General features: G+C 70.2%; 45 protein-coding genes and 7 pseudogenes (1 of these 52 running past the window's edge). 28 read left to right on the forward strand and 24 right to left on the reverse strand.

The window, feature by feature from the left end:
- Positions 1-285: SDR family oxidoreductase (locus tag ACH4LD_RS40345; protein WP_398106220.1), on the forward strand; the 285-nt coding region annotated here is incomplete at its 5' end.
- Between the two features lie 221 nt (positions 286-506).
- Here the strand turns inward: ACH4LD_RS40345 and ACH4LD_RS40350 are convergent.
- Complete coding sequence (locus ACH4LD_RS40350) at positions 507-1,046, reverse strand: GNAT family N-acetyltransferase (protein WP_398058305.1); 540 nt, start codon at positions 1,044-1,046, stop codon at positions 507-509.
- Positions 1,047-1,596: 550 nt separating this feature from the next.
- Here ACH4LD_RS40350 and ACH4LD_RS40355 point away from each other — a divergent pair.
- The 4 genes from ACH4LD_RS40355 (at position 1,597) to ACH4LD_RS40370 (ending at position 9,023) form a co-directional block, all read left to right on the forward strand.
- The gene (locus ACH4LD_RS40355; RefSeq protein WP_398058304.1) at positions 1,597-2,139 is read left to right on the forward strand and encodes a CU044_2847 family protein; all 543 of its coding nucleotides are present in this window, start codon (positions 1,597-1,599) and stop codon (positions 2,137-2,139) included.
- Between the two features lie 64 nt (positions 2,140-2,203).
- On the forward strand, positions 2,204-4,417 hold the full coding sequence (locus tag ACH4LD_RS40360; protein WP_398058303.1) for a trypsin-like peptidase domain-containing protein: 2,214 nt from the start codon (positions 2,204-2,206) through the stop codon (positions 4,415-4,417).
- Between the two features lie 74 nt (positions 4,418-4,491).
- The gene (locus ACH4LD_RS40365; protein WP_398058406.1) at positions 4,492-5,397 is read left to right on the forward strand and encodes an AAA family ATPase; all 906 of its coding nucleotides are present in this window, start codon (positions 4,492-4,494) and stop codon (positions 5,395-5,397) included.
- Positions 5,398-5,399: 2 nt separating this feature from the next.
- Positions 5,400-9,023 (forward strand): SAV_2336 N-terminal domain-related protein, encoded by a 3,624-nt coding sequence (locus ACH4LD_RS40370; RefSeq protein ID WP_398058301.1) that lies wholly within the window; start codon positions 5,400-5,402, stop codon positions 9,021-9,023.
- 58 nt (positions 9,024-9,081) lie between these two features.
- Here ACH4LD_RS40370 and ACH4LD_RS40375 read toward each other — a convergent pair.
- Positions 9,082-9,569, reverse strand: a pseudogene (locus tag ACH4LD_RS40375) (bleomycin resistance protein).
- A gap of 115 nt (positions 9,570-9,684) precedes the next feature.
- Between ACH4LD_RS40375 and ACH4LD_RS40380 the strand changes: the two are divergent.
- Complete coding sequence (locus ACH4LD_RS40380; RefSeq protein ID WP_398058299.1) at positions 9,685-10,113, forward strand: VOC family protein; 429 nt, start codon at positions 9,685-9,687, stop codon at positions 10,111-10,113.
- 78 nt (positions 10,114-10,191) lie between these two features.
- Here ACH4LD_RS40380 and ACH4LD_RS40385 read toward each other — a convergent pair whose 3' ends face one another.
- Positions 10,192-11,013: a S1 family peptidase gene (locus ACH4LD_RS40385; protein ID WP_398058298.1), complete on the reverse strand. Its 822-nt coding sequence runs from the start codon at positions 11,011-11,013 to the stop codon at positions 10,192-10,194.
- 351 nt (positions 11,014-11,364) lie between these two features.
- On the opposite strand from ACH4LD_RS40385, the gene ACH4LD_RS40390 reads away from it, so the two are divergent.
- From ACH4LD_RS40390 to ACH4LD_RS40400, 3 genes are read left to right on the forward strand one after another with little or no spacing between them, the layout of a single operon-like run.
- Positions 11,365-11,883 (forward strand): TetR/AcrR family transcriptional regulator, encoded by a 519-nt coding sequence (locus ACH4LD_RS40390; protein ID WP_398058297.1) that lies wholly within the window; start codon positions 11,365-11,367, stop codon positions 11,881-11,883.
- Positions 11,880-13,121: an MFS transporter gene (locus tag ACH4LD_RS40395; protein ID WP_398058296.1), complete on the forward strand. Its 1,242-nt coding sequence runs from the start codon at positions 11,880-11,882 to the stop codon at positions 13,119-13,121. The genes ACH4LD_RS40390 and ACH4LD_RS40395 overlap by 4 nt, the downstream gene beginning before the upstream one ends.
- 19 nt (positions 13,122-13,140) lie before the next feature.
- On the forward strand, positions 13,141-14,307 hold the full coding sequence (locus tag ACH4LD_RS40400) for an epoxide hydrolase family protein (RefSeq protein ID WP_398058295.1): 1,167 nt from the start codon (positions 13,141-13,143) through the stop codon (positions 14,305-14,307).
- Positions 14,308-14,580: 273 nt separating this feature from the next.
- Here ACH4LD_RS40400 and ACH4LD_RS40405 read toward each other — a convergent pair whose 3' ends face one another.
- Both ACH4LD_RS40405 and ACH4LD_RS40410 read right to left on the reverse strand, forming a co-directional pair.
- Positions 14,581-14,733 carry a DUF6629 family protein gene (locus ACH4LD_RS40405; RefSeq protein WP_398058294.1) on the reverse strand — a complete coding sequence of 51 codons (153 nt, stop codon included), beginning with the start codon at positions 14,731-14,733 and terminating at the stop codon, positions 14,581-14,583.
- Positions 14,733-15,686: a LysR family transcriptional regulator gene (locus ACH4LD_RS40410; protein ID WP_398058293.1), complete on the reverse strand. Its 954-nt coding sequence runs from the start codon at positions 15,684-15,686 to the stop codon at positions 14,733-14,735. Before ACH4LD_RS40410 ends, ACH4LD_RS40405 begins: the two co-directional genes overlap by 1 nt.
- An 84-nt stretch (positions 15,687-15,770) precedes the next feature.
- Here ACH4LD_RS40410 and ACH4LD_RS40415 point away from each other — a divergent pair, with 84 nt between their 5' ends.
- Entirely contained in the window at positions 15,771-16,703 is a 933-nt protein-coding gene (locus ACH4LD_RS40415) for a PhzF family phenazine biosynthesis isomerase (RefSeq protein ID WP_398058292.1), read from the forward strand.
- Positions 16,704-16,959: 256 nt separating this feature from the next.
- Here the strand turns inward: ACH4LD_RS40415 and ACH4LD_RS40420 are convergent, their stop codons facing one another.
- The gene (locus ACH4LD_RS40420; protein ID WP_398058291.1) at positions 16,960-20,079 is read right to left on the reverse strand and encodes a S8 family serine peptidase; all 3,120 of its coding nucleotides are present in this window, start codon (positions 20,077-20,079) and stop codon (positions 16,960-16,962) included.
- 294 nt (positions 20,080-20,373) lie between these two features.
- Positions 20,374-22,707 (reverse strand): M4 family metallopeptidase, encoded by a 2,334-nt coding sequence (locus ACH4LD_RS40425; RefSeq protein WP_398058405.1) that lies wholly within the window; start codon positions 22,705-22,707, stop codon positions 20,374-20,376.
- Positions 22,708-23,865: 1,158 nt separating this feature from the next.
- On the opposite strand from ACH4LD_RS40425, the gene ACH4LD_RS40430 reads away from it, so the two are divergent.
- Both ACH4LD_RS40430 and ACH4LD_RS40435 read left to right on the forward strand, forming a co-directional pair.
- A complete protein-coding gene (locus ACH4LD_RS40430) occupies positions 23,866-24,477 on the forward strand; it encodes a TrmB family transcriptional regulator (protein ID WP_398058290.1) in 612 nt (203 codons plus the stop codon).
- The gene (locus ACH4LD_RS40435) at positions 24,474-24,908 is read left to right on the forward strand and encodes a hypothetical protein (RefSeq protein ID WP_398106224.1); all 435 of its coding nucleotides are present in this window, start codon (positions 24,474-24,476) and stop codon (positions 24,906-24,908) included. The genes ACH4LD_RS40430 and ACH4LD_RS40435 overlap by 4 nt, the downstream gene beginning before the upstream one ends.
- Before the next feature lie 112 nt (positions 24,909-25,020).
- Here ACH4LD_RS40435 and ACH4LD_RS40440 read toward each other — a convergent pair.
- Together ACH4LD_RS40440 and ACH4LD_RS40445 are read right to left on the reverse strand one after the other, a co-directional pair.
- Positions 25,021-25,320: pseudogene (locus ACH4LD_RS40440) on the reverse strand (transposase); the annotation flags it as partial.
- Positions 25,321-25,358: 38 nt separating this feature from the next.
- On the reverse strand, positions 25,359-26,792 hold the full coding sequence (locus ACH4LD_RS40445) for an endo-1,4-beta-xylanase (protein ID WP_398058289.1): 1,434 nt from the start codon (positions 26,790-26,792) through the stop codon (positions 25,359-25,361).
- A gap of 1,002 nt (positions 26,793-27,794) precedes the next feature.
- Here ACH4LD_RS40445 and ACH4LD_RS40450 point away from each other — a divergent pair.
- On the forward strand, positions 27,795-29,222 hold the full coding sequence (locus ACH4LD_RS40450) for a non-reducing end alpha-L-arabinofuranosidase family hydrolase (RefSeq protein ID WP_398058288.1): 1,428 nt from the start codon (positions 27,795-27,797) through the stop codon (positions 29,220-29,222).
- A gap of 272 nt (positions 29,223-29,494) precedes the next feature.
- On the opposite strand, the gene ACH4LD_RS40455 is transcribed toward ACH4LD_RS40450, so the two are convergent.
- Positions 29,495-30,136, reverse strand: a complete 642-nt coding sequence (locus ACH4LD_RS40455; RefSeq protein ID WP_398058287.1) for a hypothetical protein — start codon at positions 30,134-30,136, stop codon at positions 29,495-29,497.
- Between the two features lie 302 nt (positions 30,137-30,438).
- Between ACH4LD_RS40455 and murJ the strand changes: the two are divergent.
- Positions 30,439-31,804 (forward strand): annotated as a pseudogene (gene murJ / locus ACH4LD_RS40460) (murein biosynthesis integral membrane protein MurJ); the annotation flags it as partial.
- On the opposite strand, the gene ACH4LD_RS40465 reads toward murJ, so the two are convergent.
- Positions 31,770-32,165, reverse strand: coding sequence for a hypothetical protein (locus ACH4LD_RS40465; RefSeq protein ID WP_398058286.1), 396 nt, complete (start codon positions 32,163-32,165; stop codon positions 31,770-31,772). The pseudogene murJ and the gene ACH4LD_RS40465 overlap by 35 nt on opposite strands.
- A gap of 81 nt (positions 32,166-32,246) precedes the next feature.
- Positions 32,247-32,890 (reverse strand): annotated as a pseudogene (locus ACH4LD_RS40470) (IS110 family transposase); the annotation flags it as partial.
- On the opposite strand from ACH4LD_RS40470, the pseudogene ACH4LD_RS40475 reads away from it, so the two are divergent.
- Both ACH4LD_RS40475 and ACH4LD_RS40480 read left to right on the forward strand, forming a co-directional pair.
- Positions 32,837-33,359, forward strand: a pseudogene (locus tag ACH4LD_RS40475) (hypothetical protein). The pseudogenes ACH4LD_RS40470 and ACH4LD_RS40475 overlap by 54 nt on opposite strands.
- A gap of 218 nt (positions 33,360-33,577) precedes the next feature.
- Positions 33,578-34,375 carry a GNAT family N-acetyltransferase gene (locus tag ACH4LD_RS40480; RefSeq protein ID WP_398058285.1) on the forward strand — a complete coding sequence of 266 codons (798 nt, stop codon included), beginning with the start codon at positions 33,578-33,580 and terminating at the stop codon, positions 34,373-34,375.
- Positions 34,376-34,728: 353 nt separating this feature from the next.
- Here ACH4LD_RS40480 and ACH4LD_RS40485 read toward each other — a convergent pair.
- A pseudogene (locus ACH4LD_RS40485) lies at positions 34,729-34,893 on the reverse strand (IS5/IS1182 family transposase); the annotation flags it as partial.
- A 42-nt stretch (positions 34,894-34,935) separates the two neighbouring features.
- Positions 34,936-35,427, reverse strand: coding sequence for a GNAT family N-acetyltransferase (locus ACH4LD_RS40490; RefSeq protein WP_398058284.1), 492 nt, complete (start codon positions 35,425-35,427; stop codon positions 34,936-34,938).
- Positions 35,428-35,531: 104 nt separating this feature from the next.
- Between ACH4LD_RS40490 and ACH4LD_RS40495 the strand changes: the two genes are divergently transcribed.
- On the forward strand, positions 35,532-36,479 hold the full coding sequence (locus ACH4LD_RS40495; protein ID WP_398058283.1) for a LysR family transcriptional regulator: 948 nt from the start codon (positions 35,532-35,534) through the stop codon (positions 36,477-36,479).
- 425 nt (positions 36,480-36,904) lie between these two features.
- On the opposite strand, the gene ACH4LD_RS40500 is transcribed toward ACH4LD_RS40495, so the two are convergent.
- A complete protein-coding gene (locus tag ACH4LD_RS40500) occupies positions 36,905-39,250 on the reverse strand; it encodes an ATP-binding protein (protein WP_398058282.1) in 2,346 nt (781 codons plus the stop codon).
- A gap of 196 nt (positions 39,251-39,446) precedes the next feature.
- Here ACH4LD_RS40500 and ACH4LD_RS40505 point away from each other — a divergent pair, with 196 nt between their 5' ends.
- Positions 39,447-39,959, forward strand: coding sequence for a hypothetical protein (locus ACH4LD_RS40505; RefSeq protein WP_398058281.1), 513 nt, complete (start codon positions 39,447-39,449; stop codon positions 39,957-39,959).
- A gap of 706 nt (positions 39,960-40,665) precedes the next feature.
- On the forward strand, positions 40,666-40,911 hold the full coding sequence (locus ACH4LD_RS40510) for a hypothetical protein (protein WP_398058280.1): 246 nt from the start codon (positions 40,666-40,668) through the stop codon (positions 40,909-40,911).
- Positions 40,912-41,463: 552 nt separating this feature from the next.
- On the opposite strand, the gene ACH4LD_RS40515 is transcribed toward ACH4LD_RS40510, so the two are convergent.
- Entirely contained in the window at positions 41,464-41,766 is a 303-nt protein-coding gene (locus ACH4LD_RS40515; protein WP_398058279.1) for a hypothetical protein, read from the reverse strand.
- A 503-nt stretch (positions 41,767-42,269) separates the two neighbouring features.
- On the reverse strand, positions 42,270-42,461 hold the full coding sequence (locus tag ACH4LD_RS40520) for a hypothetical protein (protein ID WP_398058278.1): 192 nt from the start codon (positions 42,459-42,461) through the stop codon (positions 42,270-42,272).
- Between the two features lie 179 nt (positions 42,462-42,640).
- On the opposite strand from ACH4LD_RS40520, the gene ACH4LD_RS40525 reads away from it, so the two are divergent.
- Together ACH4LD_RS40525 and ACH4LD_RS40530 are read left to right on the forward strand one after the other, a co-directional pair.
- A complete protein-coding gene (locus ACH4LD_RS40525) occupies positions 42,641-42,853 on the forward strand; it encodes a cold-shock protein (protein ID WP_388243366.1) in 213 nt (70 codons plus the stop codon).
- A 395-nt stretch (positions 42,854-43,248) separates the two neighbouring features.
- On the forward strand, positions 43,249-43,821 hold the full coding sequence (locus ACH4LD_RS40530; protein WP_398058277.1) for an RICIN domain-containing protein: 573 nt from the start codon (positions 43,249-43,251) through the stop codon (positions 43,819-43,821).
- Between the two features lie 554 nt (positions 43,822-44,375).
- Here the strand turns inward: ACH4LD_RS40530 and ACH4LD_RS40535 are convergent.
- On the reverse strand, positions 44,376-44,936 hold the full coding sequence (locus ACH4LD_RS40535; RefSeq protein WP_398058276.1) for an HNH endonuclease: 561 nt from the start codon (positions 44,934-44,936) through the stop codon (positions 44,376-44,378).
- Positions 44,937-45,300: 364 nt separating this feature from the next.
- Positions 45,301-46,698, reverse strand: coding sequence for an isopeptide-forming domain-containing fimbrial protein (locus tag ACH4LD_RS40540; RefSeq protein WP_398058275.1), 1,398 nt, complete (start codon positions 46,696-46,698; stop codon positions 45,301-45,303).
- A 554-nt stretch (positions 46,699-47,252) separates the two neighbouring features.
- Here ACH4LD_RS40540 and ACH4LD_RS40545 point away from each other — a divergent pair.
- The 4 genes from ACH4LD_RS40545 to ACH4LD_RS40560 all read left to right on the forward strand — a co-directional run bounded on the left by ACH4LD_RS40545 (position 47,253) and on the right by ACH4LD_RS40560 (position 49,027).
- On the forward strand, positions 47,253-47,396 hold the full coding sequence (locus ACH4LD_RS40545) for a hypothetical protein (RefSeq protein WP_398058274.1): 144 nt from the start codon (positions 47,253-47,255) through the stop codon (positions 47,394-47,396).
- Between the two features lie 27 nt (positions 47,397-47,423).
- Positions 47,424-47,771, forward strand: coding sequence for a hypothetical protein (locus ACH4LD_RS40550; RefSeq protein ID WP_398058273.1), 348 nt, complete (start codon positions 47,424-47,426; stop codon positions 47,769-47,771).
- Positions 47,772-47,803: 32 nt separating this feature from the next.
- A complete protein-coding gene (locus ACH4LD_RS40555) occupies positions 47,804-47,926 on the forward strand; it encodes a PmrA (protein WP_398058272.1) in 123 nt (40 codons plus the stop codon).
- Between the two features lie 684 nt (positions 47,927-48,610).
- Complete coding sequence (locus ACH4LD_RS40560; protein ID WP_398058271.1) at positions 48,611-49,027, forward strand: hypothetical protein; 417 nt, start codon at positions 48,611-48,613, stop codon at positions 49,025-49,027.
- 97 nt (positions 49,028-49,124) lie between these two features.
- Here the strand turns inward: ACH4LD_RS40560 and ACH4LD_RS40565 are convergent, their stop codons facing one another.
- Positions 49,125-49,283 carry a hypothetical protein gene (locus tag ACH4LD_RS40565; RefSeq protein WP_398058270.1) on the reverse strand — a complete coding sequence of 53 codons (159 nt, stop codon included), beginning with the start codon at positions 49,281-49,283 and terminating at the stop codon, positions 49,125-49,127.
- Between the two features lie 108 nt (positions 49,284-49,391).
- A complete protein-coding gene (locus tag ACH4LD_RS40570; RefSeq protein WP_398058269.1) occupies positions 49,392-51,125 on the reverse strand; it encodes an acyl-CoA dehydrogenase in 1,734 nt (577 codons plus the stop codon).
- 1,060 nt (positions 51,126-52,185) lie between these two features.
- Here ACH4LD_RS40570 and ACH4LD_RS40575 point away from each other — a divergent pair.
- Together ACH4LD_RS40575 and ACH4LD_RS40580 are read left to right on the forward strand one after the other, a co-directional pair.
- Complete coding sequence (locus ACH4LD_RS40575; protein ID WP_398058268.1) at positions 52,186-54,498, forward strand: molybdopterin-dependent oxidoreductase; 2,313 nt, start codon at positions 52,186-52,188, stop codon at positions 54,496-54,498.
- A gap of 126 nt (positions 54,499-54,624) precedes the next feature.
- Positions 54,625-55,176 carry an EF-hand domain-containing protein gene (locus ACH4LD_RS40580; RefSeq protein ID WP_398058267.1) on the forward strand — a complete coding sequence of 184 codons (552 nt, stop codon included), beginning with the start codon at positions 54,625-54,627 and terminating at the stop codon, positions 55,174-55,176.
- Between the two features lie 290 nt (positions 55,177-55,466).
- Here ACH4LD_RS40580 and ureG read toward each other — a convergent pair.
- The 3 genes and pseudogenes from ureG to ACH4LD_RS40595 form a co-directional block, all read right to left on the reverse strand.
- Positions 55,467-56,114 (reverse strand): annotated as a pseudogene (ureG, locus tag ACH4LD_RS40585) (urease accessory protein UreG); the annotation flags it as partial.
- 38 nt (positions 56,115-56,152) lie between these two features.
- On the reverse strand, positions 56,153-56,827 hold the full coding sequence (locus tag ACH4LD_RS40590) for an urease accessory protein UreF (RefSeq protein ID WP_398058266.1): 675 nt from the start codon (positions 56,825-56,827) through the stop codon (positions 56,153-56,155).
- Between the two features lie 98 nt (positions 56,828-56,925).
- On the reverse strand, positions 56,926-57,255 hold the full coding sequence (locus tag ACH4LD_RS40595) for a hypothetical protein (protein WP_398058265.1): 330 nt from the start codon (positions 57,253-57,255) through the stop codon (positions 56,926-56,928).
- Between the two features lie 302 nt (positions 57,256-57,557).
- Between ACH4LD_RS40595 and ACH4LD_RS40600 the strand changes: the two genes are divergently transcribed.
- Positions 57,558-57,671, forward strand: the 5' end (the start) of a protein-coding gene (locus ACH4LD_RS40600) for an isochorismatase family protein (RefSeq protein WP_398058264.1). Its footprint extends 474 nt past the window's final position; only the first 114 of its 588 coding nucleotides appear in the window; its start codon is at positions 57,558-57,560; its stop codon lies beyond the right edge, outside the window.

Genomic DNA, 57,671 nt, shown 5'->3' on the forward strand with positions numbered 1-57,671 from the left:
TACGCCGGCACCAAGGCGTTCGTCTCCCACCTGTCCAAGCACCTGCGCATCGAGCTGGGCCCGAAGAAGGTGCGGGTCTCCGCGATCGAGCCCGGGATCGTGGGCACGGAGCTCCAGGACCATGTCACGGACCCCGGTGCCAACGAGTGGCTGGAGGGGTCGAAGGAGACCATCGACTGGCTCGTTCCGGACGACATCGCGCGGACGGTCGGTTTCATCGCCTCTCTGCCGCTGCGGGTCAACCTCCCGCAGGTCTTCATCATGCCGACGGCCCAGCCCAGCTGACACCGGGGCCGGCGCGGGGGTTCGGGTGCCGCCGCGACCGACCGGTCACGATCGTCGCCCTGCTCGCCGCTCTGGAAGCCGCCCGTCCCACGATCGCCAACCGCGTCACCGACACATCACCCCGCTCAGACGCTGCCAGTGAGCACCGGCTGACCGTCTACGATCACCGGGCCCACCGACACGACGGTCGGCGGGCCCGCAACCCGGCTTCGTCCATGAGTTCAAGCGGGCGGCGTGACCGGGGACCGCACGCCGAGCCACTGCTCGGCGTCCCAGGCTTGGAACCGCTCCACCTCGGTGAACCCCAGCTTCGCCGCGAGGCGCATCGAGCCGGCGTTGGCGGTCTGGGTGGTGAGCGCCACCGGCTCGCCGGGAAGGACGCCGTCGAACCAGTCGAGTGCCGCCGCGCACGCCTCAGTGGCATACCCGAATCCCCATGCCCGCGGCAGGAACAGGTAGCCGAGATCGGCCTTGCCCACGGCAGCCGGGCGACGGTGCTCCGTCGCTCTCCTGAGCAGGATCTGGCCGATCATCGCCCCATCGAGCTCGACGACGAAACTCCCGGGCCGCCGCCCGGGCACCTCGGGCATCTCGCGCTCAAGCTCGTCACGCGGCCGGGGGCCGCCAAGATAGGTGTGCACCTCCGGCGAGGCGTACAGCTCGATGAACGCCGCGCGGTCCCGGGCCTCTGACTCGCGGAGCACGAGCCGGTCGGTCTTGATCGGGACAGGCGGCCAGGCGACGGGTCCGAGTTCAGTCATGCCGGCCAACCAATCAGCCGGCTCGGCAACGATCAAGACTCGCGGACCGATCAGGACTCGCGGACCGATCCAGACTCGCGGACCGGTCCAGCCAGACCGGCCCCCGCCTGCTGCGCGCTCACCTCCCCCGCCGGCGCCTGCGCCGACCCGGCCGCGTTGCGTTCATCCGGGACACCCAGCTCGCCGACGTAAGGATCGGCTCCAGACCGCACCCGGGGGCGCACACCGCGCCCGGCGCGCCTTCGAGTGGACCGTCCAGCCGCTGGAGCTGTTCCTGCACCGCACAGGCCGCGCCCCCGCCGCCCACGAGGCCACCCGCATCGACGGTGACACAGTCAAGAACGGTGCCCGGCTCGCCAACCAGTTCCAGGACAGGAAGAGGTGCTACCGACGCGGATGCGGAGTGGGCAGGGCGGGATGAGGGTGATACCGCGGCCACCGGCGCCGGGCCGACGACCTGAAAGTCGGAGCGGCGCGCGGTCTCTGTTCGGAGACGGTCAGTTTTCGCAAACGGGCGTCCGCCTGAACGCAGTTGAGGCAGACTGACAAGGTGGCAGACTTCGTCGAATTCACGTTCGATGACGGGACGGCTCTGGCTCTGCAGGTCTTCGACGCCCTCCCGTCCGCGCATGCAGGCCCGCGGGAGGAGGCCGACGGCCAGGAGAGCGTGCCCGGGTTCGGCAGGTCCCGTCCGGTGGCCAGGGGCAGCCGGGTGGTGGCGGCCACCGAGGGAGCCCTGAACGCGGTGCTGGCCCCCCTCGTCCCCTTGCTGCAACGCGTTCACGACACCGTCGCCGCCGTGCCGAACGCGCCTGACGAGTTGGCCGTGGGCTTCGGGGTGCGCGTCGGCGCGGACCTCAAGCTCAGCGTGGTCGGCGCCACCGGCGAGGCCACTATGACGATCACCGCGACCTGGCGCCTGCCGAGTCCTGCCGTGCCCGCACCGTCTCGCCCGCCGGCATCAGTCACCGGCACGGTGTCCCCGCCCGGCTCCGCGCCACCCAGCTCCATCTCGCCCGGCTCCCCCTCACCCGGTTCCGCCTCACTCGGCTCCGCCCCGCCCGGCTCCCCCTCCGGCCCTCATGCGGGTTAAAGCTCGCCGCTGGCTGCGCACAGGGGGCGCGGGCGCTGTCGAGGCACGGCAGTCACTCGCCTGTGTGCTCGACACCGCCCGGGGTGTGGTCGTAGGCAGTGGTGTCTATCTGGGTGACGGCCGGATCCTGACCTGTTCCCATGTGGTGAACGACGCGCTGGGCCGGGACCCGTTCGCCCAGGACGAGCCGACGGGCACCGCCGTCGGCGTGGCATTCCCGCACGCCGAGCCCGGCGTGGCGATCCCCGCGCGGACCGTCGCCTGGATCCCTGCCCGCCGCGCGTCGGCGAACGGTGCCTCCCAGCCCGCCCGGACCGGGGATTTCGTCTGGTCCGGCGACCTCGCGCTCCTGGAACTGTCAACTCCGGTCCCGGCGCCGGTGCGACCCATGAACTGGGCCCGCATGGCCGAGGGCCAAGAGGTGCGGGCCTGGCACGGAAGCGGCCAGCCGTTCAGTTACGCCGACGGCTCGGTCCAGTCCTGTGACGAGCTGGTCGGCTTCGTCGACTCGACGCTGCGGGGCGCCGCCATCAACCCCGGATACAGTGGCAGCCCTCTGTGGTGCGAGGACCAGCAAGCGGCGGTGGGCATCGTCCTGGGCGTCATGGAGCCGCCCACCGGGGGGTTCCACTCCCAGCAGGTGATCCGCCGGACCATCGTCCTTCCCTGGCAGACCGTCCAGGCCGAGCTCGGCGCCGTCGACGGGCATCACCCCGCGGCCGCGTACGGCGCTTCTCCTGCCGGTCCGGACGCTCACCCGGACGCCGGGCGGCCGCTCAGCGTGGTGGACCCCGCCATCCGGCACAGTTGCACCGCGCTGGTGGCCGATCTGCTCGCCGATCCCGGCAGATGCGCGGAGCACGGACTGCGGCTCGCTCAGGAACTCGGCCTCGATGTCACACCCCAGGTGCCCGCCGTCGACGACATCGTGGAGGTCCTGCTCACCCGGCACCGGGCGATCGCCACCTTCGTGGAAGGGCTGACGGCGTCCGACCGCGCCGCGGCGCGCAGACTCCTGGCGCTCGGACGGGCCGCCGCCGTTCCTGGCCTGCTGTCCGTCCGCGAGTACGACTGGCTGCTGGACCTCATGTCCAAGGACGTCCGTGACCGCTTCCCGGAGGCGGCCCGTGAGGCGCTTCCTCACACGACGCTCTTCGACGACCTGCCCGCGCTCGCCCACGCACCCGCGCAGCCGTGGGACCCCGCCGGTGCGCGGGCCGATGACGACAGGACCACCGTCGCGCTGATCGCGGCACTTGAGGAGTTCTGGGGCGACAGTGCGCCGGTACCCGACGGATCACCGCGCGTGCCCGCCCTGCTGCGCGCGGTGGAGTATCTGGCTGCCACCTGTGTGCCGGACCGGATGCAGCGCTTCTGGGAGTGGTCCGAGCAGGTCGCCCGCCGGTTGGGAGTGGCCGGTGAGGCACTGGGCGAGCGCCGTGACGACGCGGCCGGCTGGGCACGCCGACGGCGCAAGGCCGCGGGGCCGCCCAGTCCGCGGCTGACCGTACGGCTCACCCCCTGCTCGGCGAGTACCTACCGCTGCGAGGCGTGGTACGACTCCGGGACCGGCGGCGACGAACGACAGGTGCTGGTCGAGGACGAGCCGCGCGCCCCGGCGGAGCTCGTGCGTCTCCTGCATCGCATCCTCTTCCGGGAGACCAGCTCCCTGGGGCCCGCTTCAGTGGTCCCGCTCCTCGAAGTCCTGCTGGAACCAGACCACTTGGACATAGCAGTCGACCAGTGGGACAACGCGGCCTCGCCCGATGAGTTCCCCGTCGTCCTGGGCGCGGAGTACGCCGTGGTGGTGCGCTGCCCCGACGCGCGCCGCCGGGCACCGGAGTCCCTGAGGCACTGGCAAGCACGCTGGGCGGAACTCGACAACGGCAGAGTCCTGCGCCTGGACCAGCGGCACACCAAGCCTTTGCAGGTGTACGGACTGCTGAAGGAAGACCTGACGGTGGCCCGCGTCATCATCGACTGTGCGCCGCAGCACCGGGCCGCCCTGCGGGCGGTCTGTCTGGCCCTCGGAGTCCCGGTGATCGTCTGGGACCGGCAGGAGCCCGCCGGGAGCCGCGGCGACCAACTGATCGGGCTCCTGCTGAACGGACCGGCACGAGGTCTGCCCCACCGGGTGCGCCGGCACCGGGCACGGGCGCTCGCCGAGAGCGACGGGACCGCGACCGCCGTACTCTCACCCGCCCTGATGTGGGACGACGCCTCACGCCCGCCCCCGCGTCCGCTGTGGATCGATCCGACCGGCGAGGAGCCCATGTGACCGACACACGACACGACGCCGAGCGCGACGACTGGAGCCTCTTCAAGGGTGACGGGCAGGTGCGCCGGGTCCGGATGCCCGAGGCTCCCCCCTGGCGGCGGTTCGGCCACCGAGACGCGGGACAGGCCGGCGCGGTGCCGAGTGACCCGTACCGGCCCTACCTCATCGACCAGCCGCAGGTCGACGTCGTCAACGCCGCCCTGCATCTGCGACGCCCGCTCCTGGTGACCGGACATCCCGGGACCGGCAAGTCGTCCCTCGCATACGCCATCGCCCATGAACTGGACCTGGGCAGGGTGCTGCGCTGGCCGGTGAACAGCCGCTCCACGCTGGCGGAGGCGCTGTACCAGTACGACGCCGTGGGCCGGCTGAGGGAAACGACCCTGAGCCAGGACCGGGGCGACCAGCCACCGGACATCGGCCGGTTCATCCGGCTCGGCCCACTCGGCACCGCGCTTCTGCCCGGCGACCGGCCCCGGGTGCTCCTCGTCGACGAGCTCGACAAGGGGGACGTCGACCTGCCCAACGACCTGCTGACCGTCTTCGAGGAGGGTGAATTCGAGATTCCCGAACTCTCCCGGCTGCCGGCCGGTCAGGACGCGGCATTCGTGCACACCATCCGCGGTACGGAAACCCACCCGGTCGTCGGGGGCCTCGTGCGCTGCCGTGAGTTTCCCATCGTGGTCATCACCAGCAACGGCGAACGCGAGTTCCCGCCCGCCTTCCTCCGCCGCTGCCTGCGCCTGCACCTACCCGATCCCGACGAGCGCCGACTGCGCGCCATCGTCGCCGCCCACCTCGGCCCGGACTCGGTGGCACAGGTGGACGACCTGATCCAGACCTTCCTCGCCCGCCGTGCGCCGGGCGAACTCGCCACCGACCAGCTGCTCAACGCCGCGCACCTGCGTCTGGGCGGAGTCGACCTCGACGCCGAAGGACTGCTCGAAGCGGTGCTCCACCAGCTCGGAGGTGCGCTCTAGGCATGTCCGAACGGCTCCTCGACGTCCTGCGGCTCTTCGGCGAGCAACTGTCCGCCGAGGAGCTGGCCGACGTGCTGTGGCTGGCACAACGCCTGCCCAAGGGGGAGCACGCTCCACTCGCCGTACGCCTGGCCCAGGACACCGGATGTCCCGCTGCCTCCGCCGACGACACGGCCGGCGCACCGGCCGCACCCGCGCCGTACACCCCACCGTCGCAGCCGGACGAAGGGACGTCGGCGGAGCTGCATTCGGCACCCGAGCCGCCCGGCACCGTGGAGGAACAGAACGGTGACGACGGCTCCGCACCGGATGACGGCGTCGACGACGAGGCGCGGGGCGACGGCCCCGTTCACCCGCCCCCGCCCGGACCAGAGCCGCCCAGGGCCCTCTCCATCCGTATCGCGCAGCCGCGCTCGCTGTCCGGATCACTGTCGACGGCCAGGGCACTGCGTCCGCTCAAGCGCCACCGGCCCGACCACCGCCGGCGCGAGATCGATGAAGCCGCCACCGCGGCCAGATACGCACACACCGGCGTACTCGACGTCGTCACACATCCCGCCCGCGAACGCTGGCTGGATCTGTCGCTCATCGTCGACGACAGCGGATCGATGCTGCTGTGGCAGCAGCTCTGCGCCGAACTGCACCGGGTCATGGAGCAGCTGGGAGCCTTCCGCCAGATCCGCGTCTGGGGACTGAGGCTTCGTCCGGGCCGCACGCCCATGCTGTCCCCGCAGCCTTTCGGGGCGTCACTCGCTCTGCTGTCCCCCGCAGTGGCCGACGACCCGTCGGGACGCACCATGACCCTCGTCATCTCGGACGGCGCCAACCGCGCATGGCGCACGGGGGCGATGGCGGCCCTGCTCACCCGCTGGGCCTCGCGCGGCCCCACAGCCGTCATCCACACCCTGCCCCCGCGGATGTGGCCGGGTTCGGCACTGCCGACGCGCAGATGGACGGTGCGCGTGCCGCGTCCGGGCGCGGGCAACAGGGAGTGGCGGGTCAGGGACACGCTCCTGCCGAGCGAACTCAGCCGGTTCACCGGGATCGCCGTTCCGGTGCTGGAGCCACGACCACGCGAGCTCGCCACCTGGGCACGGGCCGTCGTGGCCGGCGGCACGAGCACCGTGCTCTCGCTGTGGGACCCGCAGGCCGCCCGCCCGGACACCGGGCGTCCCGAGATGACGAGCGCCGAGGCGGTACGGCACTTCCGTCGCACCGCCTCTCCCGAGGCGTACCGGCTCGCGGCACATCTGGCGGCCATCGCGCCCCTCACCGTGCCGGTGATGCGTCTGGTCGCGGAGGCCGTGCCGTGGAGCGCCACGACGACGCATCTGGCCGAGGTCTTCCTCAGCGGGCTGATGCGGATCGCCGAGAACGCGCCCCCGCAATCGCCCGCGGCACAGGGCAGCCTGAGCTTCCAGCACGGCCAGAGGGTCTTCTCGTTCACCGATGAGGCAGGTGACATCCTCCAGGAGGCGGTGCCGACGGCGGAGGTCGTCGCGACGGCCCGTCAGGTGTCCGCGCTGATCGGCGAACTCATCGGGACCTCACCCGATTTCGCCGCCTGGCTGCACCGGCCCGACGGCACCGAACTGCTGCCGGAGCACGCCCAGAACTTCGCCTGGCTGGGGCCCGCCCTGCTGCGGCGCCTCGGCCTCACGGGCGGGACGGCGCCGGAGTGGGACTGGCCGCCTCCGGTTCCCCAGGAGGAACCGGAAAGCCCCCGGGACCCCTTGCACCTGCACGTACCCTACGTGGGGTATTCGACAACCAGCCAGTCGCCCTTCCCCTGGCGGCAGCTGTCCGCACACGACCCCCGGCGGATCGGCGACTACGACCTGCTCGGCTGGGCGCCGACCTCGGGGACCACCAACGTCTACCTCGGCCGCAACCCCGAGGGAGTGGAAGCCGCGGTGCGCCGTCCGGCCCGCAACGCCCCGGGCGCGAACTGGACCCTGCTCCTGGAGGTGGCCGCACTCAGCAGGTTCGATCATCCGTGTCTGCCGGTGCTGTTCGACCACGAGGCGGACGCCCCCCTCCCGTGGACCGCCGTCTCACCCGCCACCGCGAGCCACGGAGGCAGAGCTCCGCACCTGGCGGAAGTGGTCTCCGCCACGGGCCCCCTGGGCACTGACGCCACGCTGGCCCTGGCCCGCCGCCTCGCCTCCGCGCTGGACCACAGCCACGGCATCGGCGTCGTCCACGGCCGTCTGGCACCCCGGCACATCCTGCTGACCCGGGACGAGCCCGTCATCGTCGGCTGGCACCGGGCGACCATCGACGGCCTCGCGCCGCGGCCGGGCCAGGCCCCGGCACGCCCCGAGGACGACCTCAGAGCCCTTGCCGCGATCCTGGCCCAGGCCGCGCTCGGCACCGAATGGCCCGCGCCCGGCTACCGCCGGTCCTCCGACACCCTCGACCCCCTCGACGAGGCATTCTGGTCGGTTCCCGAACCGCCCGCGTCCGTGGATCCCGTGCTCCACGCCCTGATCGGTCGGTGCCTGCACGCCCCGGACGGCACACCCGCCTCGGCCACGGGCGTCCTCGCACTGCTGCGCGACCGGCTGCCGCCCCAGGACAGGAGCACCACCCTGCGGGCCTGGCTGTCCGCCTCCGCACTGGAACTGATCGGTGACGCCAAGCTGCTGCGCACCCCGCCGCGGCGACCGGGCAGGCGTGAAGGCCCGCAAGTCCCCATCACCCCGGAGGAGTTCGCCGCGCAGAACACGCCGTCCCGGGTCGGCACCACCTCGACCAAGTGGGACGTCCTCCCGGGATCAGTCCCGGCCCCAGGCCGGCTGAAACGCCTGGTGCGCCGCTCTCCGATGCCGGTCCTGGAGCCCCGGGACGGCTCGCTCGCCCCCTGCGTCGCGGTGATCGGCGCTGAGCCCGGTTCCGGCCGCAGCACCGTCGCGGCGCAGCTGGCGTCCGCACTCGCCGCACGGGCGGGCTCGTTGCGCGGCGGGCGGAAACGTGTCCTGATGCTGCCGCTGGACCGAACGCTCGGCGTCTTCGGCTACCGCCTGCTCGCCGCGGTGGACGCCTCCGCCGTCGCCACCAGGCTTCCCGATGACCACGGGCGCATGCCCGCCCACGCGCGGGGCTGGGGCACGCGCACCGACTCTCGCGGCGCGCACTTCCTGTACGGGCAGGTACCCGTCGGTACTCCCGTCCGCCTCGACGCGTCGGCCGTTCGACGCGGCGTGGACTGGCTGAAGTCCGTCGGCACCCTGGTCGTCGACGCGAGCGGCACCTTTCTGCCCCCGCAGGACAGCCTGCGCACCCTGCTCGGGCGGGTCGACCACCTGGTCGTCACGTCGACCCCGCGGCATGAGCACCTGGACGCGGTCGCGAGGCAGATCGACTGGTTGTCCGAGCACGGCTACGAGGAACTGGTACGGGCGGCGACACTGGTGGTCTCGGACGTGCAGGGCCCAGCCGGACACCAAGAGGGTCCGACGCGCGCCGGCGGACTGAACGATGTCGTGGGGAGCGTGTGCTCCGTGCCCTACGACGCCACCGTGCACCGGCTCGGTCTCGTCGACAGTTCCGCTCTCGCTCCGGCGACACAGCGCGCGTTCGACGTACTCGGCCGCACGGTCGCCGCCGCACTGGCCCACGCCTGACGGGTCGGGCGGTCGGCGTCCGCGTGCGGGCGGCGGTGGACCAGTACTTCCAGTCGCCTCAAGCGCCCAGCTCTTCAAGACGCTGGAGATCGTCGCGGACCGACTCCCGCTCCTGGTCGGTGAGCTGGATGGCGGTGGCCCGGGTGAGCGCGGCCCTCACGGTGTCCTCGTCGCCGAGGCGCCCGGCGACATCCGCACGCAGTACCAGGAGCCGGAGCAGCTGCACGGGCGTGGGCGGCTCGTTGTCGCGGGTAGGCGGTTGCCGCCAGGGTCGGTCACGAGGAACTGCCGTGTGCCGTACGACGTGTCCTTCAGCGACCCGATGCGCGGCAGCCCCCGGGTCGGGATCCTGCCGTACGCCGCCTTGAGCCTGGCGCGGAAGGCCGAGTGCAGCGCATCGACATCGTCGGGACGGATGTAGCAGGTGCTGTACGACTCGGCCGGCTCGTACTGCCTCAACGCGAAGAAGTGGAGCTGGATGCCGCCCAGCTCCACGACCGCGTACGGATTGGGGCTCCTCTGCTGGAAGGTCACCGCCCTCCTGATCCGCTCGGCCTGATCACTCGGTGCCCAACGTGGCCCGGGACCCGACGGAATCGCGGGCGGATCTCGCTGCGGAAATCACCGGCAGAGCCCAAGACCCCCTTGGTACGGTGCACCGATGTCAGAGATCAGGAAGTTCCAAGTCACCTTTGACTGCGCGGAACCTGAGCGCCTCGCTCGTTTCTGGTGCGAGGTGTTGGGGTACGTCATACCGCCGCCGCCCGAGGGGTTCGCCACGTGGGACGATTACCAGCGTGCGCAGCCACCTGAGCAGCGGGGTTCATGGTGCGCTTGCGTCGACCCCTCAGGTGTGGGCCCGCGGCTGTACTTCCAGCGCGTCCCCGAAGGGAAGGTCGTCAAGAACCGGGTGCACCTTGATGTGCGGGTCGGCACCGGACTCGTCGGCGCGGAACGACTCGCCGCACTTGAGGCCGAATGCGCACGACTGATTCCGCTCGGCGCAGTGCACGTGCAGACGTTGTACGACGGCAATGACTCGTGCATCCCGATGCTGGACATCGAGGGCAACGAGTTCTGTATCGACTGAGCACATGGGGCGGGATTCACGGCGGGCCGGACCGCCGTGGTGGGGGAGACCACAGGGACGACGTGCCGGCGTCCCGAATCAGCTGTTGCGGTCTGTGACCTTGTGGATCCAGCGCGCGTGGGCGGGCGCGCTGGTGTAGAGCCCCGGGCCCTCGCTGCAGCGCACGCCCGGGGCGCCGGGGCCAGAGGTCACGCCGATGAGTTCCCAACGGCCCTTCCGGTCCTGCTGGAGCTGGGGGCCGCCGGAATCGCCGTTGCATGCCATGGCCTTGGGCGCCTGGCTGATCGTGCACAGACGGGTGCTGTTCGCGTAGCCCGGTGCGCACTCGGAGACCGTACCCCTGCGTGTGTCGAGTTCCTGGAGCCGGTCGGGAAAGACCCATTCGGTGGGGTCGGGTGCGTCGTCGATCGTGCCGAAGCCCAGGATCCGGGTCGGGGTGCCGGGCCGCCCCGGCTTGTCGGCGATGCGGATCGGCTCCTCGGGGACCGGGCGGTTCAGGCGGATCAGAGCGATGTCGTTGCGGTTGGGGCCGGTGCCCTCGCCGTTCCTGTAGCCCGGGTGGGACACCGTCTTCGCGACGGACCGGACCGTGCCCCCGGACTCCTTCCACTCACTGCCGATCCGGACGGTGCCGTCCAGGGTGACGATCGTCGGGTCCACGCAGTGGGCGGCTGTGAGCACCCGATCCGAGTCGATCAACGATCCCCCGCAGACACCCTTGAACGAAGGGTCGTCCACACCTGTGACCGGGATGGACACCATGAACGGGTAACCCTGCGTGGATTCCTTCCCGTTGACGATGGCTTCGGCGCTGCCGGTCATCATGGCGGCGCACGCCGCTCCCGCCAGGGCCACCGCGGCGGTGCGCGCCGTGCGGCGCGAGGACTTCAAGCTGAACACTGGTTCTCCGATCGGACGAGCAGGTGTGATGCGCCCAGCCTCCGCGATCAAGAGGAACTGATCCATCCGGTCAGTGGGCCTGTCCGAGGTCCGGCCAGCGGGCCCACAGGGGTGGGGAGGGCCCCCGGACGGCACGTTCCGCATCCGTTCGGCGGCCGGCGCCAGTTCCCCGAAAGGCCGTCACGCCAGCCGTTCACCTGCGGTTTCCAGGCGGCGGAGGCTCACCGCAAGGAGTAGGTCAGGAAGGATAAGAACATCCGTTCCTAGTAGTGTACGTTTGTTCTTATGCCGGAGAAGGAAACACCTGACGGGCGACGCACACGCCGCCACGATCCGTGGCGCAGGGAGCGCGTGCTCGATGCCGCGCTGGAGGTGCTCGTCGAGGACGGGGTCGCCGGGATCACGCACCGCAAGGTCGCCGCCCGTGCAGACGTACCGCTGGGCTCCGTCACCTACCACTTCGCGAGCCTCACCGAACTGCGCACGCAGGCGTTCGGCAGGTACGTCGAACGGCAGACCGCCGAGTACGAGGCGCTCTTCACCGACGTGAGCTCGCGCGAGGACCTGATCGACATCCTGGTGGAGCTGGTCCGGGCAGGACCGTCCCGGCACCGCAGCGCGGTCCTCGGCTTCGAACTGCACCTGGCCGCGTTGCGCGATCCCGCGCTGCGGGCGCTGACCCAGGAGTGGACCAGGTCCAGCCGGGCGGTGCTGGCCCGCTTCACCGGGCCGCAGACCGCCGCCCGTCTCGACGCCCTGCTGGAAGGAATGATCATGCACGCGCTGCTCTCCACGAACCGGGAACCGCGTGAGGAGACCCGGGCAGCCATCGTGCAGGTGCTCGGCCCGGCCGCCGCATCGGGTATGTGAACACCCGCGCCGTGGAAGGCCCGTGCGCGCACGAGACCAGGAGCGCCGTACGGTCGACGTACCTGGTCTTCGCCCTCCTGGGCCTGGCCGGGGCGACCTGGGCGTCTCGCCTGCCGCAGATCCGGGGGCGCATGGACCTGGACGCCGCGTCGGTGGGCTTCCTGCTGCTGCTCCTCGCGGTCGGCGGTCTGGTGGCGCTGCCTCTGGCCGGCCCCTTCGTCGCACGTGCCGGGCCGCGCCGTGCCGTCACCGCGGTGGCCGTCCTCGTCGGTGCCGGTCTCGGTGCGGTGGCGTCCGGATTCGTCTTCTGGCGCCCCCTGCTCCTCACCGGCCTCTTCGTGCTGGGCACCGCCACGGGTTTCTGGGACGTCGCGGTGAGCGTGCACGCCGCGAGTCTCGAACGGCGGCTCGGCCGGGCCATGATGCCCCGCTTCTTCGCGGGCTTCAGCCTCGGTACCGTCACGGGTGCCTGCCTCGGCGCGCTCATGACGGCCCTGCGCGTTCCGGTGGGCCTGCACATCGGCGCGGTGGCCCTGCTCGTCGCGTCGGTGACACCCGCGGCCGTCCGGCACTTCCTCCCCCGGCCCGTACCCACGGCGCCGTCGTCGCGGGCGAAGGCACGAGGGTCCGGACCATACGCCTGGCGCGACCCGCGCACGGTGGCCCTCGGTCTCGTCGCCTCCGCCTTCGCACCGGCGGAAGGAGCGGGGAGCAACTGGATCAGCCTCGCCGTCATCGACCGCCACCACACCACGGCGGCCATCGGCACGCTCGCCTATGCAGCCTTCCTCACGGCCGTCACCCTGGGCCGCTGGCTCGGACCGCTGATCGTCGACCGCCAGGGCAGGCCCCGCGCCCTGCGCGCGGCGGCCTGTGCGGCCTGTGTGGGGGTCGCCCTGATCGCGACCGGGCCCCGTCTCTGGACGGGCTTCGCCGGCGCACTGCTGTGGGGAGCGGGCGCCGCACTCGGCTTCCCCCTCGGCCTGAGCGCCGGTTCGGACGATCCCAGCCACGCGGCCGCCCGGGTGGCGGTGATCACCTCGATCGGGTACTGCGGCTTCGTCTGCGGCCCGCCGCTGATCGGAGCCCTCGCCGACCGGACCGGCCTCGCACCGGCCCTGCTGGTGGTCGCCGCTGTGCCGGCCGCCTCGCTCACCCTCGCCGGCGCCGCTCGTACCTCCCCGCAGCCCAGGCACGAGGAGCCGGCCGACGCCGCGTCCGTCACGCCCACCCCCTGAGCACACCAAGGAGCACACCGTGCCGATCGCCGCCCCCGTCATCGAGGTCACTGACGCCGAACTGGAAGACCTCCGCGCCCGGCTGCGCGCCACCCGGTGGACCGAGCCCTGGCCGGTCGACGGCTGGGAGGCGGGTACCGACGCCGCCGAACTCCGCCGCCTCGTCACGTACTGGGCCACCGACTACGCGTGGCGGACCCATGAAGCCGCCGTCAACGCCCTGCCGTCGCACTTCGCCGACATCGACGGCACACCTGTGCACTACCTCCGTTACGACGCCGAGCACCCGCACGCCCTGCCGATCGTGCTCACCCACGGCTGGCCGAGCACCGTGCTGGAACTCACCACCCTCGCCGAACGATTGGCCGCCCCCTCCCGCCACGGCGGAGATCCCCGGGACGCCTTCACCGTCATCGTCCCCGCACTCCCCGGCTTCCCCTTCTCCCCCCAGCGGCCCACTCTCACCGGCACCGAGCAGACCCACGACCTCTGGCACACGCTGATGCACGACCATCTCGGCTTCCGGCACTACGCCGCCCACGGCGGAGATCTGGGCGCCGGCATCACCTCACGCCTCGCCGAAGCGCACCCCGAGTCCGTCGTCGGCATCCACCTGCTCGCCGCCGCGGCCCCGGCCGACCACGACCCGGCCTCGTTGACGCCCGACGAACAGAAGCACCTCTCCTCCGTCGCGGCATGGCAGGCGGAGGAGGGCGGCTACATGCACCTGCAGAACACCCGCCCCCTCACCCTCGCCCCCGCCCTGACCGACTCACCCGCCGGACTCCTCTCCTGGATCCTGGAGAAGTACCGCGCGTGGAGCGACTGCGGAGGCGACCCGTCCACATGCTTCAGCGACGACTTCCTCCTCACCCAGGCATCCCTCTACTGGTTCACCGGCACCATCTCCACGTCCTTCCGCCCGTACTACGAGTACGCGCACCACCTGACCCGGCGGGTACAGCGGGTCGACGTACCCACCGCCCTCGCCCTGTTCCCCGCGGACCTCTCCCAACCGCCACGAAGCTGGGTCGAGCGGACGTACCACCTCACGCGCTACACGCACATGCCCCGCGGCGGACACTTCGCCGCCCACGAGCAACCCGCCCTGCTGGCCGCCGACATCACCGCGTTCTTCCGCGACCTGCGCCCCGGCCACCCAGGGGCCACTCGGCAGGACATGTGATCCGGGATGGGCGGTGATGAGGAAACGGTCCGGTGAGGAAGATTCGGCCACCGTGTTCCCCGCTGGTAGCCGGTAGGTATGCGAAGTAGGCGGCATTCGCCTGTCGTGGGTGCCTGATGGATCCAAACCCGCCTCGGCCTCTCCCCGGCGACATCGCATCCTTCCGCAGACCTGGATGGGCAGACCTGGACAGGCCCGCGCCTCGCTCTCGCCTGTCCGCTCACGGTCAGCGCCCCGCTCACGGTCAGCGCCCCGAAGGAACTCCTGCGCACGTCACACGGCCATCGCGCCCGTCCCTCTTCGTCTCGTCGGTGTCAGCGCGGCAAGGGGGCAGGTCGCGGCCACGCGCACACGCGCGACACAGGCCACGCCCACCACCCCGATGCCGATGCCTGCCACGAGGCCGGCCGTCGCGCTCCAGCACATCACGCCTCCCCGGCTGCCGCGTCGGCCGCTCGGTGCCCGGCGTCCCCGTCCCCGTCCCCGGCCTGTGCGAGGTGCCGGACGAGGGCTCGGGCGACCTGTCGAACGGCGGGCGCCGCCCAGCGCCGGCGGTGCCGGGCCAGCCGTACGGGTACGTCGGCGAGGGGCGGGCCGTCGAGGACGATCCGGCGCAGCCGTCCGTCGCTCAGGTGCTCGGCGACGGTCGTCGCCGGCAGCAGGGTCAGGCCCAGGCCCGCCGCGGCGCAGGAGCGGGCCGCGTCCACGCTGCCGAAGCGGGTGACTCGCGGGCCCGCGCCGGGCGCGGCGCGCAGCCGCCGTTCGAAGGCGTCGCTGTACGCGCAGCCCTCCTCCAGGAGGAAGAAGTGCTCGGCCGCCAGATCACCCCAGGCCGCCGGGCGGTCACGGCCGGCCAGCGGGTGGCCGGGGGAGGCGACGAGGGTGAGGGCCTCGCGGGCGACCGGCTCGGTGGCGATCTCGGGGGACGCGGCGTCCTCGGCCATCAGCAGCGCCAGGTCGAGGTGCCCGGAGCGCAGCCCTTGTACGCACTCCTCGGTGCCGGCCGCGCGCAGGTCGACGTCCACGTCGGGGTGTTCGGTGCGCAGGGCGGCGATCACGGCCGGCAGCCGGGTGGCGCACAGCGATTCGGGCGTGCCGACCACCACCCGACCCGCGACGGGGCCGTCCTCGCCGGCCGCGGAGCGGAGCCGTGCCACGGCGTCGAGCACCTCCTCGGCCTCAGCGAGGAGCCGTCGGCCGGCGTCGGTGAGCGGGGCACCGGTGGGCAGCCGGTCGAACAACGGCACGCCGAGGTCGCGTTCGAGGGTGCGGATGTGCACCGTGACCGTGGACTGCGCGAGGTGGAGTTCGGCCGCGGCGGCCGTGAAGCTGCCGGTGCGGGCGAGCGTGGTGAAGGTCGTCAGCAGTCGCGTGTCCACCCGCGCAGCCTATGCGGAATGTCGATGGCATGCATCACGATCCATCGTTGGACGCGATGGCGACAGGGGTGCCAGGGTTTCCCCATGACCGACGACACGACCGCCGCCACCGACACCGCGACCACCGACACCGCGGCCACCGCCCCGGCCCACGGCGGCTCCGGCGCGGCCCCCGAGATCCTGCGCTACTCCGCGTTCACCCGCACCCCCGAGGGCGGCAACCCCGCCGGGGTCGTGCTCGACGCCTCCGGGCTGGACGCGGCGGCCATGCTCGCCGTCGCCGCCGAGGTGGGCTACTCGGAGACCGCCTTCGTCACCGCCGCCGATCCGGACGCCCGGCGCTTCACGGTGCGCTACTTCAGCCCGCTGGCGGAGGTCGCCTTCTGCGGGCACGCGACGGTGGCCCTGGCCGTCGCCCTCGCCGATCGGCTGGGCCCCGGCGACCTCACCCTGGACACCCCGGCTGGTGTCATCGCGGTGACGACCGCCACCGACGGCGCGGGGGCGGTGCGGGCGACGCTCACCAGTGTGCCGACCCGGTCCCGTCAGGCGCTCGCCGACGAGTTGGAGGACACCCTCGCGGCACTCGGCTGGAGCGCGTCGGACCTCGACCCCGCGCTGCCGCCGCACGTCGCCTTCGGCGGCAACGACCACCTGGTGCTGGCCGCGGCCTCCCGGGAGCGGCTGGCCGCGCTCGACTACGACTTCGACGCGCTCGCCGACGTCATGCGCCGGTACGGCTGGACCACCGTCGACCTGGTGTGGCGGGAGTCGCCGCGCCGCTTCCACGCCCGCAACCCGTTCCCCGTCGGCGGTGTCGTGGAGGACCCGGCGACGGGCGCGGCGGCGGCCGCGTTCGGCGGCTACCTCCGCGCCCTGGGGCTGGTCACCGAGCCTGCGGACATCGCGGTGCGGCAGGGCGAGGACATGGGTCGCCCGAGCGACCTCGTCATCGGCGTGACGCCCGAGGACGCCCGGGTCCGGGTCACCGGCACGGCCGTGCTCCTTCCCCGCTGACGGCCCGCCGGCGGTGCGTCATGCCGGGTCGGCCACCTCGATGGCTGCCGGGGCCAGTTGGTAGTGCGCCCTCGTGGAGCCGCCACTACCGCCCGGCTGGTTGTAGGCCCGCCGCGCACGACTCGCTGTGCCGTTGCGTCGAGGAGGAGGATGCCGGCTCCCCGGAGTCCGGGACGTGAACGAGCCGGTGGGGCGGGAGCCGTTCGCCCCACCCCACCGGCTGCTCGGGACTCACGGCCCCGGGGGAATTACCGCGTCACTCCCAAGAGTTCTGGTTCGTGGAGACCAACTGGCCTGGAATCACCTGGCCCTTGGTACGGAGCTCGGTGTACGCCCAGTACTCGACGTCAGGCTTCAGCGGAGCGTCCGGCCGCAGTTTGTACGGCGGTGTCGTGCAGCGCTCCACTGCGGTCGGCAGTTCCAGCGTCGCCGGCTCGTAGTGGCCGTTCCGGCTGAGGACGACGTGGCCGAGCCGGTAGTCGACGACCGGGCCACCGGAGTCCTGGGCGAAGACATACGCCGTGTACGTGCCCGCTTCCGGCATGAAGACCCAGGCCCGCTCGGAGCTGCTCCAGCTGGCGGCGCTCCGGTAGACCAGCTTGTCGCCCTTGTACAGCCAGAGGTCGAGGTTGGTGTCCGGGTCGTCGGTCGAGGTGTCCACGACGATCCCGGCGCTGCCCGCCGGCACCTTGAAGGAGTGCGCCTGCACCCCGAGGCCCTTCCGGTCGAAGACCCCGCCGCTGACCCCCGTCCGCATCGAGTACGACCGCCGCTGCACGGGGGTGTAGCCGGTCGACCGGCCGGAGACCGGGCCGGTGAAGCCCGGCTCGAACATGCCGTAGACGCCGTCGGCGAGCCGGCCGAACTCTTCCAGGTTGTCGTCGTACGACCGGGGCGAGATGCCCCACGGCCGCGCGGCGACCGGAATCCGTACCTGGTGGGCGGTGCCGCGCCAGGTGATCGCGCCGGTGACGTAGCGGTCCCACGGTGCGCTGCCGCGCCGCAGGGTGATGGTGACCGAGGCGGTCTCGCCCGGTGCCACCGTCACCGTTGCCGGTGCGACGCTCACCCGCATGCCCTCCAGCCCGCTCGTCGAGGCGTGGTACGTCTCCCGCTTGCTGCCGACGTTGGTCAGCTTGCGGGTCAACACCAACGGCTTGGTGCCGTCGTAGTCGCGCAGCCCGATCGACGGCAGGTTCAGCTCGCGGCCGTCGGGGTGAGCCGCTTCACTGAAGGCGGTCAGGCTCTTGGCGTCCGGCTCGATGACCAGCCCCGGATCGGCGGCCCGCTTCAGCGACGGCAGCCCGCTGCCCTGGGCCAGCGGGCCGGCGTCGCCCACCGTGCCGGCTGTGGTGTGCAACGCCGAGGCGACCGCGCCGGGCGACCAGTCGGGATGCTCGGCCCGCAGGATCGCGGCCTCACCGGCCACGTGCGGGGCCGCCATCGAGGTCCCCGAGTACGCGTCGTACTGCCGGCCGAAGTTTCCCGGCGGGGAGACGGCCGCGATGATGTCGCTGCCGGGGGCGACCAGGTCGGGCTTCATGAGCCCGGGGTGCGTCTTGTCCGGCCCTGTCGCGGAGTAGTCCGCGATGGTCGGCGCACCTGGGGCACCGGAGCCGTGGCTGCTCGAAGTGAGCCGTGCGGTGCCGTCGGCCGGGTGCCTCATCAGGTAGTTGAAGATCTTGCCGGCCTGTTCCCTGGTGTTCAGATAGAGCACCGGGAAGTCGTAGATGCTGTTGACCCGGAAGTTGCCGTTGGGGTCGAAGAGGACCATTGCCGCCGCGCCCTTGGCTTTGAGCTCCTCCACCGCGCCGTACGGGCTGTCCAGGGCGCAGGCGACCACCTTGCCCTTCACCTTCGCCGGGTCCAGACTGCCGGGCTCGCAGTACGCCGACCCCTCCTCCAGCGTGCCGGCCTGCTCACCGAAGACCAGCGGCAGGGACCGGCCACCGGGGAGCACGTCCAGCGACGCGCCGGTGATCGAGGTGCCGTCGCCGAGCCGGACGGTTCCCTCGTTCACGTGGGTCACCGCCGCGCCGACCGTGGTGACCCACGGCTGGGTGTTGCTGACCGCGCCGCTGAAGCCGCTGTTGCCGGCCGCGGCCGTGACGAAGACTCCGGCCAGCGTGGCGTTGAGGAACGCCTTGCCGATCGGCGTGTTGGGCTCGCTGTCCCCCAACTGCGTTCCGATCGAGTAGTTGAGCACCTGTACGCCGTCGGCGACCGCCGCGTCGATGCCCGCGATGATGTCGGCGTCGTATCCCGAGCCGCCCCAGAGGACCTTGTAGACGGCGATCTGCGCGTCCGGGGCCACACCGGAGATCGACCCGAAGTTCCGCCCCGAGATGGTGACGTTGTCGACGGGCAGGCCGGCCGCGGTGGACGCCGTGTGCGTACCGTGCCCGACCATGTCCCGGGGCGAGAGCACCTCACCCTCGGGCAGCGTGCCGCCCGACGCCGCGAGCAGCGTGTCGGCGAAGTACCGGGCACCGACGATCTTGCCGTTGCAGTGCTGGGCAGCGAATGTGTAGCCGGTCTGGCAGGTGCCGTGCCAGCCCGCGGGGGCCGTCGGCATCCGCTTGGCGAACGACGGGCTTTCCGGCCAGATCCCGGTGTCCAGGACGCCGATCACGACCCCGGCGCCGGTGCTTCCGCCCGGTTTCCGCGCGGCGGACTTCCGCGCGCTGGCCGCCGGCGAGCCGGTTGCCCGGGCGCCGGTGCCCGATGCCCCCGTCCCGGCTGTGCCGGCTGTGCCCGTTGCCGAGCCGGTCGTCGGCTGCGGCGTGGTGTCACCAAGGGACGCCTCGCTGGTACCGACCACATGGGACCTGGTGACCGAACGGACCCGCTTGTCCGCCTTCAGCTCCTCGACCTGAGCGGCAGTCAGCGTGGCGGAGAATCCGTTGAAGGCCGTGGTGTAGACCTCGTTGACCGTGACGCCGGCCGCCTCGGCCACGGCCGTCCGCTGGGTACCCAGGTGCTTCCGGTACGCCTTCGCCGCCCCCGACTGCGGTTCCAACTGCTCACCCGGCGCCGGACGGGTCCGGGCCAGCCCCGAGAGCCGGCCCGTGTACGTCGCCACCGGTTCCTCGGCGAGTTCCACGATGTACGGAGTGCGACCGGAGGGCACTTGCTGGCGTTTCGCATCGGGCTCACCGGTCTGGTGCGGTCTGAACCGGCCGGCGCCCCCGGTCAGGTCGACCCGGTCTCCTCCGGGTCGCAGTCCAGAGCTGACACCGCTGCCCACCGAGCTGTCCGGCTCGGCGCGTGCCGCCGTTGCCGTACCCCCGGTGGCGACCGTGCCGCCGCCGGCCAGGACGAGGGCCAGCAGGGGTATGACCAGCCTCCGTCGCCGGGTTCGTGTGCTCGTAGCCACGAGACTCCTTCCAGCAGCTCCCCGATGGGAGCGATCCCATGAACGTCGACGCTCCCTCCCGGGACGTGAGGGGGGAGCGTCACTACCTAACTGGACGTCAGTTATCGATGCGTTACAGGTTGTTTCGGATGCTCATGTGGCGACAGCGGTCGTACTCCTGCGGGAAGAGGGGGATCCCGTGATCGAGGGCGCTCCGGCTCCCGCGATCGCACGGACCAGACGCACGCCGCGGGGGCAGCGACGCCCTTGACGTCCGCCGGCAGGCGCCGCGCCTCGTGGAACCGGTCGCGCGCCCTACCGGGCGGACGAGCCGGTCGTGGCCGCGGGGCCGCCCGAGAAGTCCAGACTCCAGCGCTGGAGATGACCCGGGTCCAGGTCGTAGAAGCCCGGGGTGCCGTCGGTCACGCGCAGCTTCCAGGTGCCGACCGTGCTGACCGCCGAGGCGTCGACCGTGTAGGTCTCGTGCAGCTCGGGCGTGAGCACCCAGGGTCCCCAGGGTTTGACGTGGATGACGGTGCCGTCGGGTGCGATCAGATCGATCACCATGGCGTTGCTGAACCCGTGGTCGAGATCGACCCTGACTTTGAGGTCACTCGGTGCGTTGCCCGGCTTCCCCCGGACGATCAGCGGGGACTCGACGGTGCCCCACTTGGGGATCACGTATGTGGTGGGGTTCACGAAGAAGTGTCCGCCGGACTCCAGAGCGGTCCAGGTGAACGAGAGGTTCCGGGTGTCCCCGGCCGCGTCCGTGATGACGATGGCCGACCTGTAGTCGCCGGCCTTGTCGGGCGTACCGGTGATGAGACCGGTGGCGTGGTCGATCGACAACCCCCGGGGCAGCGACTTGGCCGAGTAGGTCAGCTTGCCGGGACGGCTGCTGGACGCCGTGATCCGGCGGCTGACGGGCTGGCCGACCGCCACCGGCTCGGTCGGCGGCGGCTCGACGGCGATGTGGTGGACGAAGCCCGTCCCCACGTTGACGGCCGCCCAGGCGTTGGCGATGGCCTCGTAGGCGTCGCTGCCCGAACCGTAGAGGTCGGCGGCGGCCTGGAGCGTCGCGGTGCGAGCACCGGCGTAGTCGGTGGTGCTGGTCATGTAGACGGTGAGCGCGCGGTACACCACGTCCGCGGCGTCGGCCAGCCCGATGCCCGCCACCGGCAGCCCGTCATAAGTGGGGCTGTCGTAGGTCACCCCGTTGATGGTCTTCTTCCCGCTGCCCTCGGCGAGCAGGTAGAAGAAGTGGTCTCCCACCCCGGCCGCCATGTGCGGTTCGTCCGACTTCGCCTGAGGTGTCCAGTAGTCCAGGGGCGCGTAGCCGACGGCACTGATGCCGGCCTTGGAGGGGAGGTCCATGTACCGGATGGGCTTGCCGTCCCCGTGCAGATCGTCCAGCTCGGCCATCGTGTAGTCGGGCACGTCGTTCGGGTTGTCGGCGTAGAACTCCACGGCGGCGGCCATCATGTCGCTGATCGCCTCGTTGAGCGCCGGTGATTCGCCGTAGTCGCCCAGTCCGGCCGTGGAGGAGGTCACTCCGTGCGTCATCTCGTGTGCGGCTATGTCCAGGGACGTCACGGGATGGTGCCCGTCCGCGCCGTCGCCGTAGCTCATGCAGAAGCAGCCGTCCTGCCAGTTGGCGTTGGCGAGGGGGACTCCTGGCTGCTGCTCGTAGTGGACTCGGGAGGAGCTGCCGCGGCCGTCGTCGGCTATGCCGTTGCGGCCGAAGCGGTCGAGGTAGAAGTCCCACGTCGTCCGTGCGCCGTACGCCGCGTCCACCGCCGCGGTCTGGGGGTTCGCCGCCGTTCCGTCGCCCCACACGTCGACATCGCTGGTGAACAGGACACCGTTGGACGTGACACTTGAGTCGAGCGTCCGGTGGCCACCGCGCTGGGGGTCGATCAGGGCGTACGTGCCGTCGTCCTGGCGGGTGGAGCCGATCGTGACCTGCCCGCTGTAGAGGCTGTTGCCCTGGGCGGACTCCACGTGTTCGGCGTTCCCCAGGACGTCCTCGCTCACGGCGTCCGTCACGACGTGGCGCTCGCTGGGGGAGCCGTCCCGCTGCACGCCGGTGACGACCGTCTCCCAAGCCAGTTTCGGCTCGTCACCCATCATCCAGACGACCTTGCGCGGGGCCGTGCGCGTGGCCGCCTTGCGGGTGCCCTTCGCCACAGCCTTCCCCAGGGCCGCCTTCTTCGCCGTGGCGGCCGGGACCTTGGCCGTGGTCGTCGGCAGGGCCGGCTTCATCTTGGAGGCGTAGGTGACGGAGCGGGCTCCTTGCCGCTGGTGGACGACCAGGTCGCCACCGATGACGGGCAGTCCGGCATAGGTGCGCTCGTAGCGGGTGTGAACCGTGCCGTCGGCGTCCTGGATCACGTCCTTCGGGATCAGTTTCTCCTGACGGCCGAGACCCAGGGAACGGGCAGTGCCCGGCGCCGCCTTGACCGCCTGGTCGAGCAGCCGCCGACGCTGCCCGGACGACAGCCGGACGTTCCCGGACCCCGGCCCGGCCGCCGTCTTGACCTGTCGGAGCGCTCCCATGGTGCTGACGCCTTCGTGGGCGTCGGACATGGAGGCGGCGCCGGCCGAGCCGGGCAGCGCGGAGAAGGCGAGTGCCGCGGCCGTGATCACCACGGTCGCGGCCAGGCGCCCTCGGGACCTGCGCGCACCCTGCGGGGACGCGGCCCTGTTGCGGGAGTGATTCAACCCAAGAGTCCTTCCGTTCGGCCGTCTGCCGGTGCGGACGGCCGCTGTCACGAGGAGGCCGGAGGCCACGGCCTCGGTGACGGGACGTCAGACGTGTGACACACCAGCGGTCCACTTTCACAACTGCACATCCCGAGGAACGTGCACCGAGGGCCACCCCACGGCCAACGCCGCCTCACCGCAGCGAAGATGCCAATGCATGCGGAAGCGGCGCTAGGGTGTCGAGGTGGCTGGTTAGCGCCAGACGGCATCGATCGGCCAGCAACTGGCGGAGCCGAAACAGAACATGACGTCGTCGGAAACCGAGAGCGTGTACACGGCTCGGACCGAGCTGCCGCGCCATCGTGGCGTCGAAACGTATGGGCCGAGTCCGCGGTAGCGCTGGCGTGGCACTTACGTGTCGGCGCGCTGGAGCGCACGGGCCGAGCCCTCGGCGGCCCGCTCGTGGCACCAACGCGTCGGCGCGCCCGTGCCGCCGAACGGCCGCGGAGCGGCACGTCCAGTCCGCACTCCTGGTCCTGGGCCGAGGCCCGGTGTCCCGCCGACCGCCGATCATGGCCGGCATGGCGGAACCAGCGGCGAGAACGGAACAAGACACCGCCAGTCTCCGTTCAGGTCGGGCCGCGGGACTGGCGCCCGTGCGCACACATGCGACAAGGACGGCGGCCCTACGGTCGACGGCCGGACCACGGAGGGGAAATCGGACCGAGCTGCCGCGCCATCGTGGCGTCGAAACGTATGGGCCGAGTCCGCGGTAGCGCTGGCGTGGCACTTACGTGTCGGCGCGCTGGAGCGTACGGGCCGAGCCCTCGGCGGCCCGCTCGTGGCACCAACGCGTCGGCGCGCCCGTGTCGCCGAACGGCCGCGGAGCGGCACGTCCAGTCCGCGCTCCTGGTCCTGGGCCGAGGCCCGGTGTCCCGCCGACCGCCGATCATGGCCGGCATGGCGGAACCAGCGGCGAGAACGGAACAAGACACCGCCAGTCTCCGTTCAGCACAGCGGTCGGGCCGCGGGACTGGCGCCCGTGCGCACACATGCGACAAGGACGGCGGCCCTACGGTCGACGGCCGGACCACGGAGGGGAAAATGGAACTTGACGTCGTCGGACTCGGCGATGAAGCACAGCGTGTCTACACGGCGCTGATCGGTCTGCCCCACAGCACCGCCTCCGAGGTGGCACGCGCATCCGGGACGAGTACGAGCGCGGCGGGACGGCTGCTGTCCATCCTGGTGAAAGCGGGTCTCGCGACCAGATCGGCCGGCCGCCCCCCACGCTTCGCCGCCACCGCCCCCGACATCGCGGTCACCGAACTGATCAAGGAACGCGAACGGCAGCTCGACACGGCTCGCGCGTTGGTGCGCCAACTGGCCGACAGACACCGCGAGGCGCAACGGATCGCCGACCCGGACGTCGCCGTAGAAGTGCTCCGTGGCCGTGACGACATCAGCGCCGCCGTCCGCAGGCTCACCGCCGGCGCCCGCCGTCAGATCCGCACCTTCGACCGGCCGCCCTACGTGGACCGCCCCGGCAGCAATCTGGACGACCAGCGCCGCAGACAGCGCTCGGGCGTCATCCACCGCGTACTGTACGACCGGGACGCGGTCGCCTGGCCGGGCCGCCTCCGGGACGACATCCTGCCGAGCATACGCACCGGCGAACAGGCCCGCGTACGACCGCATTGCCGATCAAACTCGTGATCGCCGACGACGCGCAGGCGGTCATCCCCTTCAGCCTCGCCCCGGGCGGACACCTCGTCACGTACCTGATCAACCGCTCACCGATGCTGACCGCGTTGGAAGCACTCTTCGAAGCGGAGTGGGACCGCGGATCGCCCCTCCAGGCCCCCGCGCCGCCCACGGTCCCACCCGCCACCTCCGGCCAGCCCGACCACCTCGCCCTCGTCAAGCTGCTCGCCACAGGCTGCTCGGACGCGGCGATCGCCCGCGCCCAGGGCTGGAGTCAGCGCACCACCCAGCGCCGCATCCGCCATCTGATGACCGAACTGGGCGCCAGCACCCGCTTCCAGGCCGCGGTCCAGGCCGTTCGCCGGGGGTGGCTGGAGGAACCTTCGGAGCCCACCCAGCCCAGAAACGCGGGTGAAGGGGGGATGAACGTCGGAGGCGAATGACGATCTCGGGCAACAGATCAACGACGAGCGACTCGTCCCGGAGTGCCGTAAGAGGTGCGCTCCGGGAGTGCAGGCAGACGCGGCAGAGCTGTGCGAAGAGCCGGCATTCGAAAGGCGTCGGAGAGGTTCCGTCGCGGAGCGTCGCGAAGAGGACATCGGCTCGCCGTCCGACGAGGCAGGGCAGGACCGGGGTGTGATGCTTGCCCTGGGCGATCTTCTTGTCGCAGGAGGGCCGGGATGCCGGGTCGGCCAGGGCGGCGAGCGCGGAGCGGAAGAAGGCTCCTTCGGGCGAGACCCGCGTAGGCAGCGAGGTGGCCGGCGATCGGAATGGTGCTGCCGTCGCCGACCTCGATCAGGATGCGGGCTCGGTCCTGACGCCGGCTGCCGGCATCGACGTCAGGACCTTTGAGAGACGTGAGCCTCTATGCCTCACTACGTAGGAACACGGTGCTAGGTGCGGGTCCAGCGCTGGTTGCTGCCGTTGGAGCAGGAGTAGAGCTGGATCAGGGTGCCGTTGGCGGTGCCGCTCCCGACGGCGTCGAGGCAGAGGCCGGACTGGACGCCGACGATGGATCCGTCGGAGTTGAGGCGCCATTTCTGGTTGTCGCCGCCCCAGCAGCTGTAGATCTGGACTTTGGCGCCGTTGCCCGTGCCGGCGGCGTCCAGGCATTTGTTGCCGTAGACCCTCAACTCGCCGGCGTCGGTGTACGCCCACTGCTGGTTGGTGCCGCTGTGGCAGTCCCACAGCTGGAGCTGGGTGCCGTCGGTGGTGCTGGAGCTGGGCACGTCCAGGCAACGGCCCGAACCGACGCCCTTGATCTGTCCGGAACCCGCCGGGGGCGGCGTGGTGGTGCCGCCGTTGAGTGCGTTGAGGACGGCCGTGTAGGCGGGCTTCTTGCTGCCGTCGCCGTTGAACAGCAGCGGCGTGTCCCCCGATCGCCAGGAGTCGGTGTCGCGCACGCCCCAGACGGTGATGCCGAGGCAGCGCGAGACGGCCAGGCAGTCATTGGTCACGTTGGCGTAGGTCGTCGACGAGGCGCCCTGGATGTCGAGCTCGGTGATGGCCACGTCGACGCCGAGGGCGGCGAAGTTCTGCAGGGTGGTGCGGAAGTTGCTGTTGTAGGGGCTGCCGCTGTTGAAGTGCGACTGGAAGCCGACGCAGTCGATCGGCACACCGCGCTGCTTGAAGTCGCGGACCATGTTGTACACGCCCTGGGTCTTGGCCCAGGTCCAGTTCTCGATGTTGTAGTCGTTGTAGCAGAGCTTGGCCGCCGGGTCGGCGGCGCGCGCGGTGCGGAAGGCGACCTCGATCCAGTCGTTGCCCGTGCGCTGCAGGTTGGAGTCGCGCCGGCCGCCCGAACCGTCGTCGGCGAAGGCCTCGTTCACGACGTCCCACTGGGCGATCTTGCCCTTGTAGTGGCCCATCACGCCGTTGATGTGGTCGATCATCGCCTGGCGCAGTGTGCTGCCGCTGAGGCTCTGCATCCAGCCGGGCTGCTGGGAGTGCCAGGCCAGGGTGTGACCGCGCACCTGCTTGCCGTTCTGCACCGCCCAGTTGTAGACGCGGTCACCGGCGGTGAAGTTGAACTGGCCCCGCTGCGGTTCGGTGGCGTCGATCTTCATCTCGTTCTCGGCCGTCACCATGTTGAACTCACGGCCCGCGATCGTCGTGTACGTCGAGTCGCCCAGCCTGCCCGAGGCGATCGCGGTGCCGAAGTAGCGCCCGCTCTGTGCCGCCGCGGCGCCGAGCGTGCTCTCGGCGGCGTGTGCGGTCGGCGGCGTGACCAGTGCGGTGACCGCACCGAGGACGCCGACGACCAGCGCCAGCAGCAGGCCGCGGATCTTCCGGCGGACAACGGGTCTGGGAAGGGCGTAAGAGCCCATGACTGTGCCTCCGAGGTAGGAATCACGGATGGACTGAAGTGCGGGGGATCGCCGCGTCCGCTCCCGTGCGGCAGGCGGACGGGGCGGCCCGGAGCCCGGGCGGCGCAGAAGTCGACGGCGGCGTCTCGACACAGGCATGGGGTACTCCATCGCGGCTCAGCCGGGGGGTCGTCACCCTGCGTCGCGTATCTCTCCGACTGTGCGAAGAGCCAGGATGCGCTGGTGCGAACCTCACCGGAACGAAACGAGGTGGCGCAGGTGCTGTGGAGCGCGGATCTGATCGTCGGCTGGTCCTGGATCCGCCGGAAGTGCCGGCTGGTGGCCGTGCAGAGCACGGATCGCCCAGGCCGACATGGCTCGGAATTCCGAACCAAGGACCGTTTCCCAAACGCGATGATCGAGGTGGCGACCCTGGGTCGTCAATACTCCTCACAGGAGGAATTTCCGATCGGCTTACGAAACTTTCGGAACCGGGGGCAGCCGGACGGTGAATCACCGCAGACAGGATGGATCAGGCGTCGGTACCGTCCGCACATCGCTGCCGTCCGAGTCAAGTGCCGTTCGAGCCGACCCGTCCAAGGCTCTGACGTGTGCGGTGCGGCGCATGCCATTACGAAGGATTTCGACATAGGTAGCGATACATGCGAGAGGTGTTGACGTCGTTCACCGATTCTCTATCATTCGGGTTGCTCGACCCTTCGACTCTTGTTCGAAATGACGAACGTGTCGAGTCGCTCTATCGCACGACCGGGTAATTCCGGGTGGCGCCGCCTGAAGTCGAGCCGCAAGGAGCCGTAGCGCATGCGAATGTCATGGCCCCGCCAATTACTACGTAGCGCCGTCTTCGGCCATGCCGGCCGGACGCTCGGCGGCACGGTCCGCGTCCCACGAGCGGTCCGCCGTGGTGCTCGCGGACGGCCGCACACCACACCACACCGACAGTCCGGCCGGCCTGTGACGAGGCCGGCCGACACCGCCTACTCAAGGTTGAGGAAGTAATCCATGCCCAGAGGAAGTTTCAGCCGCAGGCATCCGTCTGCGGTGCTCGCCGCCGTGGTCGCGGCTCTGGCCGCGCTGGCGGCGATGCTCGTCGCCTCCCCGGCTCAGGCGGCTTCCAGCGGCGCCTTGCGAGGCGTCGGTTCCGGCAGGTGTCTCGACGTGCCGGGCGCCGGCCAGACCGACGGCACGTACCTGCAGATTTACGACTGCTGGAGCGGGACCAACCAGCAGTGGACGTTGACGGACAGCAACCAGCTCACCGTCTACGGCAACAAGTGCCTGGACGTTCCCGGCCACGCCACCGCGGCCGGTACCCGGGTGCAGATCTGGACCTGTTCCGGCGGGGCGAACCAGCAGTGGCGGGTGAACTCCGACGGCACGGTCGTCGGCGTTGAGTCCGGGCTGTGCCTGGAGGCCGCGGGCGCCGGTACGGCCAACGGGACAGCGGTGCAGATCTGGACGTGCAACGGCGGCAGCAACCAGAAGTGGACCGGCCTGTCCGGGACCTCGACCCCGCCGGACGGCACGTGTGCTCTTCCGTCGACGTACCGATGGACGTCGACGGGTGTGCTGGCGCAGCCGGCGAACGGGTGGACCGCGGTGAAGGACTTCACCACGGTGACGTACAACGGCAAGCACCTGGTCTACGCGTCGAACGTCTCGGGGTCCTCCTACGGCTCGATGATGTTCGGTCCCTTCACGAACTGGTCGGACATGGCGTCGACCGGCCAGACCGGCATGAGCCAGGCCGCGGTGGCGCCCACGCTGTTCTACTTCGCGCCCAAGAACATCTGGGTGCTGGCGTACCAGTGGGGTGCCTGGCCCTTCATCTACCGCACGTCGAGCGACCCCACCAACCCCAACGGCTGGTCCGCTCCGCAGCCGCTGTTCACCGGGAGCATCTCCGGCTCCGACACCGGCCCGATCGACCAGACCCTGATCGCCGACGGCCAGAACATGTACCTGTTCTTCGCCGGTGACAACGGCAAGATCTACCGGGCGAGCATGCCGATCGGGAACTTCCCGGGCAACTTCGGCTCGTCGTACACGACCGTCATGAGCGACACGAAGGCCAACCTCTTCGAGGCGCCGCAGGTCTACAAGGTGCAGGGCCAGAACCAGTACCTCATGATCGTCGAGGCGATGGGTGCGAACGGCCGCTACTTCCGCTCCTTCACCGCCTCCAGTCTGAGCGGCTCGTGGACCCCCCAGGCCGCCACCGAGAGCAACCCCTTCGCGGGCAAGGCCAACAGCGGCGCCACCTGGACCAACGACATCAGCCACGGTGACCTGGTCCGCAACAACCCCGACCAGACCATGACCATCGACCCCTGCAACCTGCAGTTCCTCTACCAGGGCAAGTCCCCCAACGCGAGCGGCGACTACAACCAGCTGCCGTGGCGGCCGGGCGTCCTCACCCTGCAGCGCTGACCCGGCCCGCCCAACCCGTCGGCGACCGGCCCCACCCTGATGGGGCCGGCCGCCGCCTTCCGCCACAACCACCCGGCGCCACTTCGGCGATCACCGGAGCGCGCCATGAAGCAGACGGGCAGCGGGCCGTCCACGCCGCCGTCCAACGGCGCCTGGAACAGATGCGGGCCCGCACCGCCCCGAACGTGCCACCCCTCCTGACGCCCGCCTCACGCCTCCCCGCCCGGCCGCACGGCCGGCAACGTCCGGCCCGCTGAGAGGGGCAGCGCGACTCAGTAGATGGTGACGGACACCCCGCACAGGCCGCGAGACTGTGCCGCGGCCTGCCGCCACATCCGCAGCGGACCGTCCAGGACGCTCTCCTCATCGTCGCCGTAGGCCAGCCAGTCCTGGTCCTCGGCCTGCGCACGTTCGTGCGCCGTGAAGCGAAGTGCCTGCTCGACGGCGGGAAGTGTCCGGCGCACCTGGGCGGAGGTGAGGAGGAAGTTGCCGCACCAGCCAGGCAGGAGGACGGCTCGGTCGGGGCCTATGGCGTGGAAGAGGACTCTCAGCGCGTACTCCTTGCTCTGGACGGAAAGGAAGATGTCTTCCGCGTCGGCGATCCGGTCCCACACACCGTTGAGCAGGGAGAAGTCCTCGGGCGGCAGGCCGTCGTACAGCTTCTGCACGTGCTCCCCGGAGGTGGTCAGCTCAAGGAAGGACTCCAGCGCGTCCGCCTGGCTTCGGCTGAACTGACCGAAGGGCTTCCACCAGGTCCTGAAGTCCGGCAGAGGTTCGCGGCGCCAGCGTTCCCAGCGTTCGCGTGCGAGCGGCTCGTCCCGCTCCGCGGCGATCAGCGGGAGCAGCCGCGGAGCCAGAGCGCTGATGAAGTCGTCGTCGTGGGCGCTGATGGACCAGGCCGAGGTGATACCCATGGTGAGGACCGTACGAGGCGCCACTGACAAGCTCGTTCTCAGCGGCCCGGGGGCTGACCGACTGCCGCACTCCTCTGGCGGCGACTTCGGCCTGCGCACGCTCGCCCGTGCTGCTGTCTGCCGAGAACGGCCCGCAGCGCCAGGGATGGGGCTTGTTGCGTGACGCCGGCAAATCGGGGACGTGGGACCGTGAGGACATAGGTTGACGGCATGGTCGAGGGGGCGAACTCAGCGGCGCAGACCATGCCGCGGGAGCAGCAGAGGAAGGGGCGGCAGGCCGCCCGGCGGAAGAAGGACAAGGGCCCGATGGCGGACGCGCTTACGAGCAGCGTCTGGTCACGCTCGTGGTCTGTGTACTGGGCGTGGGGACGGCACTGGCGGTGTGGGCGGCTCCGCAGATCGTGGGTCTGTACATGCGGGACACCCCGGACAGTCACAGGGCCTTCGAGCTGACGGTGACGTTCGCGCGCTTCCTGTTGCCGCAGATCTTCTTCTACGGGTTGTTCAGCATCGGGGCAGGTGCTGAACGCCCGCGAGAAGTTCGGCGCGATGATGTGGACCCCGGTACTGAACAACGTCGTGCTGGTCGCCATGTTCGCCGCCTACCTGGGGCTGATGACGGTTCCCGACCGGGTGGAGGACATCACCGCCGACCAGGTGAAGTTGTTGGGGATCGGGACGACGGCAGGCATCGCCCTGCAGGCATTGACGCTGATCCCGTTCGCGCGGGCATCCGGTTTCCGTTTCCGCCCGCGGTTCGACTGGCGAGGAACCGGCCTGGGCAAGAGCATCCACGCGGCAAAGTGGACGCTGCTGTCCGTCCTGGCCAACCAGGTCGTCCTGACAGTGGTCACGAACTACGCCAATGCCGCCGACCAGGAGCTGCCGCAAGCCGGCGCTGGCTACTCGGCCTACACGTACGCGCAGACCATCTGGATGCTGCCACAGTCGATCGTGACGGTGTCCCTGGTGACGGCCTCGCTGCCGCGTATGAGCCGGGCCGTCGCTGAGGGGCGTATCCCAGATCTACGCGCGGACCTGTCCCGGGTGCTGCGGATCAGCGGCGTGGTCATCGTGCCCGCCGCGTTCCTCTTCCTCGCTCTGGGGCCGCAGATCTCATCGCTGCTGTTCGCCCACGGGGCGGCGGACGCCGCCTCAGCCCGCCCGCTGGGGTACCTGCTGCAGGCGTTCGGACTCGGACTCATCCCGTTCTCCGCCCAGTACCTGCTGTTGCGCGGCTTCTACGCGTTCGAGGACACCCGCACACCGTCCTTCATGGCGGCCTGGATCGCGGGCGTGAACATCGCCCTGGCCACCGCCTGTCATGTGCTCCTGCCCGCCCGCTGGGCGGTCGTCGGCATGGCCGGGGCCTTCACCCTCTCCTATGTGGCCGGTCTCGCACTCACCGCGCATCGGCTGCGCAGGAGACTTGGGAGCCGTATCGACGACGGCGGCCTGCGCCGCACCTACGTGAAACTGTTCTGCGCCGCGGGCCCGGCTGCAGGGCTGGGGTGGTTCACAGCGCGTGCGTGCGCGGACCTGGGAGGTGGAACGTGGCCTACGGCCATCGCACTGGTTGCCGGGGCGCTCGCAACAGCCATGGGATATCTCCTTCTCGCCCGGCTGATGAAGGTCAGCGAGTTGCGTCGCCTGCCCGGGATGCGTTGAGTCCGAATGGACGAGGCTGTGGACAGTCCTGCGCGCGGTTGGCGATGTAGTCCGTCCAGTCGCGCTTGGCCAGGGTGGCCCACCGGCACGCGTTGCTCACGCTGGTACCCCTGACTTCAGCAAGGATTGACGCAGGAACGTTGGCGGCCAAGACCAGGCGGGCGGCGTTGCGACCGGCAAGTCCCTTGAGGTTGTGATTGCGGAGCTGAATGACGATCGACTGCAGGCTCAGCGGACGAGCCGGGTTGTGGCTCGGGAAGAGCCATGGGGTTGTGCTGGCGGAGCGGTTGTTCTGCCAGGCCGCTTCGGCTTGCTCCAGGCGTTGCCGGACCAGGGCCGAGATGCGGGGCGGCAGCTCCACATGGTGGTCGTTCAGGTGCAGGCGCTCGGTGTCGGCGGGGCGCAGTGGGTGGTGCGTTCAGCCAGGCGGCCTGTCCCGGCCGCGCTGGCGGCCGGCTCGCTTGAGCGCGGCGTGGATCTGGGTGCGGGTCAGCCGCGCTGCCCGTGCCGGAGTCGGGGCGGTCTTGAGGAGTTCGCGGGCCTCGCCGACACAGGCCGTTCGTCCAGGCCGCGAAGGCGGCCAGGGCGGCCGTGTAGTACTCGCGCAGCAGGGACCTGAGCTGGTTGGCGAGCTGCTGCCGGTTCCACAGAGAGTCCTGCTGGGCACGCGCCAGGACAGCGATCGCGCGGCCGAGGTCGGAGTCGTCAGGCAGCAGCCGGTGGGCGTGCTATCGGTACGGAGGATGTTGGCCAGGACGAGCGCGTCGCCGGGTCGGACTTCTTGCGGGAGACGCTGTGCCGGTCGCGGTAGCGGGCGGCGGCCATCGGGTTGATCGCGAAGACCCTGCGCGTGCCCGTCCGCAGGACTGCGACCAGCAGGCCGCGGGAGGTCTCGATCGCCACCGGGATCGGGTTCTCGGCGGTGTCGCCGTACTCGGCTAGCAGTTCCAGCAGGATCTTGTAACCGGCCGCGTCGTCGGTGATGTGCCGCTTCGCCAGCAGCTGGCCGGTGTCGTCGACCAGGGCGACGTCGTGGGTTCGTTCGGCCCAGTCGATTCCGCAGTAGATCAAAATTCCCCTCCCCATACCGCTACCAGGCACCAGGCACCAGTCACTCACACCTCCCAAGGAACTCCCCACCGTCGACGTCACGACCGTGGCGGTGACCGCCGGATTCTCCGTCAACGCCTGGACCATCGCCGGTTCCCCGACTGGAACCGCCGGGCCGGCGACGCGATGGATGCCCTCTGCCGGACCGCCGCGCGACGCCCCGACGACCGGGACCTGCTGGGCTTCGTAGGCGAACTCGCCGTCCTGAGCGACGAGTTCGCCGACCTGTGGGCCGCACATCCGGTTGGGGTATGCGGCTCCACCGCCGAGCGCTACCACCACCCGCTCATCGGCCCTCACCCTCGACGAAGAAGTCATGCATCTGCCGACCGACCCAGGACAGAGCCTCGTCGTCCTCCACGCCGCACCCGACTCACCCTCCGCAGCAGCCCTCCAGCTCCTCGCCACAACCCACCGCCACGGCCGTGGCCGCCACAGCCCGTAAGACACCGCCGGCCTCGGCACCGCCTCCTGCGCCGCGGTCAGAGCCCGCGCACGGCAGGTCAACCACCCATGGGCGCCCCCTGACGACCGAACCGAACAGGGGACTGGCCATACTGATGCTGCTCGACATCAACCGACCAGCGGCATTGACTCAACCTTCAGTCAGGTATGTCTCATGTCACTTACATGAGTAACTCTCAAGGTAACTAGACTGACATCATGACTTCAGCTCTTCCTGGCGCGCGGGTCGATGCCGCCGTCACCGCCTGGGGCGAGGCACTGCGTCGTATCGCCGCCGCCGAACCCCGCATGCGCCAGTACGCCGGCCGGCACGAGACGTACATGGTGTTCACCGGGAGCCCGGCCGAGAGCACCAACGGTGTCTTCTCCTTCGGCAGGTCCCCGGACCCCGAGGAGATCGGCCGACTCGCGGACCGTGCGGCCGAGACGGCCAAGTCCTTCCCGGAACCGGTGCCCTGGTGCCTGCAGGTGCGTGACCGGCCGGACGAGCGGGTCCGTGCGGTGGCCCGCGGCCATGGCATGACCCAGACGTCCTGGGAGCCGTTCCTGGTGCGGGACCTGAACGCCGCCCCACCGGCCCGCGACACCGGCGGCACGCTGCGGGTCCGCGTCCTGACGGGGGCCGAGTACGACCTCTACGTCCGTGCTCTCGGCGCCGGCTTCGAAGCGCCCGCGGAGATGTTCGCCTCGCTGTTCACCGCAGCGGTCATGGACGCTCCCGGTATCACCGCCTACGTGGGCGAGGTGGGGGGAGAGCCGGTGTCCACGGCGATGAGCATCGTCACGGACGGCCACGTCGGAGTCTTCAACATCTCCACGGCCCCCGACCACCGCAGGCGCGGCTACGGCGCCGCGCTCACCGAGGAAGTGGTGTCCCGTGGACGGGTCGCCGGTGCCGGCACCGCCTACCTGCGCTCCACCGACATGGCCCTCCCCCTGTACACGTCGCTCGGGTTCGAGCTGGTGGAGCACTGGACCTACCTCAGCGCTCCGTGAGTCCGCTCGCCCCACCCGGTGACCGGACCGACCGCTCCGCCGCCCGCAGCGGACCGCGCGGCTAGGACTTGTCCGGCCGATCATGCACGAAGCCAGATGACGAGGGCTGCGGCAGTCGCGGTCCCGAGGAAGACGTAGCCGCGTTTGTCGTAGCGGGTGGCCACGGCCCTAGGTCCTGTCGTCAAACTCCCGTCGTCCGCCCGGAGGGCGGGCCGTGCGGCGTCAGGTGCGTGCTCTCGCCGTGCCGGCCACAGGCCCTCGTACTGGGCGTACTCGGGTCTGGGGCCGGTGCGGCGAGAGTGCGTGCATGGCGTCGCGCGGCAGACGGGAGTTTGACGACAGGGCCTAGCGTGCTTGAGCCGGTTGATCGCCCGTTCGACGGTGTTGCGTTTCTTGTACCGCTCTTCGTCGAAGCCGGGTGGCCGTCCGCCGCGTGACCCTTTGCGCAGTCGGGCGGCCTGGCTGTCGGTCTTCTCCCGAATCGTGTGCCGGATGCCCCGGCGCCGCAGGTACTCGCGGCCAACCGTGGCGAAGCAGATGACGGGCTTCGGGCCGGGGCGTCACTTCAGTTCCATGAGGGTGTCGGCGCGGGCGAAATAGTCGGCCACCGGGAGTCTGCTGCGGTTGATCCTGACAAACCCGGCTTCCTCGTAGAGGTGGATGGCGGGAGCCAGCTTGCTGTTCGTGCCGAGGAAGAGCCGGGTCCCACCGAGTGCCTGGGCGCGGTCGATCGCTGAGGCTATGAGTTGGCGGCCGATGCCGTTTCCCTGCGCGGCGGGGGCCACGGCCATCTTCGCCAACTCGAGCACGGCGTCCGGGTAGGCCAGAAGGGCGACGCACCCGACGACGGTGCCGCTGCCGGGCTCGCGGGCCAGGAGCACGTCGCCGCCCGGGTCCACGATACGGCCGAACGGATCTCCGAGAACCGCCCGGTCCTCTTCCTGCAGCGTGAACAGGCGCGAGATCCACTCCTCGTTCAACGCGCGGAACGCGTCGGCATCACTCTGTGAGGCGATCGAGGAGACCACGGTCGGGGCGGATGTGTGGCGCATGAGGCGGGTTTCCTTTCGGGTGCGGCTCTTCCCGTGAGCAGCTTCCGGCCCCAGCCACTCATATGTCCAATACAAGCGATAGCCTCGATCGATAACTTTGAACTATGGATCAGCGTATCGAGCTCCGCCACCTGCGGTACTTTCTGGCTGTGGCCGAGGAACTCCACTTCGGCCGTGCCGCCCAGCGGCTGAACATCGCCCAGCCCGCTCTGTCCCAGCAGATCAGGCAGCTTGAGAAGATTGTCGGTGTTGAGCTGTTCCGGCGGACCTCTCGAAGCGTCCGCCTCACAGACGCGGGAGCGACGTTCCAGCCACGGGCGAGGGACCTTCTGGGCCGCCTGGCGGCCGACCTCGACGAGGCCGGCCGTGTCGGGCGCGGCGAGGCCGGTCGCCTGGATCTCGCCTTCATCACGTCCGCCACTGCGATCGTCAGTGAACGGCTCCGTGAATTCTCCCGCCGCTGCCCAGACGTGCAGATCAAGCTGCACGACGGCTTCACGGTCGACGTGCTGGCGGCCCTGGAGCGGGGCACAGCCGACATCGGGATCGTGCGGGATGCCGAGGAGCGAGACGATATCGACCTTTCCCCGCTGATGACGGAACGGTTTGTCGCCGTCGTCCCCACCGAGCACCCCGCAGCAAGGGGTGACCGTGTGGAAGCAACGGCGCTGGCCGCTGACCCGCTGATCCTTTTCCCACGTACAGCAGGGGCTAAAGCGTTCGACGTGAACACACAGCCGTTGCGGGACGCCGGCATCGACGTCCAGGTCGCGCAAGAGTGCTCGCACTGGCACACCATCATCATGTTCGTCGCCGCCGGCCTTGGCGTCACCATCGCCCCCTACAGCGTCACGACGCTGCTCCCCGCAGGCGCCCGACGTCTCGAACTCGACGGGTCTACCGCAGTGAGCCGGATCTTCATGGCCACCCGTCACGGAGACAACCGTCCCCTCGTGAAAACCTTCGTCGCAGTATCCGAGTCCGTGACAGGTCGTGGCTACGACCGACGGCAAAAACGCGTTGACCTGCCGAGCGAGCACTTCCACGGCTGATGGCGCTCCGTGACGACGGCCAGCGGTACTCTTCGCCTTCCTTTCGCTGACAGTTGAAGCGTGCGGGGCGGCGATCAACCGCGCGCTGACCTGGCCGGCCGGTGGGCCCGGAGCCACAGGCTGTGGTCTGCCGGCCAACGCCTGGCGTTCAACTCATGCGCGGACGGGGCACCGCTGGACCGATTCACCATGGTGCGCAGCGGATCACGACAGACCGTCTACGCAGTCAGGGCCCTCAGTACGTTCGGCCGCGAAAGTGTGTCGAGCCAGGTGAGCGGATGTGCCCGTGGGTCTGCGTCGCCGCCTTCTCGGCGATCGGACCGGGCGACGCTGGTGGCGGTGCGGCTGCCGATGTCCAAGGCTCACCGACCGGGCACGCGCGTCGTACGTGATGTCGTCAGGCTCGGGCACGGCTGCGCGCGACGTCACTCGGTGCGGGCACGGCCCTCCTGTCTTCGCCCGTAGGTCCAGACCGCCAGTTGGGACCGGGAGGAGAAGCCGAGTTTGGTGAGGATCCGTTCGACGTGGTTCTCGGCGGTGCGCTGGGCGATCACGAGCTGGGTGGCGATCTGCTTGTTGGTCAGGCCCTGCGCGATCAGGTCCGCGACTTGCCATTCGCGCCGGGTGAGAGGCGGCCCCGAGCCGGGATCGCGTTCGCCGTTCGCGGGCGGCGACTCGTCGAGCACGTATGCCAGGGCCTGGGCCACCGTGGCGTCGGCGCCGTGCCGGAAGGCCCGGTCGAAGTCGGCTGAGGTGAGGGCCGTGCGCACCCGCTCCTCGAACCGGCGGCGCTCGTGGCGCATGAACGGAGCGGTGCTGAGGGTCCCTCCGATCGACTCCCACAGCAGGTGCAGCACGCCGAGCAGCCGGGCCGCGTGCCGTGGGTCCTCGGCGCTGCTCCAGGCGAGGACCTCCACACACATGGCGATGTCCCACCAGTCCTGGAAGGGACGCATGAGACGGCTGGCGCGGCGGGCCAGCGCGCCCGCCCCCCGCGCGTCGCCGGCCCGCCGGGCCAGCAGGCTCCCGGCGAACAGGGCCATCCCCCTCAGCCACGACTCGCCGTGCGCCTCGGTGACCGCCTCAGCCTCGTGGCACAGCCGCGCAGCCCGCTTCATGTCGCCCGCGTGGGCGTGGACGATGGCGAGCTTGACGGTGCACTCGACAGCCGCGTCGAGATGACCCGCCGCTTGGAACGCCGTGGACGCCTCCTCGAACAGCTCGGCGGCGCACGTGTACTCCTCCTGCCAGGTGGCGAGCACGGCACGATGGTGCAGGGCCCAGGACGCCGCGTCCACATCGCCGTGGCGCTCGGCGACCTTCGCGGACTCGTCCAGAGCGGCGATTGTCCCGCTGTCCACGTGGCCTTGCAGGATACCCAGGTAGGCGTAGGTGCCCAGGGCCAGCGAGTGCAGCGGGGCGGCGCAGGCGTCCGGGGCGGCCAGCAGGCGGCTGAGCCAGCGCCGGCCCTCGGCGAGCGAGCCCGCCGTGATCCAGTAGTGCCGCGGGGAGACCGCGAGGGCCAGGCCGGCCGCCGTCTCGCCGGGCTGCTCAAGGCAGTACTCCAGTGCCGCCCGCAGATTGGCGTGGTCGAGCCGCAACCGGGTGAACCACTCCACCTGCCGTGGGCCGAACCACTCGTCCCCGGCCCGCGTGGTCAGGCCGAGGCAGTGGTCGCGATGCCGGCGGCGCAGCACGGCCAGCTCCCCCGACTCGGCCAGGCGTTCCAGCCCGTACTCCCGCACGCTCTCCAGCATCCGGTAGCGGGACCGGCCGTCGTACTGCCGGTGGATCAGCACCGACTTCTCCACCAGTCCGTCGAGGACGTCGAGTAACGCGGTGGCAGGCAGGCCGTCGTCGGCGCAGACTCCCTCGACGCCCTCCAGGTCGAAGCCGCCGCGGAACACCGAGACCCGGGCCCACAGCGCGCGTTCCTCGGCGCTGCACAGGGCGTGGCTCCAGCCGATCAGCTCGCGCAGGGTGCGCTGCCTGGGTACGGCGGTACGGCTGCCGGTGGTCAGGAGCGCGAAGCGGTCGGTGAGCCGATCGAGGATCTCCCGCGGGGTGAGGGTACGCAGCCGGGCAGCGGCGAGTTCGATCGCGAACGGCAGCCCGTCCAGCCGGTGCACGAGCCGGGCCACCACCTCGGCGTTCTGCTCGGTGACGGTGAAACCGGAGCATACGGCGGCGGCCCGTTCGGCGAACAGCACGACCGCCGGGCAGCCGAGGAGTTCGCCGAGGGAGTGCTGCCGGTCGGGGTCCACGACGGGCAGCGGCTCCACGGGGAAGACGTGTTCCGCGGTGACGCCGAGCGCCTGACGGCTGGTCGCCAGGATGCGCACTCCGGGTGCCGTGCGCAGCAGCGTTTCGACAAGCCGGGCACAGGCGTCGACGAGGTGCTCGCAGTTGTCGAGCACCAGCAGAACCTGTCTGTCGCGCAGGTGGGCCACGAGCGCCTCGGTCGCGCCGGCCCTGTCCCGTCCCGGGTTGGCCAGGCCGATCGCGGTGCCGAGGCTCTGCGCCAGGAGGTCGGCCTCCCGCAGGTCAACCAGTTCGACGACGTGGATGCCGTCGGGGAAGATCCGGCCCGCGTTACGGGCCACCCGCAGGGCGAGCCGGGTCTTGCCCACGCCGCCGACCCCGGTCAGCGTGACCAGGCGGGTGCTCGACAGGAGCCGTCGGACCCGGGTGGTCTCGGCGCGTCGGCCGATCAGCGTGCTCAGTTCGGCGCTCACGCCGCCGGCCGTCGTCACGAGTGCTCCCGCTCCCATGCGCGATCACTGTAGTGGCTGTTGTTTTTGAGTATTCCTCCCCTGTTCCCGCCGGGACGGTCACGCCGAGACTCGTCGTCGGGTAGAGCCGGAGATTTCGCGAGGTGGGTGTGCTGACGGGGCCGGAACGAGCGCAACGGCCGGGTGAACTGGTGCGGTCCTACCGGGGTGTTCCGCCCCGGCGGTCCTGGGGGTCATGGTCGTCGCGGTCATTGTCTTCATCGAGCTGTGCACCATGTGGGGCGACTACTCCTCGGACGGGGGGTTCCTGACGGGGTTCACCGTCGTCATCGCGGTCATGGTGCTGTGTGTGGCGCTCATCGTGCGGCACACCCGGATCTGGACCGACCTGCACGAGGGGGGCTTCCGGATCGAGCGGCCGGGACGGGGGCCCGTCGGGCACACGTGGCGGGAGATCGCCGCGATCAAGTCGGAGCGGGTCCGGGTCCTCACGGGCTTCTCCCACTCGCAGGACGTACTCAAGACGGTGATCGTGCCCTACGCGGGCCCCCGGATCCGGTTCCAGGCGCTGGACTTCTCGCGGTCACACCGGGCAAGAGCCTGTGGTGCGCGCGCGACACCGTCGAGGGCCTCGTCGCCCAGGCCGCCTGGCGTGTCGGTGCCGACCGGGCGGCACGGTGTCTTGCCGAGCTGCGCGACGGTGGTGAAGCGCACCTCGGGCCGATGGCGTTCACCAGGGCCGGCATGACGATCCCTCCGTTCACCGACGTCGTCCCCTGGTTCCGGGGCGGCTTCGTCAAGGCGAATCCGGAGGATGGTGTGCAGCTGCGGGTGGCCGGTCCCGCCAAGCTCGTCGGCAGCACCGCTCTGTCTCCCAGGCCACCAAGGCGGGCTACCGCACCGAGGGTGACCTGTTCGAGGTCTGGGACCTGTTGCATCGTCCCGGCACGGACTACGTCGCGTTGCGCATCATGCTCGCCGAGGCATCGAGTCTGCCGGCCTGAACTGATGGGAGTTCTCGTCTTGACACGTGAAGATCAGCACATCACCGGACCACGCCGCACCCGCGGCGCCCGCACGTGGGCGACCGTCCCGTGGGTCGCCGTGGTCCTGGCCGTGGGGCTCGTCGGCTGCGGCAGAGCGGGCGGTGACTCGGCATCGCCGTCACCGGTCCCGGACACCCCCAGCCCCAGCCCCACGGCGACCACCTTGGGCGGCATGAGCGTGAACTGGTGCGACGGAAAGGTCCCCTACAACACCGGGGCACACTACGCCGGCCAGGGACCGCACCCGGCGGTCCTGATCCAGCTGGACGACCCCAGCGGCAGCCTCCCCACCCCCCGGCCCATCCAAGAGCTTCCCTCGCCATGGGCACCCGGCGTGCACAACGGCCGGGAGGACACCCAACTGGTCATCTGCATAACCCCGCGTAGCATCGGTCGCACAGTTGGCGAGTGTGCTACGGCCCACTGCTTTCCGCGCCCCAGCGCATCGACGTCGTCGACACCACCTACGACGTCACCGTCCGGGCGGCGGACACCGGGCACCTCGTCACCACCGTCGTACTGCAGGGCAACGCCGACCCGCAGGACTCCTGCCCCAACTTCATGACCCAGAACGCGGACAGTATCCTCCGGGCACTGACCCCCACCGCGGTCGCAGCCGAACTCAAGCCAGTCCTTGCCGGTCCAGCCCGCTGAAGCCCTGCGGCCGGACACCGGAGGGTGTGCGCCTGTGGGTGGCCCGCCTCGCCAAGGCCCGTCGCAGCAGCGGATTCGAGTACGCGCGCCGCAGACCCGACGTCGCCCCGTGGAAGAGGGCCCTGGCCGCCGGGCCTGCGGCTCAGTTCCCGCCGGGGAGACGGGACTGAGGGGCGCTCACCGCTTGCCTCATCCAGCCCGTGCCACCCCTTCAAGCCCCCGGACGAAAGCACAGGCCAGTGTGGTTTCGTCCGCAAGGAAGGGGCTGAAGCGTCCAGGGCCTCCGCAATCCCTCCCGACGGCGAAGGGGACTGCGTGAGTGGTTCAAAGAGTCTGTGCTCCTCGAAAGGCGAAGTCACAACAGCATGCCGTCGGCGGGTGGTTCCGGTTCACAGGTGGAAAGCCCGGTGTCGGGCTGAGCCGGACGCTGTTCCCGGACCCGGTCGGTGAGCAGCGGGCGCACCCCGGCCAACCGCATGGCTGCGCCGGGGGGCGACCCCGCCCCCTTCGCCTCGGCCGTGACCGGATCACGGCCGAGCTGCTCAGCTCGGATCAAGATGTGGCCGCTTCCCGCGGCCCATGCGCGTCGTTCTTCGGTGAGGCGTGCTTCGTCTTCGGCGGTGTCGGTGCCGGCGGCGCGGTTTCCGTAGCCGCGGTGGACGACGAGGAGCTGATTCTTGTCTTGTCCCCGTACTTGTCGCGGTAGGCGATCACCGCAGGGCCGGCTCCACTGGAGTGGGCGGGGAACTGCTTGTCGGTGCTCCAGCCGCCGTTGGTGGTGTAGGTGGCCCACCACAGTTTCTGGTCGTTGCCGCCGTGGTCGCGACGGATGCAGTACAGCTTGCTGTCGAACACTGCCAGGCCCGGCCCTTCCAATCTGTGATGGGCGGGCAGCTGGCGCTCGGTACCCCATCCGGCGCTGGTGCTGTAGCTGATGTGCTGCAGGCTGTGGTGTTGTTGCCGCGGTACACGCAGTGGAGGCTGTAGACCGCCAGGGCCGGGTTTGCCGAGGTACCGACGTTCAGCTTGACGTCGCGGCTCCGTCCCGTAGACGGGGTCCAGGTGGTGTGCCACAGGTGCGCCGAACCGCTGCCCCGGTGGACGCAGTGAAGCTTGGTGCCGAACACCGCCAGGGCTGGGCCCACGGAGCTGGAGTGGGCGCCGAGACGGGTGTCTGTGCTCCACCTTCCCGTGGCCGGATCAAAGGTGGTGTGCCACGGGTCCTTGTCGTTGCCGCTGCCCCGGTACACGCAGTGGAGCCGCCCTTCGAAGGAGGCCAGTGCCGGTCCGCCTTCGCTCGAATGCGCCCCGAACAAAGTGTCCTCGCTCCATCCCTTGTCCGGGTCGTAGACCGTCCATCAGAGCCTGGAGTCGGACGGGGAGCCGCGGTGGGCGCAGTGCAGCTTGCCCTGGTGCTCGGCCAGCGCCGGATTCGAGGCACTGTGGTGGGCGGTGAACTTCTCGTCCTTGCTCCATTCCTCCCGGGTCTCGTAGACCGTCCACCACAGGTTGGTGTCCTCGTTGGGCTTCAGACTGATCGGAATGAGCATGCCCGGAGCGATCCAGGGAGAGACACCTTGACCGTTTGCCAGGTGAGTTTGATCGCCTGGATCCGTTCTCTTTGTGCGACAAGGTCGGGGATTCCCAGGATCGTCCCCGACATCGGGAATGATCAGCTCATTGGGCGTCCTGCACGTCCAGTCCGAGTACGTGATTCGAGGGAGTGAATATGGCGGAGCGGCAGTCCGGCACCGTGAAGTGGTTCAACGACGAGAAGGGGTTCGGCTTCATCACCCCTGAGACCGGGCCGGATCTCTTCGTGCACTTCAGAGCGATCAGGGGGGACGGTTTCAAGAGTCTCAAGGAAGGCCAGAAGGTGTCGTTCATCGCGGTGCAGGGCGAGAAGGGTATGCAGGCGGACGAGGTTGTGGCGGAGGCCTGAGCCCCGGATCAGGGAAAGCGTCTGTTGCCGGCCCGGAGCTGAGTCGGTTGCCGGGCCGTGCGGCAGCAGACGACGCTGCCCCAGGGGCCAATACGTCCGCGGTCAGTGTGGAAACCAGCCGGTCGTCAAACTCTCCTGGCATACGGTCAAGATCCCCCGTCAGGGGTCACCCTGTTGTCCCGTTCCATGTGATCGTGACCGTTTGTCAGGTGATCTCACCGCCCCGGTGAACCTATCCGTGGATACAGAACCGGCGAGCCGTCGAGCCGTACGCCAATCCGAACACCCCTCCCTCATTCGGAGTCATTCAGGGTGGGCACTTTTGGCCGTCGACCGTATGGAGCAGGGATGCCGACGACCCACTGGCAGATGCCGCTCGACGAAAGGGACCGTCCATGCGCAAGATCGCTCTCCTGCTCGGTTTGGCACTCTCCGCAAGCGTGGCTGCGGTCGCCCCGGCCGCAGCCAACGGCCCCGGCTACCCCCCCAGCGACCAGGCGGTGGTCATCAGCAACGCCTCGACCGGCTTCTACCTGCAGACCGACAACCAGAATGAGAACCGGCCGCAGTACGTCCAGGTGTGGTACCCCTGGCCGCTGGCCAATGAGGGCTCGGGGTCGGTCTGGCGGCTCAAGCAGAAGTACGGCGACCACTACGTCATCGAGACCGAACCGATCAAGAACCCGACCCCGGCCTGCCTGACGGTGCCGGACAACGCGAAGGACAACGGCCCGCTGACCGTGACCGGCTGCAACGGCGGTCCGGCACAGGACTGGATCGTCCGCGAGGACGGCACCTCCGAGACCTACACCATCACCCCGGCCGGAGTGAACTTCCGGCAGTGGGCCATCACTTCGCAGTCGCAGAACTACCCCCACCCTGATGTGTACGTGACCCTCAAGCACTTCACCGGAACCAACGCGCCCACCAACATGCGCTGGAAGATCGACCCGCGGTCGGCCGCCTGACCTCCCCGGTCAAGGAAGGCCGACAGAGGCAGGCCCCAGCCCAGCAGGGGCCTGCCCCCACGCCGCGGCGGCCCCGTGCGGCTGCTGCGGGCCTGCGCCCCTGGGCAGGAGTGGGCGGCGTCGGCGTCACCGATGTGGTCGAAGCCGCGCAGCATCGGTGTGAACTCCTGGCCGCAACCGCACAGCACACACAGCCGGGTGCCCGGGTGCTCCGCCGCGTCCAGTGCGCGCTCCAGATCCAGAACCGGCGCGCCCGGCGGTGCCTCCCCGTAGTCCGGTGCGTGCGGGACACGGGGGGCCGGGCTGGGTGCCGCCACCGCCCGACGCTGTCGCGGACTGTGTCGATGGCGACTTCCAGCGGCCCGTTGAGCATCCCGGCGACTTCGTGCCGACCCCCATCCCGCGGGCGTTCCCGCTATCCGTCGGTGCGGGAACCCTGGGCCGGCTGGGTCATGGGACGGGGTTGATGGTGACGTGGGTGCCGGGGCACTCGGCGGCGCCGAGTGCCAGCGTGTCCTGCTCGGCCGGGTCCACGGTCAGGTTCCACTGGAGTTTCACGGCGGTCCAGTTGGCCAGGTAGTGGCAGCGTTCGGTGGGGTTGTCGGCACGAGCCAGGTGGTGGGGTCCTGGTCGGCTCTTTGGCGGTTGGAGCGGGCGCTGACTGCCTCGGGGTGGCGTGGGTCGTCGAGGTAGTTGGCGTAGGTGACGCGGCGCTGCCGGGTCCAGGCGGAGGCGCCGGAGTCCCAGGCTTCGGCGAGCGGGACCAGGTGGTCGATGTCGATGCCGCGGGGAACGTCGATGAAGGTGTCGTCGTACCAGGAGTACCAGCGACCTCCGGACAGGGTGCACCGGCCGGTGAGCGTCGGCGGCTCCACCGCTTCCTCGAGGAGAACTTCCATGCGGGTGTTGCAGCCGTCGCGGTCGGCATCGATCCGGCCGCCGAAGGACTGCTCACGGTCGTAACCGGTGCGGTCCTCCGCGGCGACGGGGAGCTGTTCCACCGCTTCGGCCCGTGGCAGGGTGTCGGCGGTCGGCGCGGCCTGCGCGGAGGGAGCGATCGTGGTGGGCAGTACGGCGAGAAGGACGGCGGCCAGGACGTGGAGGGCAGGGCGCACGGCGGCTCCTCGACGAAGAGCACGAAACAGGTCGTGCCTCTTGGTAGCGAGCCCGCGTTGCGGCACGCCCGGGAACCAGGGGCAGCATCACCCTGACGAGGGGTAAGTCAGATCGGGCCGCCACGGGCCGGGCCCCGGCATGGCACTGCCGGGGCCCGGCTCTCGTGCCGTCGCCTGCCTGCTGGGACGGGTTCACGGCCCGCTGCAGCAGGATGAGCGGGTCGGAAAACCCTGGGCGTGCGGATGACGGTTTTGCCGGCGGAGGGTAGGGCCCCGGTGCCCTACCCTCCGCCGTGTACCTCCGCAGGGATGGGCCGGTAGTGGTTGTCGGCAGCCCTCGTGGCGATTGGCTGGGGAACCGTTCCTAGCTGGCGCAGGGGTCGCAGCAGGAGGGGGCCGGTTCGACGCAGACGCTGACGGCGTCAGTGTTGTTGGTGGTGTCGGGGTCCTTTTCGTTGCTGGTGGCGGTGGCGGTGTTGCTGATCAGACCGGCCTTGGTGGCCTTGGCCCGCAGCACGAGGGTGGTGGTGGCGCCGTCGGCCAGGTCGCCCACGGCCCACTGCCCGGTGGCCGGGTCGTAGCTTGCGGGCGTGCCCTCGGCGGACAGGAAGGTGAGGCCCTCGGGGAGCTGGTCGGTGACGGTGACGCCGGTGGCGTCGTTCGGGCCGGTGTTGCGGACGGTGATGCGGTAGGTCACGGTCTGGCCGACGGTGACGTTGGTGGCGTCGGCTGCCTTCGTCACGTTCAGGTCGGCGGCCGGCTTGACCTGTGTGACCTGTTCGTTGGAGGTGGCTGTCAGGGGCTCCGGCGTGTCACCGAGCCGGTTGTCGTAGGAGGCGGTTGCGGTGTTGCTGATCTGCTTGCCGCCACTGGCCCGGTCGATGACGGCCCGGTACTCCACCGTGGTCCCTGCCGGCAGGGTCTCGGTGCTGGGCAGGCTGCCTCCCGCCGCGGCGGAAGCGCCGTCGCCGAGATGGAAGACGACCTTGTTCGCCGCGGCGTCGTAGTACGCCTGGTCGTCGCCTTGCGCGTCGCTCTTTGCTCCGGCGTTCGGGCCGTCGACGATGCGCAGGGAACCGGGCAGGTACGTCGTGCCCGGCGGGATGACATCGCTCAGAATGAGGTTCTCGGCCCCACCGCCGCCTTCGTTCTTGGCGGTGATGCGGTAGGTGACGACGTCGCCCACCTCCAGCGGCCCTGCGGGAATGGCGGTCTTGGCGAGTTCCACATAGGGGGCGGTGCCGAAGAAGATGCCGTCCAGGAAGTTGCCGACGGCGCGGTTGCCGCCGGCGGCGGAGACGGAACGGAAGGCGAAGCGCGTCAGTGTCTGGCCTGCCGGGACGGTGTAGGTGCCGGTGTAGTAGCCCCAGGCGGTGGTGCCGTCTGTGAAGCGCCTCTGCTCCACCACGGAGCCCGGCGCACCGATGTCCAGCGCCATGGTGTCCTGCCCCTGGCGGCCGCGATGGTACAGCCGCCAGTACAGCTTCGTGCCGGGGGTGGTCGGCAGGTCCTGGTAGAGCGTGGAGACCTCGTTCGCGTTGAGCTCGGCGAACTGGACGCCGTCGGCTGCCTGTACACCCTGGTAGCCCGAATGCCACAGCTCGATCTTGTGGTCGGAGGCGGTGGTGAGCCAGCCCGGGACCCGCTTGGATGCCTGCGTCTGCGAGGCGTCCGGCAGGACCTCATAATCGGTCACGGCGGGCTGCTCGAAGCTGCCGTTGGTCAAGGCAACGCGGAGCGGAGCAGCGGGCGGTGTGGTCATGGTTCTTCCCCTCGAAGTCGACGCGTCTGGAATGCGCCGCTGGCCGGCCGCAACTGCGTGCCGTGGCGGAGCCGAAACATCCCGTAGCGCACCGCATTCGAGCGAACACGTAAAGTGACGAGTGGCGGGGTTTGGCCAATCCCGCGAGACACGTTTGCGGAATCCACCCCCCGGAGCTGCTCCCTCCACGCCGTCATGCATGAGGTCAAGGCAATCGCAGCCACCACACATGCCTCCCAACTCTCTCCAGCCCACCCCGTCATGGCCGAAGATCCCCGTTGAACCTTCGCGGTTATCCCTGGCCAGAGTGAATCGGCCACCGGCGAAGTTGACGCTCCTGGCGCATTGGCGCGGCCAAGTAGGAACGGCGCAGTAACAGAGGTTGAATGTGACGACAGCTCGCATGACGCGTTGTGGTCGTAACGCGTCGACGTGGTGTCTGGGCAGAGTGTCGCTGTCGTTGCACGCCAGGAAGATCGGCCGGGTTCCCAAGGAGACGGCCCGGGTGGCGCAGGCTGCTCCGTTCCCGAAGGGCAGCCTGGCCATGCGGGTCCATGACGAGTTGGGCGAGCTTTCTCGGACGCGGATTTCGCTGGGCTGTACCCGAGCAGGCCCTGGCAGAGAACCAGATCGCCGCCCTGTGGCGGCTGGACGTCGGGCCGAGGGAGAAGACGTTCTGGAAGATGCTCCACGAGTAGGCAGCGTGCGTCGACGAGGTGCTGTACTTGAACGTGGAGGGCCTGTACCCGCAGGACAAGCGTGGGAAGACCACCGTCAAGGGCAGGGCGACCGAGTGGATTCACTGGCAGTCCGGTGCCGCCCAGCTGCTGCCCCGCCTCATCGCCCGGCGCACCCGTGGCCCACTCTTCCTCACCGACCACAAGGGCCCCGACCGGGGCGCCAATGTCGGACGTGTGCCCAGTAGACCGGCCGGGTCCGGCTCTCCTACCGCCGGGCCGAAGACATCTTCGAAGAGAACACCCGGCTCCTGGCCAGCCCCGCTCGCCCCGCCCGAGGACGTCGAGGACCTGGGGACGGCTGGATACTCCACCGGCCCCGCCACAGCGCCCTGACACACGACGCCGAGGACGGCACCTCGACCCCGATGCTGCTGGCCCGCTCCCGCCACGCCTTCGTCCGCTTCCTGGAGCGGTACGCACGCCCCGGCGTCGACGCGGTCGCCCGCCATGTCGCCGAGCGCGGGCCCGCCGCACGCCGCCGGACGTGACGCCCGCGTTTGCCGCTGGTGACAGCGTTTCTGCCAGGGCAATGACCGGCCCCAGGCGCCTGCCGGGCGACTGGCCGCAGCGGACACCACTCGGCTGGCACGGCCCTCCACAGGGGCCGTGCCATGCCGAGTCGGCGGTCAGTTACGCCAGAAGCTTGGCCAGCCTAGGAGCGACCGACGACTTGTAGGGCTCCATCTGGAAGCCGGAGAACTCGGCGTGAGTGAGTCGACCGTGTGTCTCCGTCGGTAGCGGCGTGCGTGTCTCGGGCAGACCGAACCTGCTCTACGGGGGACGCGGTCGAACGCGTCCCGCCGGCTCAGGATGCGCCGCTCACGCCGCACGGGCTGTGCACTCGGCCAGCGGGTCCCCCGAAAGAGAAGCTGGTCGGTCCGGGTGGCACTCCCGCCGACCGCAGACGAGGGCGCCGGTCGGCGGGAGCGCCGGGAGTGCGAAGTGCGCGGGTGGTGCACCCCATTGATGTTTGGGAGCGCTGCTTCACGCGTTGGTATGGAGCAGCGCAAGCAGCACCGTTTCCTCTCCCAGAACTCTGCTTGGCTTCCTGTGGTGACGCCGGTCGCAGGTGCCTCTGCTCCTCCGCTGGCTGGCGGCACAACCGTCCTGATCGAACTCCCCGGTCGACGCTGGCTCAACAGCGTGCCCGTGACCGAGAAGCAAGCAGGCACATGCGCATTTCCGCCTCCCGTCCCAGCCGAGTCGTCGCGCTCGCTCTCGGCGCCGTGACGTCACCGGCCGTCCTGTCCGGCACTGCTGCGGCCGCCGGCAACCTGGACGCCCCGTACGCCCGCGCCGCCGTGAAGGTCAGCGGCATCGCTTCACTGCTGGGATCCAAGAACGTCGACGCTGTCACCCGGGGAACCGGCACCAACCAGGCGGGTGTGTACTGCGTCAAGGTCTCGGACTCCAACATCGACCTGAGTAGCGCGGCGATCGTCGTGACGCTCAACAACAGCCGGGGCGAGATCACCGCCATCGGCGGACCTCACGGCTACTGCGGCAACGCCACCGACACCATCACGATCGTCACGAGCGACAGCGAGGGCAAGTCCGCAGACAGGCCGTTCACCGTCGCCATGCTCTGACCTCGTCGCACCAGGCCGGACCGTGCCACGCCGGCGTCGGCATCCCGGTTCGGGGAACGGTCACGGTGACCGTTCCCCGAACTGACGGCCGCGATCGTCAGCCGCCGGGCTCGCCCGCCGCCTGGGCGTGCGCGGCGAGTTCGGCGCGAAGGGAGCCCCGCCCTGCGCCGGCCGCGTTCCGCTGCAGCTCCTCCAGCTCGTCGTCGGTGAGGTCGTCGCCCCAGGCCCCCGCCCTCCCGCCGTTCGGCCTTCTCATCGCTCAACGGGCGCTCATGGCGCTTGAGTTGGCCATCCTCCGGGATCCAGTGGCGCACGGCCGTATCCTGCTGCACAGGCCCGGATCGGCCGATCTCGGCGACACCCTTCAGGGGGCTGTCAGCATCGGCAGGGAGGACAGGTGCTCTTCGGGGATCGAGAAGGCGTCCGTGAGGGCCGGCAGCTGGGGTGCGAGCCGGGTGGTCAGGGCGTGCCGGGTGCCGGGCAGGGAGCGGACCTGGTTGCGGCTGAGGGCGCCCTCGGCCAGGAGCAGCCCGCTGCGTGAGTTCACCTGGTTCAGCAGGAACAGGGTGTACAGGCCGGTCAGGGCCGCCCGGGTGCGGGGGTCGGAGGCACGGGCGATGGCCGCGGCGAAGGCGCCTGCGGCCCGGCCGACGGTGTGCGCCTCGGCGAGGTCCAGGGCCGCGGCGGAGGCGTTGTTCCAGCGCCCGAGTGCGTCACCGGTCCCACCGCGTCGCAGATCGCGCCGGGCGCGGATGTGCCAGGAGCGTTCGGCGGCGGTGATGTTTCGCCGGAGGAAACCGGGGTCGGTCATGCTCTCCCGACCGCTTGCCTGCGGGGGCTCGGATGCCAGCGGATGACCGAAGATCATCTCGGCTGCGGCCTTGCACCAGATGGCGAGGTTGTCTCCCTCCGCGGTGATGGCCCCGTCCGCGTTGGCGGGGTACTCCGCGAGCCCGTTCACGGGGAACAGGGCGCGGGCGCCGCAGCGCTCCCGGCTCTCGGTCACGATCTCCCGGGCCTGCCAGGTGATCCAGCCCTTGGCCAGGGCCACGAGACGCTCGGCTGCCGCCCGGTCCTCGGACGTGTGAGTGATCCAGTGTTCGGTGACCGCCCGGTGGAGGAAGGTCATCGCGTAGGCGGTGGCCACCCGGTCCAGGAGGCGGGCGTGGTGCGTGCGGTGAGCGGCCAGCGGTACGCGCCGGCCCGCGACGGGGCCGGAGATGTGCCGCGTGTGCGCGTAGCGGACAGCGATCGCCAGCGCCGCCCGGCAGCCGCCGAGGGTGCTGGCGCTCATGCACAGCTTTCCGACCGTCACCCGGCCGATCGCGTGCAGGAACCGTTTGCGCGCGCTGCCCACGGAACTGACGAGGGTCCCGTCCGGCAGGAGCCGGCCGTGTTCGCCCTGGACGAGGGCGGTCCGTGGCAGGCGTACCCGGTCGAAGCTGGTGACGCAGTGGTCCACCGGGCTCCCGACGCGCTCGGGCAGCACGGTCACAGTGACGCCCGGCAGGGTCCCGCGGTGGTCGCTCAGTGGGACGAGGAACAGGAAGACGCCGTGGTCCCGGTCTCCGACCAGCAGTCGGGCCGCCACCACCGCGCTCTTCGGCCCGCCGACGGCACTGGTGTTGGGCATGTACTTCTGTGCACCCTCGTGCGGGGTGTGCAGCACGAACTCCTGGCGTTCACGGTCGTACCTGGCCCAGGTCTCCAGGGCTGCCGCGTCGTTGCCGTGGGCGCGCTCGGTGCACAGGAACGTGCCGATGCGATCGAGGCAGTAGAACGCGCTGAGGTCGCGCGGCGGCGAGAGGTGGTCGTCGAGCAGGCTGCCGAGGAAGAGGTTGTAGTGGATGCCGACGACGGTCGCCGTCGCACCGTCCACCACCGCGGCCCACTCGTGCAGAGCCGCCAGCCCCCGCGGATCCCGCGCCAGGTCTTCAGGACACAGGAGCTCCTCGTTCAGGGCACGCAGCCGATCGTAGGAGAGCTGCCACCTCTCTTTCGTGCCCGCATCGCTGCGGTGACGGAACAGGCCGGTCGAGACCGCCTTGCGCCACATGCCGTGGACATCAGCACCCTCAGGGCCGTCAGCGAAGAGCACGTCGGCGAGCCTGGCACTGTCGAGATCCGGGTAAGTGTCGGTTGCAGGAGTGCTGTTGATCATCACGCCCGGACCAACGATGCAGACCCGCGAACGGAAACCACCCCGACAAGAAAATGATCTTGGCTGGACAGAGTGCCCTGCCTGCAGAGCGCCCGGCCGACGACGGCCGTCCTGCCCCAATCGCGGAGGTGTGGGCTCACCGGTGCCTAGGCTGTCGTGCGGCCCGTGGGACCGGGTGCGCGTTTCCCCGTTCGGCCGCATCCTGGAGCCGGCTCCGTCAGGTGCCACAGACCGACCCTCCGGGAGGTACTGTGATCTGTTCGCCCTGCTCATGCCCGTGGCGATGATGGCTCTGCTGTTCGGAGTGACCGCTCTTGAAGAGCGTCTTTTCCCACAGCCACCGGTCCCAAAGGATGCCGGCCCGTCGGCAGCACCCAGCCGCTGAGCAGCAAGACCCCGGGTGTGCGTGCAGCGCCAGTCAGCACCCTGCTCACAGGCCTTGGTAGGCACGGCGCCGCAGGACGTGTGGCCGTACTGGAACCCCGCTCGATCGGTGCCGGCCGCGCGCACCGAGTTGTGACAACTGGCCTGCACCCGGCTCGGGGCGGGCACTGTGCAGGCGTGCGGGGTGGCGCCACCCGCAAGCGGTCCGCGCCCTACGAGCGGGCCCGCCTCGCTGCCGGCGCTCTGGCCGCCCGGGTCCGCGCCGCGCGGCGAGCGGAGCGCCGGGGCTCTCGCCCCCGGCCGTACGCCGTCGCGGTGCCCGCCGCCTCAAGGTCGCACCCGCGGCCGTTCCGCACCGGCCCGAAGACTGACCGTCCCCCGCCCTTGGAGCCCGAGTCCGGCATCGGCCGTACGACGGTCAGGTCGCGGTCGACAGAGGCGCTCCGGGCTCCGGCTGAGTGGCGGCGGTGGGAGTCGTGCGCACCGTCAGGGTTGGGCAGCATCCGCCAGGGGGAGCCTGTGTCCCGCGGGCCGCTGACTGACGCGGAACCCCTATGGTGTAGCGGCCGTTGTTCGAGAGCCGGAGAGACTTCAGGGATGGAGTTGGTGCACGGTGGAACGACGCATGCCGGTGGCAACGCACTGGGGCAGTTTCGTAGCCGTGGTCGATTCGGGTCAGCTGGTGCGCATTGAACCCCGGGGTGATGACCCCGCGCCGTCGCCGATCGGCCCGGGCATGGTCACGGCTGCTGAGGACAGTGCGCGTGTGCTGCGACCCGCGGTGCGCAAAGGGTGGCTCAATGGCTTGCCGCGCGCCGATGAAACGGCCAGAGGTGCGGACGCCTTCGTAGAAGTCAGCTGGGACGACGCGCTCACGCTGGTGAGCGAGGAATTGCGCCGAGTGCGCGCACAGCACGGGAACAGCGCGGTGTTCGGCGGCTCGTACGGCTGGGCCAGTGCGGGCGGCTTCCACAATGCGCAGGGTCAGCTCCAGCGGTTCCTGGCGTTGGGCGGGGGCTACACCGACTCGCGCAACACGTACAGCACCGCCGCTCTTGAGGTCATCCTTCCGCATGTGATCGGCGGAGCTCCGTGGAGCTACCAGTCCCGGATGCCGATGTGGGACGAGATCGCCGAGAGCTGTGAGCTCGTGGTGGCCTTCGGGGGGCTGGCTCTGAAGAACAGCCAGGTCAACCCTGGCGGGCTGGCCCGGCACCAGACACGGGACCTGCAGCGGAAGTGCCGTGAGGCCGGGGTGCGGTTCGTGAACGTCAGCCCGATCCGCAGTGACACCGCCGACTTCCTCGACGCCGAGTGGCTGCCGGTCATCCCCAACACCGACACCGCCTTGATGCTCGGCATCGCGCACACGATGCTGGTCAACGACTGGCACGACGAGGACTTCCTCACCCGCTGCTGCGAGGGGTTCGACCGCTTCGCCTCCTACCTGACCGGCGACGTGGACGGCGTCGTCAAGGACGCCGACTGGGCCGCGAGGATTACGGGCATCAGCCGCGACACGATCCCCGATCTCGCCCGTCGCCTGTCCACACAGCGTTCCCTCATCATGGTCAACTACGCCATACAGCGGGCGGACCACGGTGAGCAGCCGATCTGGATGTCGGTCGTGCTGGCGGCCATGGCGGGTTCGCTGGGCCGGCCCGGCTGCGGCTGGGGCGCGGGCTACGCGACAATGGACGCGACCGGAGTTGCCCCGGGCCGACCGTCTGTGGCGTCGATGCCGCGGGTGGCGAACCCTGTTGCGGACTTCATTCCGGTCGCCCGGATCGCCGACACCCTGCTGGAACCGGGCGCGACCATCGACTACGACGGTCAGCGTCTGACCCTGCCGGACCTGCGCCTGATCTACTGGTGCGGAGGAAACCCCTTCCACCACCACCAGGACCTCCACCGCCTCACCCGAGCCTGGCAGCGCCCGGACACGGTGGTGGTCCATGAAGCCTGGTGGAATACCACGGCGAAGTTCGCCGACATCGTGCTCCCCGTCGCGACCAGCCTGGAGCGCGACGACTTCGCCGCGGGGTTCTCCGACCCTCACCTGGTCGCGATGCCGAAGGTCCGCGAGCCGGCCGGCGAGGCACGCACCGACCACCAGATCTTCGCCGCTTTGGCTGCCCGGCTCGGCTATGAGCGCGAGTTCACCCAGTCGCGTTCCGAGATCGAATGGGTCCGGCACCTCTACGACCAGACACGGGCGAACCTCGGCGACGACGCGGCCCTGCCGAACTTCGACGACTTCTGGCAACGCGCCTGCGGTGTCGAACTGCCGGCACTCAGCGGTCCGTTTCCTGGCAGCTTCGAAGCACTGCGCTCCGATCCGCAGCGCTTCCCCCTGACGACGCCGTCGGGCCGGATCGAGATCTTCTCCGAGGAGATCGACTCGTTCGGCTACGACGACTGCACCGGACATCCGGCGTGGTTCGAACCCGTGGAATGGCTTCGCGCCGACCTGGCGGACCGCTTCCCGCTGCACCTGATCTCGAATCAGCCTGCCTCACGCCTGCACAGCCAGTACGACAACGGTAGCCACAGCCTCAAGTCAAAGATCCACGGCCGCGAGCCCGTGACGATCAACCCGCAGGACGCGGCATCACGCGGTATCGAGAACGGCATGATCGTGCGTGTCTTCAACGACCGAGGCAGCTGCCTGGCGGGCGCGATCCTGTCGGACGCCGTCATGCCCGGCGTCATCCAGCTGTCCACCGGAGCGTGGTGGGACCCAGCCCAGCCGGGCCGGAGCGGAACCCTGGACCGCCACGGCAATCCCAACACCCTCACCGGGGACCGTGGATGCTCGCGTCTGTCCCAGGGACCCAGTGCGCACAGCGCGCTCGTCGACGTCGAGGTCTACGACGGCCCGGTCGAGGAGGTACTCGCCTTCACACCACCACACCTCGAACACTGAAACGAAGCCAACTCAACGGTATGCCGTGTTCACCCTCGTCGGGCGCCCGGTCGGCAGGTCCGACCGGTGCCCAGCCTCCACTCGGACCTTTGCGTCGCCGTAACTGCTTGAATACGGTACGCAGTCATGACTGCACTTCAAGACCTCAAGTACGGACAGTGGTTCAGGGGCGCCGATGTCGATGGCGACGGGTTCATTACCCGGCACGACGTCCGCAAGATGAGCGAGCGCTACATCAGCGCCCGCGAGACCACGCCTGATGCCGAGACCGTCCGCCGGCTCATCGAGGGGATGGACCAGTTCTGGTCGAACGTCATCGCCCCGATGGATCAGGACGGTGACGGGAAGGTCGATGTGCGGGAGATGACCGAAGGCTTCAAGAGTGTCCTGACCGACCGCGCGTTCTACCCGCAGCAGATTGCGCCGGTCACCAACTGCTTCTTCGACCTCGTCGACCTCAACGGAGACGGCAAGATCGACCAGGCCGAGTTCCAGCAGATGTTCAGCTCGGTCGCCGCCGTCCCCGGCGAGGACTGCGCCGCCGTCTTCGCCGCTCTGGACCTCGATGGTTCCGGCGGACTGAGCCGTGACGAGTTCCACCAGGCACTCGAAGAGTTCTTCTACGGCAACGACCCCGACGCTCCCGCCAACCACATCTTCGGCAAGGTCACCGCCTGACCATCCCCGGATATGCCCCCGGCCCAGCGCTTATGCCAGATCTTCAGCAGGGCCGGGGAGGGGACGCCGTAGGCGGGCGACTGGGGACGTGCGCGCCATCCGTCGCGAAGTGGCGCTGCGGGAGGGTGGTGACGCGTCCGTTGTACGCGGCGCGGATCAGAGCCGTGGCAAGGACGCCGTGCGGATGTCCGACGGGCTCCTGGCCGTCCGCTGCGGGGGCCCGGGCGGCGGCGAGTTGGGCGGAGACGCTCATGCGGTTGCCTCGGCGCGCCACTGGGTGAGGGGCCGGTGACCCGGTCGGCGACGTCGCGGATGCCGTCGTCGCAGGTGAGGTCGGTGAAGATGACGGGCAGGTCGCCGCGCTGTCGTTTCGCGTCGGTGGCCATGGTGTCCAGGTCGGCGCCGACGTGCGGGGCGGGGTCGGTCTTGTTGATGATGAGGAGGTCGGCGGTGGTGATGCCGGGGCCGTCCTTGCGCGGGATGTCGTCACCGCTGGCTACGACGATGACGAAGACCTGTACGTCGATGAGGCCCTTGGAGAAGGTGGCGGTGAGGTTGTCGTCACCGGATTCGACGAGCACGAGGTCGAGGGGGTGAAGGGTCTCCTCCAGGTGCTCGACGGCCTCCAGGTTGGCGGAGATGTCGTCGCGGATCGCGGTGTGCGGGCAGGCGCCGGTCTCCACGGCGGTGATCCGCTCGGGCGGCAGGACGGCTTCGCGCAGCAGGTACTCGGCGTCCTCGCGGGTGTAGATGTCGTTGGTGACGGCGGCGATGCTCCAGCGGGCACGCAGGGTGCGGCAGAGCGCGGCGACGGTCGCGGTCTTGCCGGAGCCGACGGGTCCGCCCAGGCCGACGCGCAGGGCGCGGCGGCTGCCGTCGCGCCGGGTCGCCGAGGCACTGGGCGTGTGCTGGTGCGGCAGGGACTGATCGAGGTGCATGGCAACTCCGTAGGGCATTGCGGGTGTCCGAGTGGTGGTCAGGAGGCGAAGAGACGGACGGTCCAGGCGGCGTGCTGTTGCCAGGTGACGTCCAGCAGGGGTGCGGAGGCTGACAGCAGGGCGTCGATGCCTTCGGTCATGGCGCGGCCGGCGGCGCCGGCCGCGGCTGCTGCGACGTGGTCGGTCTCGGGCCCGAGGCGGGCGAGCATCCCGGAGGCGGCGAGCGGGTCGAGGCTCAGCAGGCGCACCGCTGCGCTGGCCGGGCCGCCGATGTTCTCGTACGCGGCGACATAGGCGGCGTCCACCGGGGCGAGTCCGGCGGCGCGGGCGGCGAGGCCCACCACGATGGGCTGGTGCGCGCCCTGCGGACGCGCGGCGGCCAACTCTTCGAGTTCGGCCGTAGGGAAGGTGGCTCGGGCCGCGCGCATCATCTGCCGGCCGAGCCTGCGGGCGACGGCACGCAGGGCGGGGACGGGGGTGCGTGCGTCGGCGGCGTCATCGAGCAGCAGCGGGTCAAGCCCGGCGACGGCTGCGGCGGCCAGCCCGGCCGCGGTCAGACCGGTGGTGTGCAGACGCCCGCGGCAGAACGCCTCCAAGCTGTCGGTGTCGTGTACGGCTTTGTGAGCGATGGCGGCCTCGACACCGCTGGAGTGGGCGTGCCCACCGGCAGGGAAGCGGCCGTCGGCCAGCAGGAGCAGGGCTGCGCGGCTCATGGGCGAGCGGCTGTCTTTCACAGGGTCGCAGGGCGGGCGGTGGCCCGGGGCAGGCACCCGAAGCCTGCCCCCGCCGGGCCTCGGTCGGATCCAAGGCGTCAGAAAAGGAAATACCGTTGTGCCATTGGGACTTCGCTGACGTACGCGCGCGGAATGGTCACGCCGTCGATTTCGGTGCGGGCGTCGAGCGTCGTCGCGCCGCCGATGGTCACCTCGAAGCTGTTGTGGTCGACTTCAAGGCCGGCGGGCAACGCGTCGTTCAGCTTCATGTCGCTCTTGACGATGCTCCGGATGGACTGGCTGATCGCGACAAACCGCTTCTTGAGACCGACCGTCTCATCGGGCGCTTCTCGATCATCAGCAAGGAAGGACGCGAAACGCCCAAACGAGGTCTTACCTACACCATCCGGTGCATCCGTGGAGTACACCGTATTCACCCCGCCCCGTCGGGCACAGGGAGCCCGTTCCTGAAGCCGCCGCGTCGGATATCCGCACGGGATTTCGCGGGATCAGCCCTCGTCCTCACCGGCTTCCGTACCGACCGCCTGTCTCGGCGACGGTCGAACTCGGCCGTCGCCGGCACCCTGTGCTCCCCGTGGGGAGAAGGCGCTGCACCTCGTTGGCGTGCATCCCGCGCACGTTTGGGTGAACGACCGGTGAGCGGCGCGCCCGCCAGCTGGCGGACGGGCAACCATCCAGAAGTGGTTCATCCCAGGGAAGGGGCTTTTCCATGCGTCGTGCACTGATCATCGTCGATGTGCAGAAGGACTTCTGCGAGGGCGGCAGCATTCCGGTGAAGGGCGGCGCGGGCCGGGCCGCCGCCATCGCCGACCTGGTCGAGCAC

Source organism: Streptomyces sp. NPDC017676, from assembly GCF_044329325.1.
Taxonomy (GTDB): Bacteria; Actinomycetota; Actinomycetes; order Streptomycetales; family Streptomycetaceae; genus Streptomyces.

Bases quoted from the DNA above. Each gene is read 5' to 3' on its own strand.
- ACH4LD_RS40405 (WP_398058294.1), bottom strand. From the start codon at position 14,733: ATGTGCTGGAGCGCGACGGCCGGCCTCGTGGCAGGCATCGGCATCGGG.
- ACH4LD_RS40500 (WP_398058282.1), bottom strand. From the start codon at position 39,250: ATGGGAGCGGGAGCACTCGTGACGACGGCCGGCGGCGTGAGCGCCGAA.
- ACH4LD_RS40490 (WP_398058284.1), bottom strand. From the start codon at position 35,427: ATGCGCCACACATCCGCCCCGACCGTGGTCTCCTCGATCGCCTCACAG.
- ACH4LD_RS40540 (WP_398058275.1), bottom strand. From the start codon at position 46,698: ATGACCACACCGCCCGCTGCTCCGCTCCGCGTTGCCTTGACCAACGGC.
- ACH4LD_RS40495 (WP_398058283.1), top strand. From the start codon at position 35,532: ATGGATCAGCGTATCGAGCTCCGCCACCTGCGGTACTTTCTGGCTGTG.
- ACH4LD_RS40530 (WP_398058277.1), top strand. From the start codon at position 43,249: ATGCGCAAGATCGCTCTCCTGCTCGGTTTGGCACTCTCCGCAAGCGTG.
- ACH4LD_RS40525 (WP_388243366.1), top strand. From the start codon at position 42,641: ATGGCGGAGCGGCAGTCCGGCACCGTGAAGTGGTTCAACGACGAGAAG.
- ACH4LD_RS40415 (WP_398058292.1), top strand. From the start codon at position 15,771: ATGACCGACGACACGACCGCCGCCACCGACACCGCGACCACCGACACC.
- ACH4LD_RS40545 (WP_398058274.1), top strand. From the start codon at position 47,253: ATGACGAGTTGGGCGAGCTTTCTCGGACGCGGATTTCGCTGGGCTGTA.
- ACH4LD_RS40480 (WP_398058285.1), top strand. From the start codon at position 33,578: ATGACTTCAGCTCTTCCTGGCGCGCGGGTCGATGCCGCCGTCACCGCC.
- ACH4LD_RS40350 (WP_398058305.1), bottom strand. From the start codon at position 1,046: ATGACTGAACTCGGACCCGTCGCCTGGCCGCCTGTCCCGATCAAGACC.
- ACH4LD_RS40430 (WP_398058290.1), top strand. From the start codon at position 23,866: ATGGAACTTGACGTCGTCGGACTCGGCGATGAAGCACAGCGTGTCTAC.
- ACH4LD_RS40590 (WP_398058266.1), bottom strand. From the start codon at position 56,827: ATGAGCCGCGCAGCCCTGCTCCTGCTGGCCGACGGCCGCTTCCCTGCC.
- ACH4LD_RS40520 (WP_398058278.1), bottom strand. From the start codon at position 42,461: ATGCTCATTCCGATCAGTCTGAAGCCCAACGAGGACACCAACCTGTGG.
- ACH4LD_RS40560 (WP_398058271.1), top strand. From the start codon at position 48,611: ATGCGCATTTCCGCCTCCCGTCCCAGCCGAGTCGTCGCGCTCGCTCTC.
- ACH4LD_RS40365 (WP_398058406.1), top strand. From the start codon at position 4,492: ATGCCCGAGGCTCCCCCCTGGCGGCGGTTCGGCCACCGAGACGCGGGA.
- ACH4LD_RS40505 (WP_398058281.1), top strand. From the start codon at position 39,447: ATGGTCGTCGCGGTCATTGTCTTCATCGAGCTGTGCACCATGTGGGGC.
- ACH4LD_RS40555 (WP_398058272.1), top strand. From the start codon at position 47,804: ATGCTGCTGGCCCGCTCCCGCCACGCCTTCGTCCGCTTCCTGGAGCGG.
- ACH4LD_RS40380 (WP_398058299.1), top strand. From the start codon at position 9,685: ATGTCAGAGATCAGGAAGTTCCAAGTCACCTTTGACTGCGCGGAACCT.
- ACH4LD_RS40445 (WP_398058289.1), bottom strand. From the start codon at position 26,792: ATGGGCTCTTACGCCCTTCCCAGACCCGTTGTCCGCCGGAAGATCCGC.
- ACH4LD_RS40450 (WP_398058288.1), top strand. From the start codon at position 27,795: ATGCCCAGAGGAAGTTTCAGCCGCAGGCATCCGTCTGCGGTGCTCGCC.
- ACH4LD_RS40455 (WP_398058287.1), bottom strand. From the start codon at position 30,136: ATGGGTATCACCTCGGCCTGGTCCATCAGCGCCCACGACGACGACTTC.
- ACH4LD_RS40565 (WP_398058270.1), bottom strand. From the start codon at position 49,283: ATGAGAAGGCCGAACGGCGGGAGGGCGGGGGCCTGGGGCGACGACCTC.
- ACH4LD_RS40580 (WP_398058267.1), top strand. From the start codon at position 54,625: ATGACTGCACTTCAAGACCTCAAGTACGGACAGTGGTTCAGGGGCGCC.
- ACH4LD_RS40370 (WP_398058301.1), top strand. From the start codon at position 5,400: ATGTCCGAACGGCTCCTCGACGTCCTGCGGCTCTTCGGCGAGCAACTG.